We start from the raw sequence: 54,974 nt of genomic DNA on the forward strand, positions 1-54,974 counted from the left end.
CGGGGCGCTCCCCGCAGGGCGCCGAACGCAGTGCCGCCCGACGTTCCGACCCCTCGCCACGTTCGGCGCCCGAGGAGACGCCCCGGCGCGCGCCCGCCCCCGGCACGACCGGCCCCAGCACGACCGGCCCCGGCGCGCCCGGCCTCGGCGCGCCCGGCCGCCCCGACCGGACCGGCGACTACGCCACTACGCCTCCGGGGAGCGGGCGTCGTACCGGGCGAAGTTCCGCCATCGGAGCGCCAGCAGACCCAGCACCAGGACGCAGACCAGCCCGCCGCCCGTGACGGCCACGGTCGGGGAGATCAGGTCGGCGGTGGTCCCGGCGAGGAAGTCGCCGAGCCGGGGCCCGCCCGCGACGACGATGATGAAGACGCCCTGCAGGCGGCCGCGCATGTCGTCGGGGGTGGCGGCCTGGAGCATGGTGGTGCGGAACACCATCGAGGCGGTGTCCGCGTACCCGGCCAGGGCCAGGAAGAACATGCCGAGCCACAGGTTCCGGGTGATCCCGAACACCGCCACGGCCAGCCCCCAGCCGGCGACGGCGAGCAGGATCGCCAGCCCGTGCCGGCGGATACGGCCCTGCCAGCCGGAGAACAGCCCGCCGAGCAGCGCCCCGGCGGCCATGGCGGCGACCAGCAGACCGACCGTGCCGGGACCGCCGCCGTACCAGAGCCCGGCGATGGCCGGGAACAGCGCCCGGGGCTGGGCGAGCACCATGGCGGCCAGGTCGGAGAAGAAGGTCATCCGGATGTTCGGTCGGGTGCCGAGGAAGCGCAGGCCGTCGAGGACGGAGGCCCGGCCACGCGCGCCTTCGGCCCGGTCGGGCTTCATCGACGGCAGCTTCCACATCGCGTAGAGCGCGGCGGTGAAGGTGACGGCGTCGATCAGGTAGGCCGCCTCGTAGCCCGCGACGGTGACGATGAATCCGCCGAGGGCCGGGCCGACCATCGACCCGAAGGTCATGGTCACGGAGTTCAGGGCATTGGCGGCGGGCAACTGCTCGACCGGGAGCAGCCTCGGGATCATGGCGGACCGGGCCGGGCCGGTCAGGGCCCCGCAGACCGCCTGGAGTGCGACGACGGCGTACAGGAACCAGACGCGGTGGTAGTCGAGCAGCGCGGCGGCGGCGAGCACGACCGACAGCGCGGCGGCCGCCATCGAGCTGTAGAGGCCGAGCTTGCGCCGGTCCACGGTGTCGGCGATCGCTCCGCCGTAGAGGCCGAAGACGACGAGCGGAACGAGCGAGAAGAGCCCGACGAGTCCGACCGAGAAGCTGGACCGGGTGATGTCGTAGACCTGGAGCGAGATCGCGAGGGTGGTCATCGCCTGACCGACCCAGGAGATGGTTCCGCCGAACCACAGCCGCCGGTAGTCGGCGGACGCGCTGAGCGGGGTGAGGTCGGCGAATATTCGCTGCCAGAGCTGGGGTGGGGCGGTCGTCCGGGTCACAGCGGATGATAACCACCGGCCGCCCGCCGCCCGCCGGGATTTTGGGGCCCTTCACACACCGGCAACAGTCGCCACACGCGGCTCCGGCCTCCCGACCCGGGTGGCGTATTGCCGGTAACTCGCCACTATCACCGGACATTTGACTGATTCGACGTGCGCTCCTCCCCTCGTGTTCAGCTCATGATGAAAAGACTTGTATGTCCAGGGAGGCGTAGTGATCGAACCTGGCAACAGCACCACGAGCACCGGCACGACGCAGAACACGGTGCGCACCACCGTCCCCCTCACCGTCGGCGTCGAGGAGGAGTTCCTGCTCGTCGACCCCCACAGCTTCCGGGTGGTCCCCGCCGCCCCACTGGTCCTGGCGACGGCCGGCGGGCTGCCCGGCGAGCTCCACCCCGAGGGCACCCGCTACCAGGTGGAGATATCCACCCCGATAGCCCACTCGGCGGCCTCGCTGCGCGCCGAGCTCGCCACCTTGCGGCGCACCGTCGGCCGGGCCGCCCGCGCCCACGGCTGCCGACTGCTGGCCGCCCCCTCGCCGGTCGTCGCCGTGGAGGGGCCGCTGCACCTGACCGACGACGAGCCGCGCCAGCGCGAGCAGCACCGCCGCTTCGGCGCGCTCACCGACACCCTCGTCAGCTGCGGCCGCCACATCCACATCGGCACGCTCGACGTGGACACGGCGGTGGCCGTGTCCAACCGGATCAGACCCTGGCTGCCCACGCTGATCGCGCTGGCCGCCAACTCGCCGTTCTGGGGCGGCCGTGACACCGGCCATGCCAGCTGGCGGGCGATGGCCTGGTCCGGCTGGCCCTCGGCGGGCCTGCCGCCGCACTTCACGTCCACGGCGCACTTCCGACGCTCGGTGCAGACCCTGCTCGGCTCCGGGGCGGCCCTGGACACCAAGATGGTCTACTGGGACCTCCGCCCCTCCGGGCACTGGCCGACGCTCGAGATCCGGGCGCCGGACATGTCCCCGGACATCGACTCGGCGATCCTGCAGGCCGAACTGGCCCGCGCGCTGGTCTCCACGGCGCTGCGCGAGATAGCGGAGCGGCGCCCCGAACCGGCCGTACGGGACGACGTCCTGCGCCTGGCGCGCTGGCGGGCGGCCCATGACGGCCTGGAGGGCTTCGGCCTCGACCCGTACTCGGGGACGGAACTCCCGGCGGCGGACCTCGCGGAGGCCCTCCTGGACCTGGTCGCCCCGGAACTGGCCGCCGCCGGCGACCTCGACCACGCCGCCAAGACCATGGCGGGCCTCCTGCGCGACGGCTCGGGCGCCCACCGCCAGCGGGTGGCGTTCGCCCGCCGACAGGACCTGACGGACGTACTGCGCCACCTCACGGACGAGACGGAGGACTTCTAGGCCCGGTGGACCTCCAGGTAGGCAGAAGAGAAGCCGCAGGCGGGAACGGAGCGGGATCCTCGCCTGCGGCTCACCCTCGGGCGGGGGGCTCCTTCATCCACTCCGGGACGTCCACGCCGGTGAACGACCGGAACCGATCGGCCACGGCGACGGGGTCGCCGGCATGGGTGTGGCGGAGGAGGTCGACAAGCACGGCGACGGTTCCGTTGCCGTCCTCGGGCAGCCGCAGCGCGGCCGGTAGGGCATGGGCCAAGGGGGCGATCGCGTCGACGAAGCGGAGCCCGCCGATCAGCACACGTCCGTAGGCGGCCAAGGTGTCGAGGTAGCGGGGGAGGTAGGAGTCGTCGGCTTCGGCCAGCTGTTGATGGAGGCCCGCCGCCTGGGCGGCCGGAAGCTCCGCCTCGGACCAGTGCTCCATTTGCGTCAGCAGCTTCACGTGGTTGTCCAGCGCCATCGCCAGGATCGGCAGATACGTGTCCGGCTCGGCGCCGGCCGCCTCCCCGTACAGGGAGATCGCCTCCCGCGCGAACGGCACGGCCTCGTCGAGCCGTCCCTGCTCCCTCAGCCACACAGCATGATTGTTCGACGAAGTGGCCAGCTGCCGCAGGTAGAGGTCCCGGTCGACCGCGAACAACCGTCGCCACAGGACCTGCGTCTCCCCCGAGACGGTCACCGCCTCGTCCGTCCTCCCGAGCCCGGCCAGCAGCACGGCATGGTTGGCGACCGACTGGGCGAGCTGAGGCAGGAAGGCCCCCGGGTTGACCTCGGCCAGCTCCCGGTACAGGTCGATCGCCTCACGCGAGAGCGGCACGGAGTCGTCACCCCGGTCCAGTTCCCTCAAGAGCATGGCGTGGTTGTTGATCGAGGCGGCCAGGCCCGGCAGGTGGGCCGCACGGTTGCCCGTCACCAGTTCCCGGTACAGGTCGATCGATTCCTCCGAGGGGGACTCGGCTTCCTGCCTGCGTCCCAGTGCGGCCAGGACGGTCGCCCGATTGGTCAGCGTCCCCGCGAAACGGGGCAGATGGCCCTGCCGGTTGGCCTCGACCAACCGGCGCCCCAGATCGATGGCCTCCTGCGAGATCGACAATGCCTCGTCGAGTCGTCGAACCTGTCCCAGCAGCGCGCCGTGGTTCTGCAAGGAGGTGAACAGGTCCGTCGCGTGGGCCCCTCGGTCGAGCTCCGCCAGGCGGCGCCGTACGGTGAGAGCCCGTTCGGACATGCGTACGGCCTCGTTGCGCTTTCCCACCGCCGACAGCCACAGGGCGTGGTTGTCCAGGGAGTTCCCCAGACTCTCCGCATGGGCGTCCCAGTCGCCGGCGGCCAGTCCCTCGCACAGGGCCAGCACCTTCTCGGACAGCGCCACCGCTTCCCGCCGCAATCCCACTTCTGCCAGCCGGTTCACATGGTTGCTCATCGTCCTGGCCACATCGGCCGCGTAGGCTCCGGACGCCTCGTCGGAGATGTCCAGCCACAGCTGGGTCGCCAGCTGCGACATCCCCACGGCCTCGCCGCTACGCCCCGACTCGGCCAGCAGGTTCGCGTAGTTGCCCATCGATGTCGCCAGGTCCCGACGATGGACCGGCTCGCTCTCGGCGAGCTCGCGCCAGATCTCCAGCGCCTGCAGATTGGCGTCCAGCGCGTCCGCGTGCAGCCCCGAGTTGCGCAGACGGACCGACAGCGCGCCGTGGATGCGGGCACGCTGGGCCGGGGAGGTGGCATCGGCCAGGTTGTGCTCGGCGAGCTTGGCGGCCAGGGCCGCGATGCCCACGTCCAGATCGGCGTTCCGGTGCTCGGGCACGAGGGCGTCGATGCTCCTCAGCAGCTCCACGTCGATGTCCTCGAGATCGACGAGGGCGGCCAAGGCGGCACCGGTGGCCTCCAGTGCCAGCCGGGGGTGGGCGGTGAGCAGCGGAAACAGCTGCTCCTGGGCGAGGTGCGACCAGCGGCGGGCCGTTTCCACCAGGGTGGTCAGTGCGTGTGCGGTCCATACGGGCACAACGGGTTCGGGTGCCAACAGGCGCGCGGGTGCGCCGTCCGTCCAGGGGTCGGCGGGGAAGTCGTGGTCGTGGCCGGGAGTCAGCAGAGCGACGAAGTCCTCACCCAACCGGTCCGGGTACAGGGGCTGCAACTGCGGCGGCGCCGCCTGCCGATCCGGTCCGCGGGTGCCGCCGGCGGGCGGATAGCAGACCCCGTGGTCCTTGAGGAGCTGTCCGGCGGCCTCCTTGGAATCCACTTCCGCCCGGCCCACGGCGCTCTTGGCGTCGGGGTAGCCCAGGGGGCCGGTGAGCGTGGCGAGGTAGACCATCTGACCCATCGCGTCCGGGGTGGTGGCCAGGGCCTTCTCCCGGGTGGGGGCGTGCATCGCCTCCCAGTGGTCACGCTCGCGGCTCAGCAGCAGCGCCGACACCTGCTGGGGGTCCACCGGTGGATCCTTCGTGCCGCCGTGGCCCAGCACCGCGGCCATGGCGGCCATGTGCACGGTCAGCACCATCCGGTACGCCTCGTGCCCGGCCAGCGCGGCGGGCGGATCGACCCGCTTGGCGTCCGGCACCCCCATCAGATCGGCGAACCTGTCGCGCGCCGAGGTGAACAGGCTCGTACGGGTGATGGCCGGGCCGTCCTCCAACGGCTCCAGTTTCCAGCGGCTGGGCACCAGGCCCACATCGCGTCGGATCCGGCCTTCAAGGCTCTGCCACCACGTTCCCGCGGGGCGGGCCAGCAGGAGCACCCGTACCGGCGCCCCGGTGGCGGCCGCACCGGCCTGCACATCCTTCAACAGCGTCAGCAGATCCGATGTGTCCCAACGTTCGGCGTAGTCCACCGTCACCAGGATCCCCGCCGCGCCCTGCGCGACGGGGCCGGCGAAGACCTCGGGCGCGGAGCGGTCGCGCCGGTGGTGGGCGGCGAGCGCCAGCCACCCCTCCCGCTGCCACAGGCCCGCGACGTGGCCGGCCAGCCGGGTCTTGCCCTGCCCGCCCGCCGCGTGGATCAGGTGGACCCTCGTCGCGTCCGGCGTCGCCGCGTCGCGCCACGCCCGCAGGTCGCGGAGTTCGGCCTCACGCCCCGTGAACGCGATCAGTCCGTCGGCCGCGCGGAGCAGCACGCTCGGCTGCTTCCTGGCCTCCTTCACGGACGGTTCCGAGCCCTGTGTGGGCAGGACGGCGAGCCGGTACGGCTCGTCACCGCCGTACACCACCATGTCCCCGGCGGATTGGTAGATCCGGGCGAACCCGGACGCCGTCGCCTGTTGGCCCGGTCCGCGGCCCTCGGGCGGGGTGCTCACCGTTCGTGGATGTGCTGGTCGCGCCCGGCCTGGTAGACCCTCCCGCGGCCGGACGCCTCCGCCCGCTGGCTCGGTTCGGCCACCGGTGCGTCATCGCCGGACGGACGCGGCGACGGGGCCTGCCCGGCCCCGGGCCTGACGATCCCCCACGCCGCCAGGCCCAGCCCCGCGAGCGCGAGGAAGGCCCCGATGACGCTGGCCAGCTTGTCGGCCTTGTCCAGCCCGACGACCGCGAAGTGGATGCCGAGCCCGGCGGCGGACAGGACCGCTACGGCGAAGCCGACCCACATCCATGTACGGCGTGATCCATCCATGTTCGTCCCCCCACGTCCGAGATCCACCCCTACCGAAGGTATCGCCACGGGTGCCGCCACATCAGCCGTTCAGCACGATTGCCGGGCGCCCACCGGGCCGAGCGGGCCTGGGCCGCATCGCGCGGGCAGGGCAGGGCAGGACACTCGGGCAGCCATCGAATCGAGGTGACGTCGCGTGAATCGGGCGGCACGGCCGCTTCGTGCCTCTGGGCATCCCCTGAGGGGGATCTCGGCCGGAGTTGGGGCCGAACGCCCGGTGCGGCCGCGCGGCGGGCATGAAAAGACCCCAGGTCAGAACGTTTCTTCTGACCTGGGGTGCGGTGGGGCGGGTGGGACTCGAACCCACGGCCGACGGATTATGAGTCCTTTGGGGATCTTGACGGCCCTTGATCATGCGTGCCGATTCTCGACGTTTTCTCAGGTCAGACCGGCGAACCCTCATCATTGGCTACCAGTCTTTGTCGATCCGTTCCTGTCCTTGTGTCCTCACGCCGTCCTCAATGCGTCCGGCGGGACACCTCTCGGGAAGCGGTCCACTCAAAGATCCCAGGCAGTTCCGGCACGCAGAACTCGTGCGCAGCGGATTCCCCTTCCAACGCGTAGAGGCTCCACCCCCGCTTCTGGGGGTGGAGCCTCCTGGCCTGCTCGGCCTCACGTCTCCGTCAGCCTATCTCGGACGCCTCCCGCGCGACCAGACCCCTCAACTCAGCCGTCACTGGGGGCGGCGGCCGCTGTCCGGCGACGGGATTTGCGGGGCCGGGCCGGCGCCTTCTCCGATCCCCCGGCCGCCGCCTTGCGCGTCTTCGCCACGGGCAGCGCGTCAGGCTCGGCTGCGGCCTCTCCGGCTGACGGCGTCACGTCGGCGGGCTCGGCGGGCTCGGCGGGCTCGGCGTAAGGCTCTCGCACCTCCGCCTCGCCGGGCGTATCAGCATGCGGAGGCTCCTCGCCTGTTTCGCTCGGGCGGGCGCGGCTGCTCTGCACCGCGATGGAGTCGGCCAGCGCATTGTTGAAGACGTCTTCCCAGGGGCGGTGACCCACGTAGTGGGGCTTGAACTCAAAGGCGGGCAGGAGGTCGTCGGTGAGTTTCTCGAGAATGAGATCTGCCGGGTCGTCGTCGTCCTCGGTGTCGATGAGGGAGATGGCTGCGTGATAAGTCTGGCCTTCGAGAAGTCGGAGGGTGGGGGGTTCACCTTCACTGGCGGGCTTGGCGTTGCCGATGATCCACATCTGAACGATGGCGCCGCCGAATATGGGGCGGAAGCCGACGGCCCGACCATCGGGGTACTCAATGTGGGCCGCCCCGTTGGCGATGGCGGCGTTGCGAAGGGTGAAGCCAACGCCGAGGGCGTTGCCGACGGTTTCGGCGACCTGCCTTGTGGCTTCGTCGTTGATGAGCACTTCGTTCTCCAAGAGGTCGTGCGCGTGGGGCCCGCCCCGGGGGGGGGCGGGCCCCTGCGGGGTGGGGGTTAGTGCTCGGGGTGCATGTCGGCCTTCTCGCCGAACCAGAAGCCGATGTAGTCGTCGATCTTGGTGGCGAAGTGGCTGGGGGGGACGTTGCAGCCGTAGGCGGTCTCGACGGTGTCGATGGGGCCGCGGTGGGGGTGGATGAGCGTGAGGCGCATGAGGATGTCGCCGTCCCGGTTGGGCGCCAGGTGGGCCTTGACTCGGCGGATGCCGCCGTCGATCGGGGTGATGAGGATGTAGTCGCCGATGATCGCGTAGCGGTTGGCGTGGATCTGGACGGCGACGGCCTGGATGCGGTTCATGGTGTTCCCTCCCTTTCGTTAGTTCTATTCTATAGGCATTCACGGGCGGCACAAGAACGTGCCACAAGAAGTTTCAGCAGGTCAGAGCCCTACGCGGCGCCCGTCAGGATGGCATCCATCCGCCGGACGCGCGCCAGGAACGTGGCCTCCTCCACCATCCGGTCCCGACGCTCGTGCGACTCCCGCCATTCCCTCGACGCGCGGACGTACGGGTTGCCCTCCGTCAGCGTGTTGGCGCACACCACCAGAACGTGCGGCCCGAGGTCCCAGAGGATGGCGTTGACGGCGGCGCCGGCGGCCGCCACGGGGTCGATGTCGGTCATTGCCCACCCGAAGTCGTGGGGGTTCAGCCCCAGCTCGCGCATGTGCTGAGCCGCGGCGCGATACAGCCCGCCGGTGCCGGACGCGGGGTCGTCGAACTTCATCCCAGGGGTCAGCGGCTGATCGGTGATCAGCATGCGCGCCATGAGCTCGCTGAGCTCCGGTGGCGTGTGGATCTCCGCCAGGGCCTCGCGGGCACCGTGGGACCTCATGACGGTGACGACTGCGCCGAGCACGTCCGCATCGCAGCTGCCCCCGAAGTCCGGTGCGGCGCTGGTGAGGTGGAGCATCCCGTGCGTCAGGGCGGCGCGCGCCACCGCGCGGACGGCCTTCATGCGAGTGCGCTCGGGGCGCTCGTCTTCGAGCCATCGATGGAGGGGGGTGGCGCGATCGATGAGGTCTGGGCGCTGAATCCACCACCTTGCCCAGCACTCCCGGAGCGCGGCGAGGAAGTCCTCGTCGTTGAGGTCGAGCCACCAGTGGGCGGCCAGGGGGGCGTCGGGGCCACGCAGCGGCCAGAGGGCGAGGGCGGCGATGACGCCTGCCGGGATCTCGATGCGGCTGCCTCCGTGGGCCCCGTGCCAGGCGGCTTCAACGGCTTCGGCGATGTCGTGCGCAGCGCGATGGGGGTTCCGCTGGAGGGGCAGATAGCGCCGATTCGCCGGACGGGATGCGGGCGGAGCCGACCTTTGGGCCTGATGCGGGCGGCGGGCCTGGTTGCCGATGGTGACGGGGGCGGGCGGAGGGAGCAGGTCGGCGAGCGCGGGACGGAAGCTTGCCGGCGAAGTCGGGGCGGGGGTCTTGCCGGGCTGGTCTTCGCTGAACAGGTCGAGCTGGTTCATGTTGTCTCTCTCGTCAAGGTGAGCGTGGCGGGCGGCAGCCGATCCCGCCTGAGGGTCATTGGCGGTCGAGCGGGCTTCCGTGCGCGACGAACTGCTCCCACATGTGGGTCAACTCGCGAAGGGCGTCCTCCTCGGTGGGGGCGTCGATCGTGGCGACGCCGAGGCCGCCGTCTTCGATCTGGCGAAGTCGGTTGTCGCGGGCGTCATCCCCGGTCGGCGGGCGCTCGACGGTCACGGGGTGGATGGTGTTGCCGTTGGTACGAAAGATGACCCACCAGTGGGGGCGCGGAGGGTAGAGGGCTAGGACCGTGCCGAGGTGAGCGTGAGCCTCGCGTGCGAGGCGGGGTACGGGGTCAGGGCCGGCGAGCTGCAAGGCGAGATCGAGAAGTTGTGGGGCGGCGAAGTAGCGGAGCAGGTCCTGGTGCTGGTTCAGGGGGAGGTTCGCCAGGTCGTCCGGTCGGTCTCGCCAGCTGCGGTCGAGGGCTGCTTCGACGGTGCGCAGGGCGGTCTTCAGGTGCTGCTCGTTTGGCTGGTGGACGAAGAGGAGGAGCGCCATGGCGCCGAGGTGGTGGGCGTGGGTGGGGATGAGGGCGGGTTCGTGCCGCTTCACGTTGTCTCCGGGGTGGATGGGGCCGCCCAACCCGCCCTGACCGTCTATTCTATAGGCAGTCAGGGCAAGGGTGGGCGGCTTGAAGGGCGGGCGCAGGGGCCGTCAGGAGCGTTCGCGGGCTCGAATGCAGGCGTACGCGGTGACGATGAGAATGTCGATACCGATCCAGCCCAGGAGGCCGAGGGCGATCTGCTGGAGGGTCACTGACTACCTTTCGGTGGGGTCGAGCCCCGGGCGGTCGGGCGCGGCAACCCGGGGGCAGGGGGGGTTAGCTGCGGCGGCCGAGGGTGTCGCACAAGGCCTGGAAGACGGCGGCAGCCGCGCGCATCTCATCCGCGAGGTGCGGCCGGTCGGCAATGGGGATGAGGATCGCGATGAGCATGTCGATGACCTCGTCGGCGAACAGGCCCGTCCAGTCGGCCCCGAAGGCGCCGGTCGTGCGCCGGGCCGCTACGGTGAGGACCTCGTCGACGATGTCGAGGAGCCCCTCGATCTCCGGGCGGGTGAGCCGGCCGTCGACCATCAGCTTGGTCTCGATGTCGTAGAGCTCGTAGGTGCCGATCATCGTGCGCACCCCTTCCGATTGCGGAAGGGCTTCCCCCTTCCTCATGCTTCTATTCTATATGCATTCAGTGGGGTGGCAAAGATCGCCCGGCAGAAACTTCACCCCCGGGCAAAACTATTTGCCCAGGCCAGAGGCCCCGAGATCCCGGATGTGGAGGGCGAGCCGGGGTCCGAGCGTCACTTCTCCGATGCGCATGTCCGGGCCTACAAGGCGTGTGTGGTCGTCGTCCTGGATCACGCCCTGGTCCACCAGGCCATCCAGCAGCGCCTTGAAGGTCGGATACCAGTTGGCCGGGTCGCGGCGCCGACGGTCCTGCGGGTGGAACACGCCGATGACATGGACCCGGTCGAGCTTCGGCAGGCCGCGCGAGGCGAAGCGCGCGGCCTGCCGAAGGGCGCGGGTCTTCCGCGCGCGCTCATGGTGGTGCAGCCGGTCGTTGGCGTTCAGCAGGTCCAGGCCCGGCGGGAGGCGGACGAGGAATCGTCGGCCGGGCAGGCCGTCGAACCAGTCCTTCTCGGTGGCCTCCTCACTGCGCGAGTCGGCCGGGGCCTCCTCCTCGGCGGGCGCGTACCCGGTCAGCCTCTGCCTGCCTGTGCGGGTTCGTGCGGTCGCGTGCAGCGACACGGTCAGGATCCCTCGACGGCGCTTGCCGGTGCTGGCGTCGACAACGACGGCGCGGGCGTCACCTTCGGTGTAGCTGACCACGCGCAGCCGGACGTCTCCCAGATCCATCGGGTGGCAGGAGACGAAGATCCGGTCGGGCCAGATGTGGGTCATGATCAGCTCCTTGCTGCTGGAAGTGCACTGTGGGGAAGCGGGGTCCGGCCGCCCCCGCGGGGTGTCTCAGGCGGGTTCGGTGAGCGTGGCGCGTAGCGCGCCGGCGCGGACCAGTCGCAGGGCGAGGGAGCGTTCTGCGCCCTGGGGGTGAGCTGCGTACCCGGCGCAGATGGAGCCGGCGCCCGTGCCGAGGGTGTCGTGGCAGACGATGTGTCCCTCGTTCGCGATGGCGTGGGCGGTGAGTTTGGCGAGGCGGCCGGGCTCCAGGTGCATCAGGTTGCCGGGGCGGAAGATGCACGTGGGGCATCGGTCGCGGCAGATCCGTACCGTTCTGGTTTCCGGGTCGGCGACAGGGTCGACGTGTTCGGTCATCGGTTGCGGGCCTTTCGGTTGGCCGCCCCGGGGCTATCCCGGGGCGGCCGCCGTACTCGTCAGGCAGCGGTGGTAGTCGCTGCTGCGGTGTTGTCCTGGTGGGCGACGGCCTCGATGACGACGCCGGCGTATGTGCCGTAGGTGCGCCGGACGATCGCGTTGGGGTATGCGTTGGAGGGCCTGGTGTGCGAGTCGGGGTTCTCGCTGCCGATGAGGGTCGCCCACCGCTCGTAAATGCCGGTGTCGGGCCGGTCGAAGTAGAGCTGAATGCCGAGGCGGTGGGCGTCGGTGTCGTCGAAGACGGGGCCAAGGTCGATCCGCGGGGCGGGCAGATCGGGGTTGGCCTGGGCGATCAGGGCGATCGCGGCCACCGGGGCCAAGAGATCACGCATGGTGGGGTCGGTCATCGGGGCTCCAGTCAGGATGCTTCGTCGAGGACGAGGGCGAGCTGCTCATGGCGGTTGAGGTGGTCGTCGCACTTGGCGCACATGCGTTCGGCGGCACGCCGGTGGGCGCGGACGCCCTGCTTCTTGCCGCAGGACTGGCGGCTGACGGGCGACAGGAGCTCGCTGTCGTCGGCCCCGTCGACTGCGGTGAGGATCGTTCCGTCGTTCCAGATCCGGCCCCCGCACACGCCGTCGAACGCGGCCTTGGCCGGGTTGACCTGGCGGATGCAGGCGGCACGGAACGGGCAGCGGCCGCAGACGTACAAGAGCGGGTCGCAGATGTCGCGCAGGCCGCTGATGTCCGTCCAGCGGTCTGCGGCGGGCGAGAAGTCGTTGTCGCCAAAGCAGGGGGCGTGAGCAGTCACGTGCGTTTCGGTGGTCTGCCGGGGTCCGGTCACAGGACGGCCTCCAGTTGCTGGCCCAACCACCTGGCGACGTTCACTGAGACGGCGTTCCCGGCCTGCATCGTCTGCTCGGCCAAGTTGCCGTAGACGACGTACTTCTCGGGGAACCGCTGGCCGAGGAGCTGCTCGCGCGGGTTCAACATGCGGAAGTGGCAGTCCTCGACGGCAGGGGCTGTGCGTACGAGGCCAGCGGAGTCGCGGGTGGCGAGGGTGTGGATCGGTTCGGCCGCGGTCTTGACGGCGGCCTTGCGGTAGGGGATGACGAGGGTGTTCCGGGCGATGGCCGGGGCCACGCCTCCGGGCACGACGAGCCCGTGGTGATTGCCCTGGGCGGTGACGGTCGCGAGGGGATCGGTGGCCCGGGACGCCGTGGCGTTGTTGCGGTACTCGATGATGAACGGGTCCACGGTCACCAGGGCCTCACTCTCGCGGGTGAGGCGGGTGCGCAGTGGGACGTCGACAGACGCGGGCTCCGTGTTCCACGATCCGCCGGTAGGAACGAGGAGCGCGTCGCCCTGCTTGACGGTGCGGGTCGGCAGCGGCTGGCGCCCGACGGCGAACGCCCGGTCGCCTCCGTTCTTGCCGTGGACGAGGTTGATGCCGCTCGGCTCGTAGGGGAACTTGGCCAGGCCTGCACGGATGCGGGCCATGGTGGTGTCCGCCAGCGGCTTGCGGCGGTCGCCGATGCGGGTTCCGAGGTCGCCCCAGTTGATGATGTCGCTGGCCGGCCGTACGTACGGCTCGACCATGGCGTGGCCGCACGTTGTGTGGGGGCAGCAGTAGATGTAGTCCCGCCTGTACTTCCCGATGCGCTGGTTCGCGTTGTTCCACGACTGGCGGGCGTGAACCTCTTCGCCGCAGTCCATGCAGAAGGCCAGGGGGCGGGGCTCGACGTCCGGGGCGCGCATGGTCTTGAGGGTGAACACGCAGTACATGCGGTCGCGCCACTGCGGGGCGCGCAGATTCGTTTCGTCCCCCACGTGGGCGCTGGAGACCGAGACGATCTGAGCGCGGTAGCCGAGCTTGTCCATCGTGGCGATCCACTCGGGGAAGAGGATCCAATCGAGGCCGAACTCGACGACGTTCTCCACGATGACGGCCTTGAACCGCTTGGCTTCGGCAGCGCGGACGACGCACCACGCGGTGGCCCAGGTGCGCTCGAAGGCGTCCTTGGGCAGGGAGTTCCAGCCGTCGAGTCCGTCGAGCATGTCGAGCTGTTCGGATTCGCGGCGGCGGCCGCCGGCAGGGCTGATCTCGGTGCAGATGACGGAAGCCCACAGCACGTCGGCGCGGGGCAGGTACTTCATGGGGAAGCCGGTGATGTCGATGCAGGCGTGGTCGGCGTTGGGGTGGTTGGCGGCGTGGCTGTCGATGGCGAGCTGCCAGTGGTTGACGCCGAGGACGAGCTCGTGTCCGGCTTCGGTGAGGCCGGTACTGCTGCCGCCAGCGCCGCACAGGAGGTCTATGACGCGGTTCACGGTGGTGGTGCTCCAAGAGGTCTGCCGGGGCCCCGCCCCGGCTGGGTTGCCGGGGCGGGGCGGGGTGAGGCGGGTTAGAGGTCAGAGGGTGCGCAGGCCGCCTGCGGCTTGGGCGACGCGGAGGAAGGAAATCCAGCGGGCCCAGGTCTGGTCGCCGAAGGGCAGCTCGGCGCAGTCGTAGTTGGGGTGCGCCTCGTAGCGGGCCAGGGCGGCGGCGATCTCGTCCGGTGTGGTCCAGAACCCGTCGTTGAAGCGGAGCTTGTACGCGGGGATGCCTTCGGGATGTTCGTCGGTGGCTTCCCGGACGCCCTGGTAGGCGGCCACGAATGCGTCCCTGGCCTTCGTGCGCTCCTCGGTGAGGTTGGCCGTGCTGGAGAGTTCGGCGGGCTCCACGCCGTACTCCTCAAGGGTGGGCCACTGCGGGCGGTCCTTCTCGACCGTCATGCCGAAGTGGGCCATGGTGTCGATGACGCTCGCGCCCTGAAACCCGGACAAGTAGAGCGAATCGTTGGGGCCCGCCCCACGGATTGCGCGGTTCTCACCCACGATGAAGAAGTCGTAGCTCACGTGCTGTCTCCAAGAGGTCTGGGGCCCGGCCGCTCAGGCAGCGGCCGGGCTGGGGTGTCAGAGCGCGGCGGCGCGGATCAGGTCGAGGCGGTAGCGGGCCGTGCCGCTGTCGTCGCTGAGGAGTTCGCAGAGCGGAGCCCAGGTGTCGCGGTTGGCGTTGTCGAGTTCGCACGCCCAGGCGTCGAGGTGGTACTCGGCCCCAGGTTCTTCGAACTCCCGGCGGGTGCCGTCGCCGACCCAGTAGGCGCCGGTGGTCCTGACCGTCCCGTCAGCGGTGGCGTGAAGTTCAAGGCCGACGGCATCGAAGGCGGCGGGGTACTCGTGGTCGGTGAGGATGTCGCGCACGGTTGCCGCGAGCAGCAGGCACATGATGCGGGCGATGTCGTCCGCCTGAGCATCTGGGGCCTCGGCGCGATCGAGTGCCTGGGCGAGGTGACGGTCATCGGGGAGCTGGTAGCTCTCTCCGGTGTTCTGCGTCATCAGGGTCTCCAAGAGGTCTGTGGTGCCCGGCCGCCGCATTGGCGGCCGGGCGGGGGTGTTACTTGTGGGCGGCGTGCATGCGGTGCTGTCCGCCGCAGGTCATGCAGCGCGGGGCGCGGGTGCGGGCCTCGTAGCGGAACTCCTGCGCGACGAGCACGGCGAGCCCGGCGGCGATGCCGCACGCGAAGGCGAGGAGCCAGGTCACGGCTGCCTCCCGTCGCGGACGTCGCACGGTCCGAGGAGCTGCGCCATGGCGACCATCACGCCCGTGGTGTCACCGGTCTGGCGCGCGTTCTCGAGCGCGGCCTCGACCTGTTCGCGCTGCTCCGGCGTCTGGGGGTGGGCGAAGATGTGGTTGCAGGAGGGTTCGGGGCTCTGGGCCTGCGGGTCGCTCATGCCGCACGCTCCGCGTTCCAACCCGCGAGCGTGACGGCCACGGTGACGACCGCCCCGTCGTGGACCCAGACGGACAGCGGCCACTCGTTGCCGCCCTGCTGGTGAAGGGGACGCCACCCCATCAGCCGGAGCATGGCCACTTCCCGGCCGTAGCGGGCGACGGCGTCCAGGGAGCGCGGGAAGCAGTCGCAGATGTGCTCCACGGCGGAGAAGTCGCTGCGGAGGCCGGAGATGCTGACGGCCTTGACCGGGGCGAACTGGAGTCCGAGGCCACGGCGGGCGACGAACGCGGTGATCGCGTTGAACAGCGCCACGTGGTCGTTGCCGTTGGCGGCCTGCGGGCCTGCCTCGGTGGAGTCGTAGATGACTTCCCGGATCGTCGGGGTGTGATCGCTCAGGCGCTGCACGTGCCAGCCCTGCACCTGGTTCGGGTCTGTGGGCAGCGTGTCGTCCGACGTAATGAGCAGGTAGCTGTAGTCGGCCAGTTCGGCTGTGATGCCGTACATCCCGCCGCACATCTCGACGTCAGCGACGAGCGGCATGCGGCGGAGCGGGGTGATGACCGGCTCGTAGGCGTCCCACAGAGCCCGCCAGAGGGGGTCGGTGGTGTTGCCGTGTTCCGGCATCGGGGCGAGCTGGTAAGCCTCGCGGTTCATGATCTCTCCAAGAGGTCGATGATGGCCAACAGTACAGAGTTGGGATCTATCTTCGAAGGCGATTCAAGGCACCTTCACGGAACCGAACCCCTCCCCTGCTTCTTCTATTTTATATGCATCCGTGGGGGTGTCCACATTCCTGCGGGACTTTCGTCCCCCGGTCGAGCTCTTTTCCCGGGCCGCGTCCTTCCAGTTCCGGACCGCCCTTTTGGCCGCACTCTGCGCCTCCAGCACCGCCCCGGCCCCGAGGTCGGCGATACGCCGACGCTCGTCCGCGTCCCGGTGCCACTGCTCCCAGTGGTCGCCGTTGGCCTGCCGCGCGGCGTCGCGCTCCCGGGCTTGCTGTCGTTTGCTCTCCGCGCGCGGGTTGGTGCCACAAGCGCGGCAGGAGGAAGCGGGCTTGCCCGCGTGCTTGGAGCATCCCGACTCCTGTGGCGCGGCCTGCTGGTCGGTTGCTCCGGCCTCGCCGGAAGGCTCCCCTGCGGCGGCAGCCGTGGGGGTAGGGGGGAAAGGAAGAACAGAGGAAGAACCAAGGAAGGAAGGGGTTCCACCAATGGAACCGACAGGGTTCCCCGCTTGGAACTCCCCGGGTTCCACCGGTGGAACCTGACCCTTGCCCCCTCCAGGGTTCCCCTCGTGGAACCCACCCCTTGGAGGCTTCTCCTGCGGGGCCTGCGCTTTGCTTTTCACTCGGTCCTCGACGTCCCGGGCGGTCATCGCCGGCCTGGCCGGAGCTGCCCGCTCGACACCCGTCCGCGCCTTCGCGGCGTTCTTCGGTGCGGCCCGCTGCGCCTCCAGGCGCGCCTTGAGGTCGGCGGTGCTGGGGATCGGCGGGATGCCGTTCGGGAAGACCTTGTAGACCGCAGCCCGCCCCGCCTTGCCCGTCTGCACACGCTCCACGAGGCCCTTGGCGACAAGCTCGGTCACCAAGGTGATGGCCCGCTTCTCGTTGACGCCGACCCACGCGGCCAGTCGCGCCAGGCCCGGACGGGCCATCCGGGTCTCGTCATCGGCGGAGTCGGCGAGCTTCTGCAGTGCGAGCTTCTGGCTCTGGGTGATCACTTCCTTCGGCAAGTAGCTGGCAACGACCATCAGTTGGATAGACACGGGGCCCCTCGGAGGCGGTGTTTCTGGCAGGACAGGGGGCCCCGCCACCGCAGCAGTTGCGGTGGCGGGGCTGGAAGGCGGTCGGGGCCTCGGCTACCGCTGAACGGCGGTGACCCGTATGGCGCGATTCGTTTTCTTCGCGGCCGTCCGCATGGGAATCGCGACCCCGGCTTCCTTCATCACGGCCTCCATGCGCTGAAAGTCAACGCCGGACTTCTCGGGGACCGGGACGCCGAGGACGTCGAACGTGTCGATCATGGCCTCGCGGTCGACTTCCTGGACCGTGTTGCCCCCGGTCCACCTCAGCTGGTTCGGGCCGTAGATGCCCGCCGGCGAGTCGTCGAGCTTGGCACGGGCCTTCTTCTTCACCCGCTGACCCTCGGCCTCCATCTCGTGCCCGCGTACGTACTCCGTCAGCGCCGTCTCGCGGTCCGCGTCGTCGTGAACGAGAACCGTTTGCACGGCCGCTCCGGGGGTCTTGGGCTCACCCCAGCAGGGCGTCCGGAAGGGGCAGTTGTCGCAAATGGCGTCCAGCCCCGGCCCGTCGAATGACCGGGTCGACTCCTCGGGGCTCTCGTAGTCCATGACGCGCTGCACCCACCACCGTGCGCGGGTGGCTTCGGCCTTGTCGAAGGGGAACTCCTGGACGTACTCCGTTCCGTTGTCCCGGTTGACGAAGCGGAAGCGGATGCGGCCGACGTCGATCGGGCCGAGCCTGGCCAACGGCCTCTGCCCGTGGATGTCCGACCAGCCCACCGTGCGCAGGAGGTCGGCGTACAGGTAAGCCTGGCGGATCTCGGCCGCGGTGGCGCCGTAGCGGAGCACCCGGTCCCACAAGAAGGTGCTCTTCGTCTTGATGTCCTCGACGGTGACCACGTCAGCTGGCGCCGTAGGCCGCAGACGCTTGGGCAGTCGCGCGGCGGTCGCCGCGTCGAGGTGGACGGCGTCGACGTGGCCCCGGATGCTGTCGTCGGCCACCGCCGTCTCCACCAGCCAGCCGTACTCCCGCCGAGCCGATCCGAGGAGTCCCTCGTGCAGGTACGTGCCCAGGATCGCGGCTCGCTTGTCGGAGGTGTCCGTACGGTCGGCGCCCGACAGGATGTATGCGGCTCGGCGCTCGCAGACGGTGTCGGAAGCCCCAAGCTGACGCTGGAGCGACCGGGGGCGCCGCGCGTCCTGGCTGTGCGCCGCGGGCCACAGAGACGGGCTGCTCACCGGCTGAGCGGTCATCAGGCCGCCTCCCCTTCGGTCGCGCCGTCGACGCTCTTGGCGCGCTCGGCGGCTGCGCGCAGCTTTGCGGCGACGTCGTCGCCCAGCGCCTCGTCCATGTCGTCGCGGGGGTTCTCGATCTGCACGAGCCGGTCGCTGATGGCCGCCTGTACGGTCGATGCCTCCTGCCTGGTGAGGCCCGAGATGTCGGGCCGCGTCTCGCGCCACAGCTTGGCGAGGGCTTCCTTGGCTGTGGCCTCCTCGACGCGCTTGAGCCACGGCGGCAACCTGTCACCGGCGAGCACGGGCATGACGCGCGGCTGTGACTTCGCTGAGCAGCCCAGCCGGTTGAAGACCAGGTCCTCGATGGAGAAGTCAGGCAGTCGCAGCGGGCGGCGCTTCTCGACTCGGAGGCGCAGTGACCTCGCCTTGATGATGTGCGGGTCTTCGTCACGCTTCATGCGCACCCACACGGTGGAGTCGAAGCCCAAGTCCTTGTGGCCGGAGACCTTCCATTCCTTGCGGTTCGGGACGGGGTTGCCGTTGTCGTCTACGGCGGAGACTTCCTTGCCGCGAGCTAGCACGATCGCGATTCCGGGAAGGGTCTGGAGGAGGTGCATGACCCTGGACCAGCGGTCCACTGCGTCGTTCCACAGGTTCATGGGGATGTCGACGCCTGCGTCGGGGTCCGAGGCGAGCACGAGCTTGTTCTTCCGCGTCCGCCTGGCCCTTTCCTGGGTCCAGTTGGTGAGCATCCGCCATAGTGCGGATCCGGAGTCGATGACGAGGACCACGGGCGGCTCACCGGCTTCGGCAGCGCGGCATGCCTCGGCGTGGACGGCCTCCACCTGCTCCAGGATGTCGCGGTAGCTGCCGTCGTGGTCGATGACGAGGTAGTCGGCGCCGTCGATGGCGGCGTACTCGTCGGACGATCCTTCGGACAGGTCAATCCAGTAGGTCTGCCCGGTGAGTGGGGAGGCGGAGAACTGGGCGGCGGCGTAGGACTTGCCGCTCCCTTCCTCACCCTCGATAAGAACCAGCGGGTACGGGACCTGGCCGGTCGGCTTGCGGGTCTTGAGTTTGGGGGACGCCGGTCGCACCGGCACCTGCTGCTGGGACACGTCTCTCCAAGAGGTCGTGGTGGTCAGGCAGCGCGCAGCGCGCGGGTCTCGAAGAGGTCCGCCCAGTCGGGGCGGGCGCCGATGAGTTCGCGCACGTAGCGGCTGCGGAAGTCGTTGTTCAGCCGGAACTCATCGCCTCGCGTTGCTTCGCCGTAGCGGTAGCGCAGAAGTTCGAAGAGCATTCCGATGCCGATGCGCTGGAATCCCTTGCCGATCGCGTCTTGGACGAGGTTCTCCAGGTGACGCATCACCCAGGGGTTCAAGGCGTGGAAGGCCTCGAATCGCTGCTGGATGGTGAGATCGCGGACGGATTCCGGGAGGCGCACGGGCTGGATGTCGTCCAGGCCGAACAGAGTGGGCTGCTCAAGCGGCATGATCCCCCCTCGGGATACGAAACCAACGGTTCAGTGTTGGAATCTATCTTTCGATGTGGGGTCATGTCGATCACGAACAGCTCCGACAGGTGCTGGCGGGTCTCGCATGCACGCCTCCATGGCGATCGATTCGCGACTCATGATGCCGCTCGAATGCGACAACATACCGCTATTCTATAGGCAATTGGGGGTAGAAACAAGAACCGACCACCCCAAATAGTGCCTATTCGGCGCCCTTTGCAGCCCCCGGGCCACGGGGGATGATCCTCGATCCGTGGCCGTCGTACGTACCTGCCAGGAGCGCGTCACGGACGCTCTCGTTGATCGTCCACCCGCCACCGCGGGCACTCGCCTTGAGCGCCGGCGCGTCCTCAAGGAGAGGTTCAAGGAGCCAGATCGGCGAGCCCGACAGGGTGTAGTCCGCAGGCCGGAGTCGCCCCGTCTTCGCCGCGTTGCGCACGCCTGCGCTGTCCGACAGCCCGAACAGCACGGCGATCTCCGACTGTCCGACCAGCGCGGGAAGGTCTTCGACGCGAGACTCCCAGTACCCCGGCTTCTGCTCCTGCACGATCCGCTCAAGGACGGCTTCGTCCAGCTGCTTCGGCCGGGGAGTAGTCGTGCCGTACCGCTTCGCGAAGTCGAGCAGCCAGTACGGCGAACCCGAGACGATCCGCGCATACTCGTAGTCGAGCCGCTTGTCGCGGCTGATCCACTGGCTGACCTGGAGCGGGCGCACTCCGTATAGCGCCGCGAACTCCTTGACCCCCACCAGGTACGGCTTGCCGTCCGCCGATCGTCCCACCACTGCCACTCCTCACCCACGCCGACTCTGCATATAGATTGTATCCACGGCGTCGGGGGGTCCAGGCGCGGCGGTCAGCTTGGTATGGTGGTGGTTCCAAGAGGTCGAGGGCCCCCGCCGTGAGGCGGGGGCCCTCTTCCATGTCCGAAGCCGAATCAGACGGCCGGCGTCGCCTCCGGAGTGTCGCACTTCGGCGGTCGCGCGTAGCCCAGGAGCCAGCCGAACCGCGGAGAGACGTGCTCCTCGGCAAGTCGGAACAGCCCGTAGTAGGCGAAGATGACGGCGGGGGTCAGGACCCCGGTGACCGCGTCGGCGGGCAGGTCCAGGCCGACCTTCAGCGCCGTGGCGACGAGCCAGCCGACGGCCGCCGGAACGCCGGTGCGGATCAGGGATGCGTACAGGTTCAAGGCTGCTCCTCGAATTCGGGGTCGGTCAGGCGAAGAGGCGTCGCCAGGTCTCGGGGCCGGGGAAGCCGTCGGCGTCGTCGCCGCTCCACCCCTGGGCCCGCTGGAAGGCTGCGGTGTTGAGCCGGTCAGCCTCACCCCACTCGGGGCTCGGGCCCACTCGGTAGTGCGCGCCGAAGCCGCGCTTCACGAGCTGCTGGCCCAGGTGCAGGATGTGCTCGTTGGACTTCCCCGGGCCAAAGGCGTTGCGGCCAGGGAATCCCGGTGCTCCACCCCCCTGCGGGGGCTTGGCGCCGGTGGGCGGCCTGCTTCCGGAGTCGGCCAGGATCTCCGCCACCCGGGAACGGAAGTCATCCATGGAGAAGCTGGGATCGACCTTGCCGGGCTGCCATTCCTTGTGGCCGATCACAGAGGCCGCCGCCCACCCGTGCGCCCGACACAGGGCGGCAGCCCACTGTGCGGCCGCCTCGACCTGCTCCGGCGGCCACGGGTCCTCGCCGTCACCGAGATTGATGAGCTCCGCGCCGTAGAAGTATCGGTTGCCGTCCACGTCGGCCTCGTTATCGCTCGGCAGAGCCGATTCGGCCTTTACGGCGGCCAAGACATCGCTGTCGCCGCTGCCGGCGTGGTTGGTTCGGCCGTGGCCGACCAGGTGGATCACTCCCGCCTTGTCGATGACGGTGTGGCAGAGCGGTCCCGGCAACTCGTCGTACCCGTCGTAGCAGAGCTCGACGGAGTACGCGGTGCCCGTGCTGACGGTGTGGTGGATCACGACGCCATGAACGGGACCGAAGGGCCCGCGGTGGTTCCTGTTGTGGTTCCGCCAGTCGCCCACTTCCTCGACAGTGAGACCGGCGGCATTGAGCGCGGACAGAACTCGGTCCGCGGTGAGCGGTGTTGCCATCAGGCGCTTTCCCGAACTCCCCCGCGCCGGGATGGATGTTAGACGTTCAGCTTGGCCAGCAGTACAGCCACGAGGAGAGCCACTACAACGGGCGCGACGAGGGCGGAGAGGGCCAGGCGCCGGTTGGTTCGGGTGTCGGCCGCCTCACGTTCGCGCTGTTCCCGAAGCTCGTCAAGATCACCTTCGAGGGTGCCGATCCGCTGCTCGACAGCCCTCTGGTCCGCGGCGTACACGTCCTTGGTGACCATCTGCTCCAGCCGGCTGGCCAGGGCGGCGAAATCGGCGCGCAGATCGTCACGCAGCTGCTGGACCGCGCGCAGCAGCTCCCAGGGCGTGGGATCTTGGTTCGGGCCGGTCACGGTGCTCCCCAGTCAGTCGGCCCCACGCCCTTGGTCATTCTACGGCCGTCCGTGATCGGGTTGGTTATGCCAGCCCAACGCCCCAATCCGAAGTACTAGTAGTTGCCCACAACTCGGGGAGCACATAGCACTCAGGAGGGGAGCCCAGCAGCCAGCCGTACGGCGGGCCCGAAGTTCGGTATGGTGCTGCGCCAACGAAGGGCACTGGGGGCTGGGATGGGATCTAGACGACGGCTGCAGAACCAGCGTTTCGGTTGGCGTGCCGGAACACTGTTCACTGCCTTCGTTCTTTTCGTGGCCATGGAGACGGCATCAGGCCTGTTTCCTGACCTTGTGAAGGCCGTCGTAGGGGAGAAACCCCGGTGGTTGACGGCGGCGTGCGTAGGCGCCCTCATCGTTGCGGCGGTTGGCCTCTACATCCGCCACCTGCGAACGCAGCTGGAGAGTCAGGATCCGGCGGAAGTAAGCGAAGAGCGGTTGGAGCGCGAGCGAGGGGCGCTCGTGCATCGAGTGCATCACACCTGGTCTCGTGATCTTGGGCTTCGCTGGAACGACACTGCCCGCCTGGAGCTCGGCCTCGAGGACTCTCCATCAGCTGTGCATGACCCTTGGGGGGAGCGGCACCTCACAACCGAGGCAGGCATCCCACTCCCATCTGGATCCTCACTGCGGACTGCCTATGACCAGCACAATCGGCAACTACTGGTTCTCGGCGCCCCAGGGGCGGGAAAGACCGTACATATGCTGGAACTGGTGGCCTCGCTCATCGAGGACGCACAATCCGACACCGAGGCACCGGTGCCCGTTTTCCTGCTCTTGACGAACTGGCGCGGCGGATCCCTCGAGCAGTGGCTAATTACAGAACTGCAGCGCCGCTACCGCACGCCGTCAGATGTCACGCGCGCAATGCTGACAGCAGGGAAATTTTGCCTAATTCTCGACGGCCTCGACGAGGTAGACCCAAAGCAACAAGACGAATGCGTCTCTCGAATCAACGACTTCATTTCAGCAGACGGCCACTCACATTGCCCCATCGCCATTTCCTGCCGCATCAGCGACTATCAGCAGATGAAGCAGAAAATCACCGTCAACGGAGCGGTGACGGTTCAGCCTCTGCCCATCCAAGCAGTACACGCGTTTCTCAATAGTGCGGGAGCGCAGGCCCAGGGACTCCGTTCCGCAGCAGCGGCGGACCCCGACCTGGCCCGCCTGCTCACCACACCTCTCATGTTGAGCATCGCTGTTCTTGCGTACGCCGGCGCCACGGAGGAGGCGGTCCACAGTACCGGGACGATCACTGAACGGAGGGGACTCGTATTCGACGCTTTCCTGAAACGCATGATCACGAGAGACCGCACGTTGCGTGGAGATCGAGTGAATGGCCGCTTCAGCGCCGTGGAGACTGAAAGCCGCCTACACGCCATGGCCAGCCAGATGGACAGATATCAGGTCACGGTGATCTACCCGAAAGACCCACTCCGAATCATCGCCCAATCAACCATATTGGATGGATTTAACGGACATCCCGTCGATCGAGCCTTTTATAAAATTATGATCACCGTCACGCGCACTCTTACACGTCTCCCCACGTACAGACTTGCCACGCTGGTATCGAATCCCTTCAATAGGATTCTCTACCCGTATCTCCGCAGGGAATTCGTCGACTATTCCTGCGAGCGTGCTCTCTTGCAGCGTAAGGGCGATGGAGTGGCTTTTATTCACAAGACTTTCCAGGACCACCTCGCCCAGAGGGCATCTACATGAGCGAGAACCCTTAGTCTCGCCCATGCACGCCGAACAACAGACAGCTACAAATCCGGATGCTTGCTACTTCACGTAGGTGACCTTCAGCTGGGGCGGATGCGCCTCGCCCACGCCCTCGGCCCGCCCGTAGTAGTCCAGCGAACTGTTCGCGGAATCCAGTGCCACACCCCTCCAGCTCGTCGAATCAAAGATGGAGCTGATGTCGATCCACTTGCCGACGTTTTTGCCCCAGTCAATCGTCCGCGAGTCACCGTCGCAGCTGAAGGTCCCCGGCCTCGACCCGTGGCCGTGCGCCTTGATCACTGCCTTTCCGCCGGCGTTGTAGTACCAGTGTGCGTAGTACAGGTACAGCTCGACCGACTGAATCGAGGCTCCCTCCAGATCCGATGCCAAGGACGACGGGAAGCCGATCAGAGCGGCCTGCACCCCGTTGTTGCTGGAGTAGTACCCCTGAATGCACTGGGAACCGTAGTACGAGTTGTACGCGCCCCGGTTGGCGTAACTGCCCGACCATGCAGCCGTGTAGGTCCGCTCGTACTGCTGTTTGGGAGGGGTGGCCACGCCGCCACCGGTGTTGTAAACGCCCGTGTCAGGGATAGCCGGCCCTATGTCCTCCACGTACATGTGGGCTGGCTGCTCGCTCTTACCGAACAGCGTCACGGTGGTTCCGCCTGGTGCCCACTGGGCGTGGAATGTCGACAGGATCCGATGCAAACCGGGCCCGAGGCTTGCTCCGGACCTGATTAGCTCGACCCGCACCGACCGCCAGGTAAGGCCGTTGATCGAGAAGACACGATTCTGAATGACGGGACTACTGACGGTGGGAGTGGATGCACCGCCATCGCGGAGGGTTACGTGGACCTCTCCTGTCTCGGAGGACGCGGTCACGTAGCAATCCACCACGATGCGGTACATCCGGGTCACGTCTGACTGGAAGGCCAGCTCGACGAACCCCATCTCGTTGGCGCTGCCGGTGACCGCGCTGTACTGGCGGCTGATGGCGACCAGACCGCGGGGAGACTCGGCGAGGCGCGAGTCGAGCCGGATGCCCCCGACGGTGAGCCCGCCGGCGACGGAAACATCGTTGAAGCCCCCGTTACCCCTCTCGTCGATCGTCGCGACCGCCCCACCATTAGGGCCCGACAGAGTAAGGAAATTGGCCCGGCCTGTGACCAGACTGACGCGTTCGTCGCCTCCCTCGTCGAAGAGGACGAGGCCAGCCGGGGAGAGTTCGGCCCGTGTTCCGCTCGGCTGGGAGCCGATCACGATGCGGCAGGTCGAGTTGTCGAAGAGGACCGACCCAGCCTTGCCGTCGTCGGCAGCCAGCTTGATCCGCCCCAGCACGGTCTGGGCGGGAGCTGCCGTCTCCGGTGCTCCGGACATCGTCTTCCAGTTGGACCCTGCCGCGGCGCTGCCGCTGGTGATCCGGCTGTAGGCGAGGACAGCTCCAGCGGCGTCTTCCCAGCGGACGTAGACGTTCGCCCGTGTCCCCACCCAGTCGGTCGAGAGCTGGTAGTCGGCGGAGAGCCAGACGCGCTGGCCAGGCATAGCGGGGAACGTGCCGAGCGTGATGGTCTTATCGACCGGCGTTGCTGAGGTGCAGTCCACACGCAGGGCTTTGGGGCTGTCCCGGCCTGGAGCGACAACGGTCCAGTCGGTGGCGAGACGGCCTGTGGTTACGGCTCCCTCGAAGCTGGGGTCAGAGATCAGGTTGCCGTCCACACCGATGGCCAAATGGGTTGCGTTGAGGGTGCCAGCGGCGACATGCCGAGCGGCGAGAAAGTTGGTGGCCATCTCGGCTCCCGTGAGCGAGAGCGCCTTGACCTCGCGAGCAGTCAAGGTCTTGGCCGCGACCTTGGAGGCTACGACAGAACCTGCCGCGAGCTCGGGTGTGCCGATGGAGTCGGCCAGGACCATGCCGGCGCCGATGACTGTGCGGACCTCGGCGTTGTCGAAGTCTGCGGTCCCGGTGGTCGCCTCATGGTTCTTGATCCAGACGGCCGCTTTGGCCGCCCCTGCTGGGGCCTGCACCTGGCGGTTGGCCCTCGCCCACGGGGCTCCTGGTGCCGGGGTCACCGCGAGGATGCCGTAGCTCAGGGTGCCGCCTTGGGCGTCCTGCCACTCCATGAAGAGCCGGATGGAGTCACCGGTCCAGTCCGTCGACACTCGGTAGTCAACGGCGAGGAAGAAGCGGTCACCGGGAGAGACTGCGAGTTCCGTGATCCTCAGAGCCCTCCCTGTGCTGGGGGGAGGTCCCTTCGGCCCCGCCTGCAGGGCTCGTGCGGAGTTGTTGCCGGTGGCCAGGCTCCATCCGGTCTTGCCGGTGAGGTTCTGATCGGTGTACGGCCCCTCGAATCCCGGGTCGGGCAGGAGGTTGCCCGCTCCGATACCGAGCTGGGTGTGGCCCACGGCGCCCACCTGGAGGTGCATCCGACCCACGGCCTCTTCGGCCAACGCGGTTTCGGTGATGATCCCGTCGAGGACCTCTTGGGCCACCACAGCCGCGGGACCCATCGGTCCTGCCTGCGGCGACGGGTCAGAGGCTGTGCCGGATGTGGTGCGCGCCATCAGCCTGAAGTACATCGGGGTGCTTGCTGCAACGAAGAGCGTGCCACCCCGCGGGGATTCGATCGTCGCGCGGAGGGTGGTCTCGCTGATGATGAAGCCGTCCGTGGCGCCGATGTGAATCTCGACGCGGGAGAAGTCGAGGGGCGGCGCGACCTCCTCGAGGAATGTCCCGTCCCAGGTGACCGAAATGCCGCCGAGGACGGAAGCGACGTACGGGCGCGACGGCTGGGGCGGCTGCGGTCCGTTGACGGCGACGACGCCGGAGGTGCCGTCTGCCTGCTGCCCGATGACGGCGCGGAGCGAGCCGCTGTCGTCGTAGACCTCGATTGCCGCGTTTTCGATGGAGGAGTGGCCGAGGCGGCTCGACCGCTGAAGGGCGGCGATCTGTCGCTCTAGGGCGGCCAGGCGGCTGCCGATGTCGATGTTGCTCATGAGATTGCCTCCCCGTAGTGGAAGGAGTCCGCGCGGGCCAGGAGCACGGTGACGGTCTCGCCGTCGGCCCCACCGGTCCGTACGCTCCATCCGACGATCCGCATCCAGCTGGCGAAGTCGATCCAGTCGTTGCTGACCGTGGTGAACACGTCGTCTCCGACCTGGAAACTGCCGAGCGGGGCGGCGGGATGGTCGGGGCGGATGCTGATCTGCTCGACGGTGCCGCGCAGCTGTCGGCGGGTGCGTTCCGCCGTGGCGCGTCGGGCGAGGACGTCGGTTCCCTTCACGTCCGGCAGGGCGAGGACCGTCTCCATGCGCAGGCGGCCGTCGCGGACAGAGTCGACGTGCCGGCGCTTCGAGCGGCCCTCACCGGCGCCGGTCGCGATGACCGTCTGTGCGAATTCGTCGGCTGAGCGCGGGACGGCCGGGGAGTTCAGGATGTTCACTCCGCTGGTGAAGCTGATGTCCGTGCGCCGTGCGCCCAGACGCGGGTATCCGAGTCGTAGCCGCCGCCGGATGCTCCCGTCGATTCCCCACTGGGTGTCGCACGTGTAGTCCGGGGAGTCGACGGCTGCAACCAGGTCGTCCACAGCGTCGCCGAGAACGGGCTCCTCCCACCACGCTGACTTCAGCGGGTCGGTGGGCGTGCCGACTTTCGCGGTCGACACCGTGCCATCGACTACGACGCCGAGGTCCCCATCGGGGAGGGATTGCGCATACGCCCAGACGTCACGGATCACCTGGCAGGGGTCCGCGTAGACGTACGGGCCCCGTCCGTCGTACTCGCCGTGGATGTCGTGTCGCCGCTGGAGGTAGCTGGACCAGCTGGCGGCTTCGAGGGAGATGGCGCGGTCTTCCGGTGTGACCTGCCACAGGACTCCTCCCCACCGCAGGTGGCCCTCCCGCTCCACGTACAACAGCGTGTTGCCTTCGTCCAAGACGTCCGGTCGCGAACGCCCGAACCGTGGGGCGAGCGAGGCCGTGAGAGCTCCCGGCCCATTCAGTTCGGGGCCGTACTCGACATCAGTGAGCGGAAGGTCCGGATCGAGAATCTCGCCAGTGAGTGCGTGCTGCGCGATGTAGCGGTAGCCGGTGCGCGTCACAGCACCCCCTCGACGAACTCCACGTCGAAGACGCAGTTCGAGCCGCCGTTGACATCCAGGGCGAAGACGGATCCGGGCATCGGGTTGGTCTGGATGCTGAGGGTTTGGGTGGTGCCGCGAAGGGCGGGGGTGATCTGCGGGGTGTCTCCGAGCATGATGTTCTCGCGGGACCATCCGGTGACGGCGTCGTCGTCCATGGTGATCTCGGCTCCGAAGAGGGACCCGAACTTGTGCCTGAGGCGGGTGTAGGGGTTGCCGGAGAAACGCACGCCGAGCTGGGTGACGATGTTTGCCGTGACAGCCCAGGACGGCACGTCGACCTGGACGCGGGCTTCGGTGGGCCAGTCGCTCCACGTGTCCGGTGTGGCTGGCGACTGGTTGTAGGGGAAGCCTCTGATCATCTGGATGCGGCGCTCCCGGCGAGGGTTGGCGATGCGGCGCAGGTCGGTGATCATCGCCGCGGTGATGGTGCCGGTATTGGCCGGAAGGTTGATGCGGGCCAACGGGATCGCCGAGAAGCCCGGGGGCGGGGTCGTCGCCGTGGCGGAGACACCGGGGATCACTTCGAAGGCGACGATCCTGTCCTTCGCCGGGTTTCGGGTGCCCTCGTACTCCGGGTCGAGCACCCGCATCACGACCATGTCGGCGCGTGGGGTGCCTCCGGTGGGGGCGACCGGAACGGATTCCGTGCCGATGTTGTAGGCGGTGTAGTGGCCTTGCCAGGGCACCGCCCGGCCACGGATGACGCCTGAGCCATCGCCGACGAGGACTCCGCCGGCCGGAACGGTCAACGGCATGACCTTCAGGTCACTGCCCTCTGTGACGCCCTCGGCGCCCCGGGCGAGGTCGCGGATCATCATGCGGAAGCTCTGGGCACTGTGGGTGCCGCCGTTGGTAAGAAGGGGGACGGGGGTGAGGGTCACGGAAACTCCCGATCAGAGCGTGGGCCACGCCGGCCGCCAGGTGACGGTCAGCTGAGCGCGGTTCGTGGGGTCGACGGCCTGCCAGCGCAGCTCGCTACGACCGGGCAGGAGGTTGAAGGTGTCGATGCGTGATCGTGGGGCGAGGTTCACGCTGCCGCCGTTGCGGCGCAGGACGGACCGCCAGGTGGGGCGGGTGTCGATCTCGATCCAGTCGCCGGCGTCGATCGTGGTGTTCAGCTGAAGGACGCGCCCGGTCTGGACATGCGTGATGGACGGGTTGGCACAGGGGCCGGTGATCCGGAGTACGGGCCAGGCCGGAGCTTTCCCCTCGACGTTGATCCACCCAGGTCGGCGGTTCGCGTCTGGGCCAGGGTTGACGACGACGGGCGGCACCAAGGGGGCGGTGAACCCGCCGTCGGCGATCATGCCGAGCGGCAAGGTGACCTGCTGGACGGTGTCGCTGTAGAACTGGGGGTCGGCAGCGAAGAACTCCAGATCCAGGGGCACCCAGCCGTACGTCAAGGACGTCAGGTCGGCGTCAAGCCGACGTAGGCGCCCCCGGACAATGCGTACGTCCCTGCCAGGGAACTTGAGCCGCAGGTCGGTGGTCGCCCCTCCGGTCAGGCGCAGGCTGGGTTCGTCGTGGACGTGCTGAAGTTCAGCGAGCATGTCGAGGGCTGCCACCTGGTCGCCTGGAGTCCTGATCGCTGCGTCGATGCGGATCGTACGGCCGGCGTAGTAGTCGGCGCCGAGCCAGACGCCGTCGGCGTGCGGTGGGTCCACGTCCCCGGTCCGGACTTCGGGTCGCCCCAGGCCTTCGATCGTGGCGATCACGACCGGGGTTCCGGAGCCGATGGCGACGCCGCCCAGCTCGTGCCGGTGATCCCTGAGGTCGCTGTTCATCGGACGCCACCTCGCTTGGCGCGGCGCAGCTGGTATCCGACCGCGGCGGAGATTTGCTGTTCAGTGGCGCCCGGACGGTCGATGCGGATGTTCTGAGTTCCGATCAGCGGGGTTGAGCGTTCGTCACGCAGGATGACGACAGTTCGGCCTTCGGGTCGGGCTTCGACCACGCGCGGTGAGTTCGCTCCGGCCGCCCCCAGCTGGTATCCGAACCGGCCAGCCACATCGGCCAACACCCGTTGAGCCGGTCCCCGCTTGGAGGCCCCGAGCGGGATGAACGCTTCTCCTTCTGTCGCGGGCTCGGCAAAGCGGACGATGCCGTTGCTCGTGGCGTAGACCCCGGGCGTGAGGATGCCGCCGTCCGCGTATGACAGTCCGCGTTTCGCCCGCGCGAGGTCCTCCAGGAACTTCGCCGCAGTACCGCCCAGGACCTGCTGAATACGTGCCTGGCCAAGGAGAGCGACCTCGATGATGCGGTCCTCGTCCAGCTTCGTTGCGTCGGCGACTTCGTGAATGCCTGTCCCGTTGGAGCGAATCGCGCCGATGATCTGGATGAGGTCGGTGAGGGCTTCACCGGATACGACTTCCTTGGCGCGTTTGCTCACGTCGTTGGCATCCCGCGACGCACCCTGAGAGCGCGCGGCCTCGGCGGCCACCGTCTCGGCGGTTTTGTCTCCCTGCTCGGCCAGGAGGGACGCCAGATCCGTGTAGCCCCAGGCAGCGATCTTGGCCAGGTTCGCCTCGAAGGCTTCCTGGTTCTCGATGGCCGCCTTCAGCTGAGTCGTGAAGTCGCCAAGGGATGCCCGGGCGACCTTGCCCAGCGCCTGGAGGTTGTCGGTCATGTCCTGGATGTACTTCGAGCTGCCGTTGGCCATCCGCTTGGTCAGCTCGACCCCGTCTTCGCCCATGCCCTGAAGGGCGTCGGCAACGTCCTGGCCGGCGCGTCGAGCCACGGTGGCCAGGTCGCGCCGCCAGGCGGCCGCCTTGCTCGCAGCCTTGTCCAAGTTCCTCTCGAAGAGGTCGAGGTCGAAGATCTCTGACTCCTTGCCGCCCTTCGTCACCTTGCGCATGGAGTCGGTACGGATCGAGGACAGGGAGGACAGCTCGGCCGCTGCCGGCCTGTAAGACCATCCGGACAGCCCGCCGTCGGCGTACCAGGCGACTTCCCCACCGAAGCGGTGTACGACTTCCTCGACGATCGCCTTGGAGCGCGGCCGCTTCGACCCCGCTAGGGGTACGTATGCCTCGCCCTGAGTCTCTGGTTCCGCCCACACCCGCCACGCTCCGGCAGGCGCGATCTGTGCGACGTGCTGCTCCCGTACGCCGCCGTTCGCGTAGAAGGAGAGCAGGCTGCCGTTTGCCTGCGGGGCCTGGATGTAGTCGCTGATCCCGTTGCCGTCGTGGTCGTTCGGCATGGGGGTACGGCGGTAGAGGATCGAGATGACGACGGGGGGCGGCGGGGGCGCGGAGACGTTGACGGAGATGCTCTTCGAGCCGGGGATGTTCTGGACGGATACACCGATGGCATCGAGGTTGGCTTTGACCGCAGCCATGTCGCCGGACAGCAGCGCGGAGGTCAGTGCCTGGGCTGCGGCGGTGCCCTTCGTCGCTGCCGTCATCTGGATCAAGGTCAGGGCGCCGCTCCACTCCGTGTTGGCCTGGCCGCCAGCGAGCTGGAAGGCGGCGACAACACGGGAGAGGTCGGGCGGGCTGATGGGCATGTCGGCACCGAAGATGGCCTGTAGTTGGGTACGGACGCCTTCGAGGTCGCCGCCGAGCAGGGCGGTCTTCATGGCCTCGGCTGCGTCCTTCCCCCCACGGGCAGCTGTCTCGGCCAGGACCTTCATGCCCTGCTGCATGGTCGCTCGGGCGTCCTGTGGCAGCTTCGACGCGGCGCGCCCCATGTCCGCAAGCGCCATGCTCTGCATGACGCTGGCCAGCTTCCCGGGATTGTTGGTAGCTGAGGCATCTGCCCACGCTTGGGCGATCTCCTTGCCGTACTTCTCGGCGATGTGCGGGAGCTGCTCAAGGCCGGCGCGGAAGGCGGGCGTGGAACGGGCCGCCCCCTCCTGGATGATCGCCTCCAGCTCGTCGGCAACCTTGCTTCCGCCCTTGCCGAGCTGCCGCACGAGCTCGTCGAGCATCGGGGCGGCATCGACACCCAACTTGGCGAAGTGGTCTACCAGTTCGAGTCGGCCGCTGGCCGCGAGGGCGCCGAGGTTCTTCTGCCAATCCCGCTGAGCAGACAGCTGCTTCCGTAGCTGCTCCATGTAGTCAGCCAGGCTCGCCTTCGCGGAGTCTGCCGACCGGCCGGCCTTTCTGTTGGCCTCGGCCACCTCGTCCTGGGCCGCCTTCCACGCCTTTGCCGGATCGACGATGTCGGCCAGGGCCTTGCCCATGGCCTGCATCTCCTCGGTGAACTTCGGTGCACCGTTCTTGTCGACGGGGAGCATCGCCGTCAGGTCCCACGCACCGGCGAGTTCGATCCTGCTGTTCTTGATCTTCGCGTTGACGATGTCCATGTTGGCGGCGAGCGCGGCTTCCTTCTTCACCGCGTCACCCCACATCTGGTGCTGCCGTTCGAGTACGCCTCGGGCACGGTCGAAGGACTCGTCGAAGGTGACTGACTTGCCGACCTCCTTCACCGTGGCCTTCCTCGCGTCGTCGAGCTGGAGGAGGACGTCCTTGTACCGCTGGCCGCCGTTGATGATCGCGTCGATAGCCTGTTCAGCGGTGACACCGGCCTCGCGCAGCTTCTCGAGGTCGCCGCTGCTCGTGAGCTGTTCGGTCAGCTTCCGCAGCCCGGCTCCCTGCTCGCCTTCGGTGCGCTCGGCGCGCATCGCCTCCACGAGCTCCTGTGTCGCCGCCTTCGCCTGCTGCTTCGACGCGGAGTACGCGGCATAGGCGGCGACGCCGAGGGTCACCAGCGCGGCCAGGCCGGTGACAGCAAGGCCCGCCCCGGAAAGGACGGCGGGAAGGGCGGATCCTCCGGCCTGCGCGGCGGCCAGGTTGGTTCGGAAGGCGGCCAGCTGCACGCTCGTCTTCTCCACGGCCGCGCGCAGCAGGAGGCCCGCCGCGGCCAGAGCGAGGAACCCACCAATGAGTGACTTCACGGGACCCGGAAGGTCGTTGATCGCCCCGGCCAGGATCTTGAAGTATTCGCCGATGGTCTGGAGGGCGGGCAGGAGCGCACGCCCGAGGTCGATCCCCAGGGCTGCGGCCTGGTTCCGGAAGAGAGCCCACTGACCTGCGGTGGTATCCAGCTGGATGGCGTACGCCTTCTGGGCGGCACCGGCTCGCGCCACCTCGATGGCGATGCCCTTGTAGGTGTCGGCGTAGTTCTTGCCGTCCGCCGCGGACAAGGCGAGCATGGCGCGGGTCGCTCTGATGTCCTTGAACATGTTGGCGATGGCATCGGCCGAGCCGCCGGTGACTTCGCGCAGCTTGTTGACGACGACGTACAGCCCGTCCTGGGCGATGGCGGAGGCCACGGACTCGTAGCCGAGGTCCTTGATGGCGTCGCGCATCTCGCGGGTGGGCTTGACCATCCGCGTCATCATCATGTTGAGCGCGGTTGCGGCTTCGGCGGCAGGGATGCCCGCGAGGGTGATCGCGGCCAGGGCGGAGCTGAGGTCGTCGAACTCGACGCCAGCGGCCGCGGCCATCGGTACGACGTCGCCGAGCTGCTGAGCGAGTTCCTCGAAGCTGATGACGCCCAGGTTGACGGTCTGGAACATCGTGTCCATCACGTCGGTCGCTGCCGACGCCGGAAGGCCGTACGCCTTCAGCACGCCGAGCAGCGCCCGTGCCGAGGTCTCTGTCGTGGTCAGGCCAGCGGAGGCACCCTGGGCGGCGACGTTCAGGATGGACATCGCCTCCGAGCCATCGAAGCCCGTGGAGACGATCTGGTAGAGGCCTTCGGCGAGCTGCTCCGCCGTTTGGGGAAGCTCGGTCGACAGACGGACGATCTCGTCGGTGAAGGCGGCGACGTTCTGCGAGGTGATCTGCTGGGAGATCGTCATGACGTTCGCCATGGCCTTCTCCAGCTGGATGGCGTTGGCCACGCCCACGCCGAGGGCCGCCCCGATGACCAGGCCGCCTTGCGCGAACGCCGATGCCCGAGCGGCCGAGGCCGCGGCCACACGGCTCTCCGCCGCCGCGATCTGCTGTGCCGATGCCTGCGCCGTGCGGGCGGCGGCGCGCTGCGCCTGGTCCCGTGCCGTGACCGCGGTGAGGGCACGGTTCTCCGCTTCGGCCAGGCCCGTAGTAGCCCGTTGGGCGAGTCCACTGGCCCGGGTCGCGGCGAGCTGCGCGGTGGCGGCACGCGTTTGCGCAGCCGTGTGGGCCTGGGCTGCGCGGTCTGCGGCTACCTGAGCGGCGGCCGCGGTGCGGGCGGCAGCAGCAGCCCCCGCGCCGCCGGTGACCTGTGCCCGCGACGCCATGGTCTGCGCAAGGGCCTGCGCCCGCGCCGCCCGCTCGCCGGCGAGGGTGGCGGCTGTGTGCGCTTCCTGCGCTCTGGTCGCCAGGGACACGGCGAGGGCCTGGGCGCGGTGGGCGCGGGTGACGACCTGCTGCGCGGCGGCCGCACGCTCCGCAGCCTGGGTTACGCGCGCCTGGGACCGGATCGACTCAGCGGACGCAGCTGCTAGCGCGCGGGTAAGAGCCTCAGTAGCCGACCGCACCGACCCCAGGCGCGTGCCCACCCCGGCCAGGCCACTGTCGAAGCTGCGCAGCTGGCCAGCGGCGCCCCGAAGGCCAGTGGTGAGACCGCCCGTGTTGGCCATGAGGTTGACGTAGAGGGTGTAGGCGCCGCTCACGGCGTCACGTCCTTCCGGGGCCGTAGCCCGATCTTCATCCCCCGGCCCTCGGCCCCATCGGGGACCTGCTCGCGCTCCATCTCGATCAGCTCGCAGCCGAGGCAGCGGTACGGCTCGGGCACGTAGGCGAACCGGTCACCGCCCATGCCCTCGTCCCACTCGGCAGGGCGGGTGCCACACCCGTCGCAGTTCGCTTGCGTGTAGGCCAAGTACGCGACCGCCTTCGCCCGGTCGAGCGCCGACCACCGTCCGTCCCCGGCACCCGAGAAGTGGCTGTGCGGGATGCCGTACGAGGCGCACAGCTGCATCTCGGCCCGGAACGCGGGGTCTTCGATCAGCCTTTTCCCAGGTCAGCACGGATGGTCTGGTTGACGACCAGCGCCGTGGTGAACAACGCTTTGGCGTCGCTGTCGCCCCACGCGTCGAGGAGGTCCTGGGCATCGGCGTCCGTCATGCTCGGCACCTCGGCGCCGGCCTCGTCGCGTTCGATGTGGCATGCGGCGATCAGGGCCGCAGGGAACGTCTCGACGTTGTACTCCATGCCCGCGTCGGCCTGGGCCTCAGTCGGGGGGTGCTCGCGAAGCAGCTGCTCCCATGCCGGGCGCGGCAGAGCCCGGAAGGTCAGCCGCTCCGTGGCCCGGTCGAGTTCCTGCTGGGCGTCGGCGAGCTCGCCCTCGGCAGCGAGGACTTCAGGCCGCTGGGCTACCCACTCGGACCGGGCTGATTCAGCGACGCCCTGCTCGATCGACGCGGCCTGCGCTTCGGTGCGCGCCCGCGCGACGCGGAGGGCGGATTCGGTGACGGCAGTCTTCCGGATCGGGTCGTCGCAGATGGACAGGGTCCGCTCGGCTAGGCGCCGGGCGCGGAGCCTCTTCATCTTGGCGGCCCAGTGGGGGTCGCGGGCCACAGCCGACGGGGGCGGAGTGTTCTGCGTGGACATGCGGCTTCCCCTTACGCCTTCGCCGGAATGACGGCGTCGAGGGTCGGCTTTGCGGTGATGCCGAAGCTGACCTTGTACTTGGCGGGTTCGGCGCCGGCCGTGTAGGTCGCGGACCGGCTGCCCACGCGGACGGGGAAAACGTCCATGGACTTGGACTGGGGGATGTCGCCCTTGCGGAGGATCACGACGTAGCCCTCGCTGCCCTTGGACAGCAGTGTCTCCAGGGTTCCGTCGACCTTGTCCTCGTACAGGGTGAAGCTGCTGTTGTCGGCCTTGTCTTCACCCGGGATGGAGGTCGTGAACTCGCTCGCCATGTCCGGCGTTTCGATGGGCACGTTCTCAAGGGCCCAGCCCTCGATGTCCGAGATGGCCTCGGCCAGATCGGTCGCGTTGGCGCCGGTCAGCTCCGCCCGCGTCGGAATGTTGGAAGGGGCGGCGATGGCCTTCAGGAAGAAGAACGCGGTCGTTCCACGCCGCATGAACCGCTGCTGGGTGGTACCCACTGATTCTCGCTCTCCGGGGACACCCCTGGAGCGGCACGCACCGGAGGCCCGTCCCCACGACGCCGCGCGCAGCGCGACAGGGGAATCAGCCCGTACCGGAATCGGCCGGACGTCCGCGAGGGGGCCTCCGCGGTGAGGGCGGTGCTGGTCAGGAGAGCGATGTCACCTCGACCACGTACCGCTGCACGTAACTGTATATGCCGCCTGCGACGGCCACGCCCTCCTCCTTGTCCAGTCCACGGCGGAGCACAGCGCAGCCCGGGATGGTGATGTCGGTGGTGTAGGAGCCGCTGCCGCTGCTCCTTCGCCCGAGCATGGCGGTCCGGACGCGGTCGGCCATCCATTCGGCTTGCTCAGCTGTGGTGGCCACGCTCGTGACTTGCAGCAGGGCGCGGGCGTCGCCGTCGGCTTGGCCGTACGGCGGCCCGTCGGTTGTCAGACCGAGGGGGTAGAGAACTGCGTACGGGACTTGGGCACCGGTGGGCGTGCTGGACGCCGTTGGCGCGGTGCCGTACCCGCAGCTCCTGGTCGTGGCGGTCGCCAGCATCTTCTGTACGGCGAGGGAGACCTCGCGGCCGGAGACGGGCACTGCTCCTCCTATCTGGCTGCGGAACCTGGCCGCAGGCGTAGTCCGTTAGGTGACTGCACGTCTGGCCGGTCAGTCACTGATTGAGTCGCCGAGGGCCGCGAGAAAGAGGGGCCGTATCTCTTCGATCGCGGGCCCGACGTGTGGCAGCGGAGCCTGGTTGTAGATCCGGCCGAGGCTGTCCGCGCCAACGAAGCCGTACTCCAAGCGGCGCGCTTGGGGCTTGTTCGTGCCGACGGTGGCGGTCACCGTGACGCCGTCTGTCGAGACCTCGTGGGTCCAGCTCCGCCGGTAGTCGCCGGTGGGCGCGTTGGGCCCCGGCCGTCCGGAGGCGCGAGCCTTGATGCGGGTCTCGAGGAGCATCGCGTGGTGTTGGACAACCGAGAGTGTTTCCGGCAGAGTCCGGACCGCCCTGGCGTCCAGGAGCGCCGCGATCTGAGCGGCGTTCGTGTAGACGCCTGCGGCGCCGTGGGCGTTCGGGTGGGGGTTAGACGCGGAGGGCATCGAGCTCCCCCTCCTCCTCGCCTCGGGCCCACTGCCGTAGCTGTTCGACGATGGCTGCTGTGAACCCATGCCGCCCGCCGGCCAAGTCCAATCGGTGCATGGCGGCCTGTTCCAGGAGCGGGATGTCGATCGCCGCGAGGAAGCGTTCGGCTGCCTCGCCAGGTTCGTGGGGGATGCCGACTGCGACCTGGGCGAGACCGTCGTACTCCGTGACAGGGCGCCCGGGCGAGAACTGGAGTACCAGTTGGGCTGGTTGCCCGGCTACGTGGTGCAGGCTGTAGCTGTGGACGAGGCTGGAAATGTCCACGCCGTCGAGGGCGACTGCCCCGCCGCCGGCGTGGGACCTGATTCGGACGTGGTGAGGATCTGTGAGCGGACTGTTCGCGATCTCCATAATTCGAGCGTATGCACGATCTCGGACGGCCCGGATTCGCTCTAGGGCGGGGTGACCTCGTCAAGGCGAGTCACTCGGACCAGCTCAACGGTCGATGCCTCTGACGGGTCAAGGACCTGCCAGACCCGGCCGAGCGTCGCGGGGCTTCCGGATCTGGCGGCGATGACCTGTACCCGGTCGTACCGGCCTGGGAGCGGAGCTCCCAGTGGTGTGAGCAGTCGGTACCAGGACACCGTGTCGTCCAGCCACTGCCGTCCGACGATTCCCTCTGCCGTCACCTGCCCATGCCCCGACAGGACGGCACCGGGACCCTCATAGACGTGCTCTACGGGCACCTCGCCCACGAGGCCGGTGTCCGGGTCTAGCGGAGCGGTTCCCGTTGGCCGGGTGATGCGGACCGTGTCGACGAGAAGGACGGCTTCAAGGTGGCGGCGCACCTCTTCCGGGTCTATGCCTGTCGTCACGGCGTTCCACCTGCTCGCTGCGTGTCCTGGTCGACCCATGTCGTGCGGACCACGCTGAGGGTGGCGGTCTCACCTATGTCCAGCACGCGCCAGGTGCGGCCGATCGCTGACGGGTCGGCCGCCTGCATGACGCGGACGATGTCTTCTCTGGAGGCGACCGGGGCATGGAGGGGCGTCAGGAGCCTGTACCGGGAGCGTGTGTCGTCCACGTACGCCTGCCCTGCCAGGTGGAGAACCACGGAAGGCCCGTCAGCAGGAAAGAGTGCACCGGGCCCTTCATAGACCACGACCGGGGGCCCTGGTTCGTATTGACCGGTGTCCGGGTTGAACACCGGCTCACCCTTGCGCTCGATCCTGACCCGGCTGGTGAGGATCTTCTTCTCGACGATCGCGCTGACGCCCCCCAGAGTCAGCCCCTCAGTGGGAGTGCTCATGATCTGAGCGTATGCCGATCCACTGACACCGTCGGCCACGCCCGTACCTGCTGGTCTGGATGAATGGGGGCAGGGGTTAGGAGGTAACGCGCAGCGTCAGTTCGCGAAGCCGGCGGCCCGTGGTGGTGATGTCGTATCGGCGCGCGTTGTTGAGAGCCGCCTCGGTGAGGGCCTTGCGGTGGTGGTGGTCCCGGCTCATCTCGTCCAGGGCGTCGGCCAGCGAGCGCGGATCGCCGGGGGTATAGGGAACGCCGGTGCTGCCGAGGATTTCCCTCACACCGGGAAGGTCGGAGTAGGCCACGGGAAGGCCGTGCGCTTGGGCCTCGATCACGACGAGTCCAAAGGCTTCCATGCCTCCGGTCGTGAAGACGAAGGCGTCGAAGTTCGGAAGGCGGCGCCACAGTTCGGCGCGGGGAAGGAACGGGTCGAAATGGACCCGTTCCTGTAGCCCGAGTTCGTTGGCCCGCTGTTCAAGGTGTTCTCGTCGAATTCCGTGGCCGATGACGGTCAGGTGGTGCGGCTGATGGGTCAGGGCGAGGGCTTCAACGGCCGTGATCGTGGATTTGTTGTCGTCCAGGCGGCCCGCGTGCACCAGGGAGAGAGGGCCGCTGCCGGTTGGCGGACGGTCGCGTACCCGGGCGTGCCTCAGATGGATCCCCCACGGGATGACGGTGAGACGGTCGGTAAATCGGTGTCCGGTAAGACGGTCGATGCGGTCCGCGAAGGCGAAGGTCGGGGCCACGATCGCGGCGCTCGCCGCAGCGACTTCGTTCAGGCCTTCGCGCTCCCGGGCGCTGTGCTCGGCCGCCATGATGTCGGGGCCGTGGGCGATGGCGATGATCGGGATGTTGCCGGCGGTTCGGGCGAAGGCCTGGCTGAGAGCGAATCCGAGGTACTGGGCGTGGATGGCGTGCGGCCGGATGGTCTCGATGAGCGCACCGACCTCACGCGTCAGTTCGTCGAGGTAGGGGTCGAAGTCCGGGCCGTGTGGGCGCTTCGTCGTGGCGAGGGTGATCAGCTGGCCGAACGCGGCCTGCCAGGTCTGATCGACCGGTTCCCTGCCGAGGAAGGTCGTGTGGGTCTCGGGCATCGCCCCGTAGAGATCGTTGACGAGAATCATGCTGCCGGACGACGGCGCCGAGGCGCGATTGATGCCGGTCAGGATGTTCAGGAACTTGGAGGCCATGCGGGACCCCGATCATCGAAAGAACCGGTGGACTGGAACTGGAGATCGCGCCCCGACCCGGCGCGTGCAGCATGGGGTGCGTTCTGCGTCTCGCGCCGGCGGGGAGGCGCCCACCACGACGCCAAGTGCGGCGTGACAACGGCCACGACCTCCTCGACCGGATGCAAGAAACCCTTACCGTCCTGTTCTGCCGTCCACATCCTGACTGACGCTCGGGGATAGGCGGGGCTTATTCCGATCTCGCCCTTGGGGAGGATTCCGTTGAAGGGTGCAGCGATTCCCTGACTGTTCCAGTAGTCCCACGCCTCCAGAGCTTTGGATTTCTCGAAGCAGTGGTACAGCTCCCGATAGCGGCCCATGTACCGGATCTCGCGGAAGACCATCTGGCCGAGCAGTCCCGGGGCGGTCTCCTGGATCATGCTGAGGTCAGCGCCCTGGAAGGTGACCGATGTCGCGTCCTGGGACGGGTGCAGCGCAGTCCGGGCGAGCAGGTGGGACAGCCGCCGACGGACGTAGTCGGCGACCCCCAGGCCGAGAGCAGGTTCGATGCCCTCGATGAGCTGGACAAGCCGGTGATGGCGCGGCTTGAAACGGGCCAGGTCGAACAGCTGGTCCATGCCGTCCACGGCGGCGAAGGCGAGCCGCTTGTAGAGCCAGTTGTTCAGCTCGCCCGCCTGGGCGTAGTTCTTGGTCTCCGGGGTGGTGGAGTGGAGCATCAGGTATTCGGACAGCACCTCGAAGTACAGGTAGCCGAGGAACGGCACGGCACGTACGGCGTCGGCCAGCCGGTCGATGAAGTCGGGTGCTGGCGTGGCGTGGCCGGTGGCGTTGCGCAGGGCGAGGTCGAGGAACGCAGCCGCGGCGCGCAGGCCGGCCAGGACGGCGCGGTCGAGCTGGTCGGTCTCGGCCGGGGTGAGGAAATTCCGGTAGCGCAGGTAGGTGCGCAGGTGGATGGCGCCGAGATGCAGGTAGTCCACGCCCTTGGGCGGGATCGGCGCATCCGGGGTGACTTCGAGGATCATGGGCGCGGTGTCAGGCTTCGTCGCCAGCAGGTAGGCGCCGAGGTTGTGCGGGCGCAGACCCTCACGCTGGCCGGCGAGCGGCGAGCAGTACAGGGCGCCGACCAGGCATCCGCTGGAGACGTGCACCTGCCCGCTGGTGCGGATGGCGTCGATGCCCCGGGTGGTGTGCAGCAGGTACAGCGGCCGACCGCTGACGAGCGCCTCGGTCATGGCGTTGTTCCGGATCAGCCAGCCGTTGGGGGTCGAATGTTCCAGGTGGTCGCGCCAGTCACCCTCACTGTCGGCCAGCGAGGCGGGGCTGCGACGCTGCGCGGGCACGGTGTAGTCCGTGTGCGCGTGCTCCCATTCGTCGCGCAAGAGAACTCCTGGGGATGGGGGTCGGGGCCGGGCAGGGGGAGATCAGAGGACTTCGACGTTCGCTCCGGACATGCGGTTTCGGCAGTCGAGAACCCAGGCTGCGTGCTGCTGGATCATCGGGAGGTCGAAGAGTGCGTGGTCCATGAGGAGCACCACGGCGTCGGCGGCCGCGACCTCCTCCGGCGTCGCGTCCACCCGGCGAACGGTCAGCTCGGCGCCGTCCGGGATGTTGGGTTCGGCGCCGCGGACGTCGGCGCCGAGGCCGGTCAGGAGCTCGGCGACCCGTGCCGACGGTGAGTTGCGCAGGTCGGTAGCGTTGATCTTGTAGGTCAGGCCGAGCAGCAGAATCCGGGCCGTACCGACGGGGATGCCGCGCCTGTCGAGGGCGTCCACGACGCGCTGGACGACGTAGTCGGGCATGTGCCGGTTCACGTCGTCGGCGAGTTCCACGAACCGGAAGGGGACGCCGAGGTCTTCCCGAATCTTCCAGGAGAGGAACAACGGGTCAACGGGCAGGCAGTGGCCGCCGACTCCCGGCCCCGGGGTGAACCCGGTGAACCCGAAGGGCTTGGTGCCGGCGGCCTCGATCGCCTCCCAGACGTTCACGCCGAGGCGGTCGGTCAGCGTCGCCAGCTCGTTGATCATGGAGATGTTGATGAGCCGGAACGTGTTCTCGATCAGCTTGGCCAGCTCGGCGACCCTGGGACCGGACACCGGCACCGTGGTGTGAAAGATGCCGTCGTAGAACTCCTTGATCACTTCGAGTGACGTGGCGTCGATTCCGGACACCAGTTTCGGCGTTCCCTCGAACGACCACCGCTTGTTGCCCGGGGCGATGCGTTCGGGACTGAATCCGACGTGGAAGTCCACCCCGCCCTTGAGGCCCGAGGTCTCCTCCAGGATCGGCAGCAGCACATCCTCGGTGGTACCGGGGTAGGTCGTGGACTCCAGGACAACGGCCGCGCCGGGGCGCAGGTGCTCGCCCAGGGTCCGGGCGCAGGCCTCGATGTAGGTCAGGTCAGGTACGCCGTCCCTCAGCGGGGTCGGCACCGTGATCACCGCGAGGTCGTAGCCGGCCAGCGCGCCAGCGTCGGCGGTCGCGGAGTAGGCCCTGCTGCCCAGGACCGTACGCAGCCGGTACGAGGCCACGTCCTCCACGTACGAATCGCCAGCGGCGAGCTGCTGGACGCGGTGCGGATCCACGTCGTAGCCGACGACCCGGTGACCTACTTCGGCGGCACGCACGGCCAGGGGAAGCCCTACGTAGCCCTGACCAGCGACAACTATCTGCATGGCAGCTCCTACTCGATTGCGGTGCTTGAATGGACCGTCGTTCCTGGTCTGGCAAGGAGATCGCTGTGCCCTTGGTGTCTGTCGTGATGCCCGTCTACAACTCGGCAGCCACTCTCGGCGCAGCGGTTCGATCGGTGCTCACGCAGACCCACAGCGACCTGGAGCTGCTGATCACCGACGATCAGTCCTCCGATGACTCCATGGACCTGCTCCGCGAGTTCGCCAAGGAGGACGAGCGCGTCCTGCCGGAGTCGGCCCCCGAACAGGGCGGCGCGGGCCGGGCACGCAACCTCGCGATGCAGCGGGCCCGCGGGGACTACATCGCCTTCCTCGACAGCGACGACATGTGGCTCCCGGAGAAGACCGAAAAGCAGCTCGCCTTCGCCGCAGAGGGCGCCGCGCCCCTGACGTTCACCTCGTACTTCAAGATGGCCGCCGACTACGACGGCGAGAGCACCGACTGGGTCCCGAACGGCCGAGTGATCCGCGCGCGAAAGCACGTGGACTACCGCGCGATGCTGTTCCAGGACCACATCGGAGCCCTCACCGCCATGTACGACCGCAACGCCCTGGGCACGAGGCTGATGCCGGAAATGCGCAAGAGGCAGGATTACGCCCTCTGGCTGTCGATCATGCGGGACGGCTTCGACGCCCGGGGCCTGGCCGAGCCGCTCGCGGTCTACAGAGCCGCCCAGGCGGGATCGCTGTCCTCCAACAAGCTCTCGCTCGTGCAGTACAACTGGGCCCTCTACCGCCGGCACGAGCATCTGTCCGTCCCGCGGGCGACGCAGGCACTGGTCGGCGCCGCCTGGCAGTCGCTGCGCAACTCGCGTATCTAGATCCGACGGAGGCCCGTGGAGCCCGGCGCCCGACGATTCCCCGGCTGGAGCCCGGCCGGTCCCCGCCCCGGGGCCCTGCCGCAGGCTCGACGGCTGGCCTCGGGGCGAAGATCGGAAGCTCGCAGCCCCGTCGGCCGATTACTCGGCCGGGCCAGCGCCGACGGGCGCGCGCAGGAACAGCTGGAGCAGCAGCCGCCTGTCCGTGGCCGCGATCTTCTCCTGGCCGTCCTGAAGCGCCTCGCGGCCGTGCAGGAAGCGGCGCTGGTCCACGATGAGGTAGTCGCCGGATTCGAGCATGAAGGAGACCTGCCCTCGGACGAGCTCCTCGGCGAGCTGCCTGGCGGCGTCGGCGTGCGCCTGACCGAGCTGCGACCGCTCCAGCATCTTGGCGGTGAACCGGACGAATCCGTTGGGGCCGTCCAGGACGGGGAACTGCGCGTACTCCTCGCCGACGCCGTGCAGGTCGAAGAAGGTCCCGTAGTGGTAGGCCGCCTCGGCCAGGAGCGCGCGGCAGTCCTCCGACAGCCGCGACACGGCCGCGTGGCCGTCGGAGAGGATGCTGGGGCCGCCGCCGAGCGGGTCGCGGCGGACGCACAGGAGCGTGGTGTAGTCCGGGGGCAGGGTCCCGTTTACCAGGTCCATGTGGAACGCGTTGTATCCGATGCCGCTCGACTTCCCGGGGTCCTTGTCGATCTTGACCCCGATGTCCTTCCACAGAGGCCAGCGCGGGAAGGGCGAGAAGGGGACGGCCACCTCGACCGCGAAGGCTGTCGCCAGCCGCAGGAACCGTTCGTCGTCGGCCCCGCCCAGGGCCTTGGCGAGGCTCCCCAGGCGCAGCACGGCAAATCCGCCGCCCTCCCCGGTCAGCGCGCGGCGCAGCACCGTGGCGGTCTCCTCGAACTGTGGGACGGCCGTCAGCTCGGCCCGGTATCGCACCCGCGTGGACTTCGCCAGGAACGGGACGTCCAGCTCCCAGGCCGGGAGAGGAAGGTCGATCAGGGCGGCTTCGAGTTCGCAGGGAAGGTCGATGATCACGGGGCGCTTCCTAATCTCTTGGGGTTTCGGAGTGTCGTTCGGGTGTTGCTGCCCGGACGGGCATGTCCTTCCTCAGCGGGCCAGGACTTGCACGGGCTCGCCCTGCTGGGCGCGCTGGGCTGCCTCCAGCCAGGCGCCACGCTTGTCGTCGAGAAGCCTCATGGCCTCGGCCGCGCGAACCCAGCGGGCTTCGGATAGCTCGCTCTCCTGGAGGAGGACCGAGGTGTCGGCCGGGACTCGGCCTCCGTCGAAGAGGAACTGCACGACCGACCTGGGACCGGTCGACTCCTTCGGGATGTGCCACATCACCGCGAGCAGGCCGGCCGCCTGGCAGTTCAGGCCTGTTTCCTCCGCGAGCTCGCGCTCGGCACACACCGTCGGGTACTCCCCGGGGTTGAGCATGCCTCCGGGGAACTGCCAGGCGCGGGCACCGTAGTTCGCCTTGACGAGGAGAACCAGGCCGTCCTCATCGGTGACGAGCATCGAGCCGACAGCTACCACCTGGGGCAGGCTGGCCAGCCACTCGGCCTTCGGAAGCAGGATGGTCATTGGTCCTCCTCCTTCTGCGCGCTGGCGGTCGTGGTCTCGGGTTCTTGCAGGAGTCGCAGCGCCCATGCGCGGCTGACCATCTGGGGAAGGTTCTTCGCGCCCAAGCGGTCGCCGAGCTTGCGGAGGTCGGCGACCACGTTCTGGCGACTGGTGAGCAGCTCCATGGCGATCTGCGTATTGCTGCGCCCTTGAGCTGCGAGCCTGAGCGCAGCCAGCTCGGCCGGCGAGGTCTTGAAACCCTGCTGTTCCGGCTCAGGGAGGGGCAGGACTCCCTTGCGGTAGGCGTAGTCCAGCAGGCACGCGACGGTGGGAGCCCCGATCTTGTGCCGGGCTCGCTCCGTGCGAGATCGGATGGTCTCCGCGGATCTGCCCACGGCCGCCGCGATCTCCTTCGCCGACCTGCCTTCGGCTAGGAGGGCCATGGCCTCGATCTCACGAGGCGTGAAGTCAACGGTCTGCCGCTTCATCCCAAGCCGCCCTGTTCTGCCGACGTGGGTGCGATCTGCCCTTCACTGCGAATCAGGGATCCCAGTCCGTCTTCGGTCTTGGGGGTCTGCTGGAGCAGGTGCATCGTCCGCTTCCCCGGCAGTGCCACCTCGCGGACGCTCTGCCACCCGCAGGTGCGCTGGAAGTAGTCCGCCAGGCGCGGTACGCGGACCGTGCATCGGACCCATGCCGGCGGGTTGGGCTGACGGGCTGCGTAGTCGCGGACCCACGGTGTCAGCAGTCGCCCGACCCTCCTGTGGCTCGGGTGGGCGTGGGCGAGTGCAACCAGCAGGGTCGGCTCCTGGCGCTCCTCGATCGTCCATCCGTCCTCGGGCGCGGCCCACTGGAGTGCGATGGCGCCGACAAGGACCTCGCCGTCCCACAGGCCGACGGCCGTCTTGCCGCTGAGGGAGTCCGCGCGCTGGACGAGGTCGACGAGCCTGGCCGCTTCTCCGTCGAACACGTGCTGCCGCTCGATCTGCCGCTCCATGCGACTGTCGAGCAGCTCGTCGAGGGCGCCGGAGTGCTCGCTGGTGAGAGGCGTCATCACGTACATGGGGTGGCTGCCTTCGGGTGAGGTCGGTTCGTGGCCTGCGCGGTCCAGTCCTCGTCGAGATCGACAACTGTCATGTCCGACAGCTCGACTCGGATCTCGCTCGCCAGGACCCACGGCAACAAGGGGTCGTCGAAGTAGGCCGCGTAGTCGCGCTCGACTACGCGGATCTCGTTCGGATTCAAGGGGTTGGGGTTGGGTGCGCAGAGCGTGCCGACGACTCCGATGGGGCGGACCGCCCTGGCCCGTAGGGCCACGTGACCGGCGCGGAGGCGGGGGCACAGCTCGACCGCGATCCGGGCGCAGGGAAGACACACCGGCGCCTGGGCGAACCCGATCTCAAGCGCCTTCTCGTACGCGTCCACCGTGAGAACCCACAGGGTGCCCGCTTCGGTGCGGCCGGCGGGCTTGGCGCAGACCTGGCACAGCAGCAGCCGTAGTGCTCGGCGCTCCTTGGCGTGGTTGATGTCGGCGAACAGCGGCCTTCCGCGCTGGTCGTCCTGCACGGGCCGGACGCCGCGGTGGAGCAGTTCACCGTGCCTGCCCCGATCGGCGGGAAGCTCGTCGACGTACGCGATGCCGTTGGGGCGGGCGATGATCTCCCCTGGGATGGCGGGCTCACCCGTCCACACGACGATCCAGGGGACCAGGTCAAGGAGTTTCGTCCGCTTTGCCGAATCGGGTGACTCGGCATCGGTTCGTCTGGCCACTGTGCCTTTCCTCAATTCCGATGTCCGGTGGATGGCCGGCCGCCCCCGTTCGCTGGGGGCGGCCGGGGCGCTCCCGCTCGCCGCTGGGAGGCGGAGCAGCATCAGCGAGGCGCCGCGCCCCGCTCGCCCAGCTGCCCGGTCATCACGCGGAGGGTGCGTGGTACGGGGAGCGAGCAGGGCCCGATGGAGCCGTCTCCCCGGAGCGGCAGGACACAACTCCAGGGAAACGGCGGTCAGGAGAAGTGCGAGACGTACTGCCAGGTCAGCCAAGCCAGCACCCCAGCGGTGAATATCAGAGGTCCCCCGGCCGTCCAGAGCCCGAAGCCGCTGCGCTCCATCGCGCCACGAGGATGCCGTGCCGCCCAGCGCAGGCGAGGGAAGTAACGACGACGGTGCGCAGCTACCGGCTGTGCCGAGAGCCGACGGTGACCAGCACCCCCATGCACGCGATCAGCACCCAGCCGAGCCACGTCACACGCCCTCGTCGGAGCGGGCCGCTCCGCGGCCACGCCGACGCAGGCCGGACAGCCTCGTGCTCTTCTCGGCCCGGTCGGGACGCACGTACTCCAGGTCTCGCGGCAACGCCTTGGGCAGGGGCAGGTGCGCTTCGGCCTGCTGCCAAGCGGAGCCCGGCTCGCGCGGCGGCAGCGGGCTGGGCTCGGGCTGAACGAGTTGCGGTAAGCCGCCTTGGCTGACCTCGTACACGAATCCTCCAGGAACCTGATGGTTTGGGATGTGCGCCGGCGCAGCGCCGGCCGGGCCTACCGCGCTACCGGGCCGACCGGGATCACGCAGTAGACGGTCCTGCTGTCTGAGGTGAAGCCCCATCGCCCGCCCATCTCGGCGGTGATCTTGTCCACGATCGCCAGTCCTCTGCCGGACTCCGCATCCGCGCTGGCAGCGCGCACCTGGGGCTGCCCACCGCCCGCGTCCTGCACGAGGATGTGCAACTGTCCCCTCGCGTAGAGCTGCGTCACCGTCACTGAAGCGCCCTCCCCGCTACCGCGGGTGGAGTGCTGGATGGCGTTCGACACGAACTCGCTGACAATCGTCAACGCCGAGTCCAGCAGGCTCGACAGCCCGAGGTAGCGGAGCCTGGCAGCCACGATGCGGCGGATGTGACCGACCCGCCTGGCGTCAATGGCGGACACGACGCCGACCTCCTGGCCCTCGATGGCGAAGGATGTTGCCATGAGGTCCACGGCCGGCCGGCGGCTCACATCCGTCTTCTCCGCCACCGGACGCGGCCGGGCGATTGTCTGCGTCATGACCTGACACCTGTCCGATCGGTAGAGAACTTGTGTGAGGAAGGAGAACGCGGTGCTCGGCAGCCACGTCTTTCGACATGCACGGGCTGACCGAGCCACACGAAGAGGAAACGCCCAACCGGCGCGCAGAGAAAGGCAATTTGCGTCGCTCTCGGCTTGCGCAGAACCGGTAATTTTTACCTTGCGACCGTCACGCAACGATGTGACGCCGTTACGGTGGGCCCATGACGGAGAACGTGCTCCTCGCGTCGCACATGGAAGCCGCTGCGCTCAAACAGGCAGAACTGGCACAGCGGTTGAACAAGCACATCGAGCGCCTCACCGGCAGGCCCGGGACGCTGCAAGACCGGCACATCCGGAACTGGCTGACCGGAAAAACTTCATGGCCCCAGACGCGACAGCGCCTGGCCTTAGAAGCAGAATTCGGTGTTCCTGCCGATGCACTCGGCTTCCGGCGGCCCGTGCGGCACGGCAGCGGCGAGCACCCGGCTCCATCAAACGCAACATCGGAGGATCCAGTGAAGCGACGTCGCTTCACCTCGGCAGCTGTCGGTTTCACAGTCTCCGCGCTCCTGCCGGTGCCGGCGGCGACGTCGCGACTCCGCATCGGCATGGCAGACCTCGACGAGCTGGAGACCGCGTTCGATCAGCTCATCGCATCGGACAACCTGGCCGGGGGCACGGTCAAGCTGGAGACTCGTGCCCTGGCGTTCGCCCACCACGCCCAGGAACGGCTGGCCGTCGGAACCATGAGCGAGCGGGTGAAGGACCGGCTCTATCTCCTGGCGGCAGCGTTCACCGGGACGGCCTTGTGGGCAGCGGTGGACGATCACGCGCCTGACCGGGCACGAGGCCACCTCGAGCGGGCCCTGCACATGGCGCGGTTGTCCAAGAACCCGGAGATCGAGCTTCGGCTATGGGGGCACGCCGCTCTGCTCGCGTCCCAGCGCCCGGGTGGCCTCCGAGAGGCGTTGGACGCTGCCCAGATCGCGCGCCGCTCCGCAGCCTGTCGCCGCGATCCCCTCTTCAGCTCGTTCGCCTCGGCCCGTCTTGCGGGAGTGCAGGCCCAAGCTCGTGATCACAACGGCTCCCTTCGCTCGATGGAAATCGCTCGCAAGGCTTTCCAAAAGGCCGACCCCGGAGCGCAGCGGCCGGCCTGGATCGGGTTCTACGACGCTGCGGAACTGGACGGGCTCTCCGCTGTGGTCATGTCGCGCATTGGACGCCACGCCGAGGCTGAGGCACACCTGCACCGCACCCTCGGTGGACTGCGCCCCGGGTACGTACGCAACCGCAGGTACTACACGGCCAGTCTCGCGCTGGCCCAGCTGCACCAAAGAGAACCCGAGCAAGCATGCGCAACGGCTCTCAGTGCTCTCCCTGACCAGGCCAGTGATTCACTGACCGGACGCACGGGGCTACTGCTGAACCGGTTCGACAAGGGCCTCACCAGCATGGCCCCAGGCGCCCAATGCACATCCGAATGGACAGCTCGATACGTGACGAACAAGGGACAGCAGTCGTGACCGTCGTGTTCAGCCAGGCCACCGCCGAGCAACTGCCCGCCATCCGCGAAGAGATCCTTCGCATCCACCAGGAAGTACGACACCGCGACTTCCAGATCCTGACCGAGTTCCAGTCAGTGGAGCGATTCGACGAGCGCCTCAGCAACTACGCGTCCCGCCCCGGCTGGACCGCCGTGATCGGTCACGAGGACGGTGAAGCTGTCGGCTTCGCCTTCGGCGTTCCCCTGAGGCCCGATACGCAATGGTGGTCCACCATGACGGAACCGCTTCCCGACGAGTTCATAAAAGAGGACGGCACGCGAACCGTCGCGCTCAACGAGATCGTCGTCCGCCGGCCGTGGCGCGGAAGTGGCGTTGCCTGGCAACTTCATGAGACCTGGCTCGCTCCCCGAACTGAGGAGCGCGTGACGCTGTTGGTCAATCCGGCCAATGGCAATGGCGCGGTTCAGGCCGTGTACGAGGCGTGGGGCTACCGTGTCGTCGGTCATCAGCAGCCGTTCCCCGATTCCCCGAAGTACGCCGCCATGGTCAGGCCCGTCGCCCGCCCATAGCCTCGCGGCGAGTCCGCCGCCGGGTTGAGCCCCCTGGCTGTGACTCAACCCGGTCACGGCGCCCGCCTGCTTCGACCGTGCGTGCTTCCACCGCGCTCCTTCGACCACATGGCGTGTCCCCTTCCTGCTGGATCATCGGCCAGCGGCGCGGGCCTTGAACGACCCCCGCTGGCTCCATCACGAAACCACGCCGACGTGCCCACATGACCGCCATGCCCCCATGCAGCAAGCCGCTTGCAGATTCTGCACACGCTGGGTGCACATCCAGTCACAGACCCTAAGGTGGGGGCGGCAGACCTCTGGGCCGATCCGTCGGAGGGCTTCGTGGGCGTGGACCCGCTCTGGAGTACCCGCAAGGTTCGTGCACTGGTCGACGACCAGCAAGCAGGGAGCCTCGTGCGGGTTGGCCGAGAGGCTCTGGGCTGGCGACAGACGGATCTCGGCGTGCGCCTACGCTGCTCCGCCTCCACCATCTCCCGCATCGAGCACGGGCAGCTCGCGGACCTGACACTGTTACGACGCGCGGCCCGAGAAGTCGGCGTACCCGTCGATCTGCTGGCCGCTTCCCTAGGCTTAAAGGCGCAGCGCAGCCCTAGAGTTGCTGAAGAGTCGTCGCCGCCTGCCTTGGAGGATCCGTTGCTACGCCGCACCGCCATCGCAGTCGGCCTCACAGCACCGCTCGGCCTCCTCTCAGGGCTGGAGAAGGCTCTGGCTGCGACACCTGACCCCACCGGGTCCCGCCTCCCCCTGGACTCCCGGCTGGCCACGGCCCGCGCCCTCTTCGACGCGGGCCACTACGACCAGCTCCTCCAAGACCTTCCAGGACTGCTCGGCGACGCCCACCACGCGACGGCAAGCCGTACGGACCTCGACTACGCGCGCCTCTCGTCCGCGTACACCCTCGCCGCGACGGTCCTGAACAAGAGGGGCGACTACACACTGTCTCGCCTCACTGCCGACCGCGCTCAGGTGTACGCGGACGTCTCCGGCTCGCCCCTCGCCTCTGCCGCAGCAGCCCGCGAACTGGCTGCCGTGCTACGCCACCAGGGGCAGGAAGCCGCTGCGCAGCGACTCATTCAGGGAGCCGTTGCCCGTGTCGAGGCGACAGGGCTGACGACGGATGCCCAGGCAGCCGCCTTCGCCCAGATGCTCGCTAGCACCGCTTACACGGCGGCCGTCGCTGGTGATCGCGACCAGGCGCACACCATGATTCGGGAAGCTGGCAGGGCAGCCCGGGATCTCCCCCTCCGAGCCCCTGCTGGCCGCCTGTTCCCGATCACCCCTGCCGCCGTCGACCTCTACACCGTCGGCGTGCACTGGGCGCTCGGCGACGCCGGCGCGGCCCTGGAGGCGGGCCGGAACCTCCATGCTTCGCAGTTCCCCACCAGGGAGCGGAAGGGGCGGATGCACACCGACCTCGGCCGTGCCTGGTGGCAGTGGGGCAAGCCGGAGCAGGCAGCTGCCTCCCTACTTGCTGCGGTCCGCGTGTCGCCCGGTGAAGTCCGCGACCGTCCCCCCATCCGGGCGATCGTCACCGAGCTGCAGACGCGTCACCCTCGTGTAACGGGAGTCGCGGAGCTCGTCGCAGCGACGAAGACCAAGGCTTAGTGCGGTTGCAGGATTAGGCTGACCGGATGACAGCTGATCGCACAGCAGCCAAGTACCGCCGCATCCTCGCCCTGGCCGGCGCGGCCGGGATCGCCCTTGCCGGGAGCGCCTGTTCCTCGTCCGGGAGTTCCGGCGGGGCCGCCTCGGGCGGTGAGAGGCTGTCCTACGACCGGGTCGCCTCGACGGCGAAGCAGCTGACGAGTACGTCGGCCTGCCCGTTCGGCCTAGACCCGGCGGCGGCGCTGAAAGCGGCCGGTGCCGAACGGACCGTCACCCCGGCGGCGTCCGGCGGCCACCCCGCGGTTCAGGGGACCGTCGACCCGGGCCGGCCGGCCGAGCCCTTGCCCAGCGGGCAGCCCAGGCCGTCCGGGTTCTCCTCCTTTCCCGCCGTCCCGCCGAACGCGTCCGTCGTCTGCAACTTCACGGCTTCGGAAGCCCCGATGGAGATCGACCTCGTGGCCCTGTCCGAGGGCGAGGGGGCGGTGAACCTGGCGCTGCCGCGGATCGCCACCCTCGGCAACCTCGGCGCCGACGAGGTGATGGCGTTCTCCAAGGACAAGCCCGGGATCGGCCAGACCAGGGTCACCCCGGGCCGAGGCACGGCCGCCGTCGCACGGGTGGCGGTGGCGGGCAAGGGCGACTTGGCGCTCGTGGTCTCCCAGGGATGGCCCGTCACCAAGGCGGACCCGGCCCTGGCCGGCGAGTCGCTCAGGAAGGTCGCCGAGGCACTCGCGGCCCAGCTGCGGCCGTAGGCGGCGCCGGCAGGCGACCCGTCGCGCACTGCTCGCCGCCCGACCGGAGCGAGCCGGTGCGGTGCCCGAGAGGGCCGAACCGGAGGTCCCCAGGGCCCGCGGCCGGGGCCGCCTCGGAGCCCCGGGTGGCTCCGAACGAGTACCACGACTCGACCTGCTCAACCGTCAGCTCATCGGCACACAGATACACCAACGAGCCCCACACCACATCCGTCACGCAGATGCAGTTGCAGTATCTAGTCGGCGAACGTGACCGCTCCGCTTTCGATGTCCGGACGAGGGCCGAAAGATCGGCGGCAGCGCGGGTGCGCGATGGGAAACTCTGCGGCCTCCTCGACGCTTCGGATGGTCCGGGCCGCCTTGTCGGGGTCCTGGTGGCTGACCCATCCGCAGTCCATGCCGTCGAAGACCTCCACGTATACGACGCCGGCCTCACGGGAGCGGTTGAGGGTGCCCGCGTTGTAGGCCACCGCGCTCTTCGCCAGGGTCGCCGCCTCCGCCCAGGCTCGGACCGGAACGCGGGCTCCATTGCGGTAGACGACGTGAGCCAGCTGGTGATCGTCACGGAGCCGCGCTGCAAGGTTCGCGGCCGCCTGCTTGGCGGTGACGTTTCCTGCGGCCAGGAGCGGGACTTCGCGTCGCGCTGCTGCCCGCGCGGCGCGGTAGAACGCCGTGGCCATCCGCTCGGCCTCTTCGGACCGGCGGAGGAAGTCCGCGTACGAATCGCTGGCCAGACTGAGGAGCGCCTCTCGGTGGATCATCGTCCATGTGAACCGTGCTCCGAGCCGTGCGGCAGCATGCTCGGCACCTTGCTGGTAGAGGTGCGGGAGCTGCCTGCGGATGAATGCGAGGGCCTCGGTGTCGACCTCGCGGCGGAACGCCTGGATGGCGCGCTTGAACTCCTCCAGTATGAGCAGCACCAGGCGGCCGCGGGGCTGCTGTTCGAAGGTCTTGAGTACGCGTTGCTGCTGCGCGGCGAGTCGGTTCCAGGCTTCGTCGAGTACGGCCGCGACGCGCCGAGCGACTTCGTCCGGGTCGCCGGGCACCAGCGGCGGCCAGTCGTACGCCATGGCGGCTACCGAGTCCGGTGGGCCGGTACGAGCGGCGCGGTGACCAGCTCGATGCCTGGCTCGCCGATGACCGGATCGTCAGGGGCCGAGGTGTCGGTGAGCGCAGCAAGCTGGCGTTCGAGGCCCTGGAGGTTGTTGCTCTGGTCGATGGTGACGACGCCGTCGACCGTCATCCTCAATGGTTCGGCCAGCAGGTTGGCGCGGCGTTCGGAGAGGACCTCGCGCGCGACTTCCCGGGCGCTGGCAAGTCGTGCGTAGCGGGCGGTGAGGTCGGTCTGGTCGGTGGTGGGCCCGAGCTGGGCGAGGAGCCAAGCGAGGACGGCAGGGTTCACGGGCTCTCCTTGCGAAGCAGGGGGACCGCCGCTCGTGGCGAGTCGGCGGTCCCGGTCGGGTAGGGCTACGTGGTGGCGGTCTTGCGGCGGCGCTGCGGAGTCGGCGCTGATTCCGGATCGGGGTCCGGCTCCGGCTCCGGCTCCGGCTGGGGCGATTCGTCCGGGGCGAAGCCGAAGGGGGGCGGTCCCTCGTCCTCCGCCTGGTCCTCGGGCTCGGGCAGCACGCCGCTCTCCCAGGCGCCGGGGTTGGTGATCTCGGCAGCGAGTTCGGGTGCCGGTTCCTCACCGGGCTCCAGGACCACCCACTCCCGGGTCGTCGGATGCTGGACGTGGACAGCGGCAGAGAGGCGGGCCATCAGATCACCTTCGCAACGATGTGAGCGTCCGGGGTGTGCAGGACCGGCATGCCCACGGCAGCGCCCTTGGTCCAAATCTGAACCGGGTCGTCCTGCGCGCCGCGGGTGATGACGATGCCCGGCCGGTCCTCCTTCGTGATCTCCGGGTTCGTGCCCCGCGAAAGGGCGAGGGCCTCGGCCGTCACGCCGAAGATGCTCTGGCCCCACTTGGAACGGTCCGGGGGCAGCAGGATCCACCGGTCCTCGGGGATGACCTTGGTCTGCACGCCGTCAACCCGGACCTGGCCCTTGTAGAAGGTGACCGGCGGCAGGCCGTAGTTGTCGCGCACCACGTTGATCTGCTGTGGGGTGAGCGTCGCCGTCGGGGTGTTCGACGGGTTGACGCTGCCGTAGTACGCCGCGCGGTAGGCGTTGTTGGCCGCGAGGAAGGAGAACGCCTTGCGGCTGGTCAGCACCAACTCCGGCGCCGGGGCACCTCGGTCATCCAGGTACTGGATCCAGGCGAGTTCGTCCTTGATCGGGTCGGACGTCGGGTCGCTCCACAGCTTGGGGACGACGGGCATGTTGCCAGCCGGGACGCCCCAGTCCACCTCGATCGTCAGGCCGTTCTCGGCGGCCAGCGTGAACTTGCCGTCGGTCAGCACGTCGCCCCAGGCGAGTTCGATGCGGGAGCGGATGGCCTCGACGTGCCGCTCCGTGTCGTCATACAGCAACTCGATCAGCCGGTCCTCGTCGGCGCCTCGTGACGCCTCCAGGAGGATCTGCTCC

At 68.6% G+C, this 54,974-nt stretch carries 60 protein-coding genes (1 of these 60 running past the window's edge); 7 read left to right on the forward strand and 53 right to left on the reverse strand.

What is annotated here, in order from left to right:
• Positions 1 to 186 precede the first annotated feature (186 nt).
• The gene (locus tag AB8A24_RS18100; protein WP_369476589.1) at positions 187 to 1,449 is read right to left on the reverse strand and encodes an MFS transporter; all 1,263 of its coding nucleotides are present in this window, start codon (positions 1,447 to 1,449) and stop codon (positions 187 to 189) included.
• Positions 1,450 to 1,663: 214 nt separating this feature from the next.
• Between AB8A24_RS18100 and AB8A24_RS18105 the strand changes: the two genes are divergently transcribed.
• Positions 1,664 to 2,821, forward strand: a complete 1,158-nt coding sequence (locus AB8A24_RS18105) for a glutamate--cysteine ligase (protein ID WP_328963451.1) — start codon at positions 1,664 to 1,666, stop codon at positions 2,819 to 2,821.
• A 70-nt stretch (positions 2,822 to 2,891) separates the two neighbouring features.
• Here the strand turns inward: AB8A24_RS18105 and AB8A24_RS18110 are convergent, their stop codons facing one another.
• The 25 genes from AB8A24_RS18110 to AB8A24_RS18230 form a co-directional block, all read right to left on the reverse strand.
• A complete protein-coding gene (locus tag AB8A24_RS18110; RefSeq protein WP_369476592.1) occupies positions 2,892 to 6,104 on the reverse strand; it encodes a tetratricopeptide repeat protein in 3,213 nt (1,070 codons plus the stop codon).
• Positions 6,101 to 6,418, reverse strand: a complete 318-nt coding sequence (locus tag AB8A24_RS18115) for a hypothetical protein (protein WP_328963449.1) — start codon at positions 6,416 to 6,418, stop codon at positions 6,101 to 6,103. Before AB8A24_RS18115 ends, AB8A24_RS18110 begins: the two co-directional genes overlap by 4 nt.
• Positions 6,419 to 7,123: 705 nt before the next feature.
• Entirely contained in the window at positions 7,124 to 7,816 is a 693-nt protein-coding gene (locus AB8A24_RS18120) for a hypothetical protein (RefSeq protein WP_369476594.1), read from the reverse strand.
• A gap of 68 nt (positions 7,817 to 7,884) precedes the next feature.
• Entirely contained in the window at positions 7,885 to 8,184 is a 300-nt protein-coding gene (locus AB8A24_RS18125) for a hypothetical protein (RefSeq protein ID WP_327385583.1), read from the reverse strand.
• A gap of 89 nt (positions 8,185 to 8,273) precedes the next feature.
• Positions 8,274 to 9,347 carry an N-6 DNA methylase gene (locus tag AB8A24_RS18130; protein ID WP_369476596.1) on the reverse strand — a complete coding sequence of 358 codons (1,074 nt, stop codon included), beginning with the start codon at positions 9,345 to 9,347 and terminating at the stop codon, positions 8,274 to 8,276.
• 55 nt (positions 9,348 to 9,402) lie between these two features.
• Entirely contained in the window at positions 9,403 to 9,957 is a 555-nt protein-coding gene (locus AB8A24_RS18135; RefSeq protein WP_369476598.1) for a hypothetical protein, read from the reverse strand.
• Between the two features lie 268 nt (positions 9,958 to 10,225).
• Complete coding sequence (locus tag AB8A24_RS18140) at positions 10,226 to 10,567, reverse strand: hypothetical protein (protein WP_369476600.1); 342 nt, start codon at positions 10,565 to 10,567, stop codon at positions 10,226 to 10,228.
• A 69-nt stretch (positions 10,568 to 10,636) separates the two neighbouring features.
• The gene (locus AB8A24_RS18145) at positions 10,637 to 11,299 is read right to left on the reverse strand and encodes a hypothetical protein (protein ID WP_327385579.1); all 663 of its coding nucleotides are present in this window, start codon (positions 11,297 to 11,299) and stop codon (positions 10,637 to 10,639) included.
• A 66-nt stretch (positions 11,300 to 11,365) separates the two neighbouring features.
• Positions 11,366 to 11,671, reverse strand: a complete 306-nt coding sequence (locus AB8A24_RS18150) for a hypothetical protein (RefSeq protein ID WP_327385578.1) — start codon at positions 11,669 to 11,671, stop codon at positions 11,366 to 11,368.
• 59 nt (positions 11,672 to 11,730) lie between these two features.
• Entirely contained in the window at positions 11,731 to 12,078 is a 348-nt protein-coding gene (locus tag AB8A24_RS18155) for a hypothetical protein (protein WP_369476602.1), read from the reverse strand.
• A gap of 11 nt (positions 12,079 to 12,089) precedes the next feature.
• Positions 12,090 to 12,482, reverse strand: coding sequence for a hypothetical protein (locus AB8A24_RS18160; protein WP_327385576.1), 393 nt, complete (start codon positions 12,480 to 12,482; stop codon positions 12,090 to 12,092).
• Positions 12,483 to 12,511: 29 nt separating this feature from the next.
• Entirely contained in the window at positions 12,512 to 13,999 is a 1,488-nt protein-coding gene (locus AB8A24_RS18165; protein WP_369476604.1) for a DNA cytosine methyltransferase, read from the reverse strand.
• A gap of 81 nt (positions 14,000 to 14,080) precedes the next feature.
• On the reverse strand, positions 14,081 to 14,566 hold the full coding sequence (locus AB8A24_RS18170) for a hypothetical protein (RefSeq protein WP_369476606.1): 486 nt from the start codon (positions 14,564 to 14,566) through the stop codon (positions 14,081 to 14,083).
• A gap of 57 nt (positions 14,567 to 14,623) precedes the next feature.
• Positions 14,624 to 15,046: a hypothetical protein gene (locus AB8A24_RS18175; RefSeq protein WP_369476608.1), complete on the reverse strand. Its 423-nt coding sequence runs from the start codon at positions 15,044 to 15,046 to the stop codon at positions 14,624 to 14,626.
• Positions 15,047 to 15,104: 58 nt separating this feature from the next.
• Entirely contained in the window at positions 15,105 to 15,251 is a 147-nt protein-coding gene (locus tag AB8A24_RS18180; RefSeq protein ID WP_327385572.1) for a hypothetical protein, read from the reverse strand.
• Complete coding sequence (locus tag AB8A24_RS18185) at positions 15,248 to 15,442, reverse strand: hypothetical protein (RefSeq protein ID WP_327385571.1); 195 nt, start codon at positions 15,440 to 15,442, stop codon at positions 15,248 to 15,250. Before AB8A24_RS18185 ends, AB8A24_RS18180 begins: the two co-directional genes overlap by 4 nt.
• Positions 15,439 to 16,098, reverse strand: coding sequence for a hypothetical protein (locus AB8A24_RS18190; RefSeq protein WP_327385570.1), 660 nt, complete (start codon positions 16,096 to 16,098; stop codon positions 15,439 to 15,441). The genes AB8A24_RS18185 and AB8A24_RS18190 overlap by 4 nt, the downstream gene beginning before the upstream one ends.
• 63 nt (positions 16,099 to 16,161) lie before the next feature.
• Positions 16,162 to 17,205, reverse strand: coding sequence for a helix-turn-helix domain-containing protein (locus AB8A24_RS18195; RefSeq protein ID WP_369476611.1), 1,044 nt, complete (start codon positions 17,203 to 17,205; stop codon positions 16,162 to 16,164).
• 93 nt (positions 17,206 to 17,298) lie between these two features.
• Positions 17,299 to 18,435: a hypothetical protein gene (locus AB8A24_RS18200; protein WP_327385568.1), complete on the reverse strand. Its 1,137-nt coding sequence runs from the start codon at positions 18,433 to 18,435 to the stop codon at positions 17,299 to 17,301.
• A complete protein-coding gene (locus tag AB8A24_RS18205; RefSeq protein ID WP_327385567.1) occupies positions 18,435 to 19,535 on the reverse strand; it encodes an AAA family ATPase in 1,101 nt (366 codons plus the stop codon). The genes AB8A24_RS18200 and AB8A24_RS18205 overlap by 1 nt, the downstream gene beginning before the upstream one ends.
• A 23-nt stretch (positions 19,536 to 19,558) precedes the next feature.
• Positions 19,559 to 19,909 (reverse strand): hypothetical protein, encoded by a 351-nt coding sequence (locus AB8A24_RS18210; RefSeq protein ID WP_369476613.1) that lies wholly within the window; start codon positions 19,907 to 19,909, stop codon positions 19,559 to 19,561.
• A gap of 223 nt (positions 19,910 to 20,132) precedes the next feature.
• Positions 20,133 to 20,711, reverse strand: coding sequence for a hypothetical protein (locus tag AB8A24_RS18215; RefSeq protein WP_327385565.1), 579 nt, complete (start codon positions 20,709 to 20,711; stop codon positions 20,133 to 20,135).
• A 155-nt stretch (positions 20,712 to 20,866) separates the two neighbouring features.
• A complete protein-coding gene (locus AB8A24_RS18220; RefSeq protein ID WP_369476615.1) occupies positions 20,867 to 21,118 on the reverse strand; it encodes a hypothetical protein in 252 nt (83 codons plus the stop codon).
• A gap of 25 nt (positions 21,119 to 21,143) precedes the next feature.
• Complete coding sequence (locus AB8A24_RS18225; protein ID WP_327385563.1) at positions 21,144 to 22,019, reverse strand: peptidoglycan-binding protein; 876 nt, start codon at positions 22,017 to 22,019, stop codon at positions 21,144 to 21,146.
• Positions 22,020 to 22,057: 38 nt separating this feature from the next.
• On the reverse strand, positions 22,058 to 22,378 hold the full coding sequence (locus AB8A24_RS18230) for a hypothetical protein (protein WP_369476617.1): 321 nt from the start codon (positions 22,376 to 22,378) through the stop codon (positions 22,058 to 22,060).
• 300 nt (positions 22,379 to 22,678) lie between these two features.
• On the opposite strand from AB8A24_RS18230, the gene AB8A24_RS18235 reads away from it, so the two are divergent.
• Complete coding sequence (locus tag AB8A24_RS18235) at positions 22,679 to 24,142, forward strand: NACHT domain-containing NTPase (RefSeq protein WP_369476708.1); 1,464 nt, start codon at positions 22,679 to 22,681, stop codon at positions 24,140 to 24,142.
• Between the two features lie 63 nt (positions 24,143 to 24,205).
• Here the strand turns inward: AB8A24_RS18235 and AB8A24_RS18240 are convergent, their stop codons facing one another.
• From AB8A24_RS18240 to AB8A24_RS18315, 16 genes are all read right to left on the reverse strand, one after another.
• Positions 24,206 to 27,142 carry a hypothetical protein gene (locus AB8A24_RS18240; RefSeq protein WP_369476618.1) on the reverse strand — a complete coding sequence of 979 codons (2,937 nt, stop codon included), beginning with the start codon at positions 27,140 to 27,142 and terminating at the stop codon, positions 24,206 to 24,208.
• Positions 27,139 to 28,245 carry a hypothetical protein gene (locus AB8A24_RS18245; RefSeq protein WP_369476619.1) on the reverse strand — a complete coding sequence of 369 codons (1,107 nt, stop codon included), beginning with the start codon at positions 28,243 to 28,245 and terminating at the stop codon, positions 27,139 to 27,141. The genes AB8A24_RS18240 and AB8A24_RS18245 overlap by 4 nt, the downstream gene beginning before the upstream one ends.
• Positions 28,242 to 29,168 carry a hypothetical protein gene (locus tag AB8A24_RS18250; protein WP_327385559.1) on the reverse strand — a complete coding sequence of 309 codons (927 nt, stop codon included), beginning with the start codon at positions 29,166 to 29,168 and terminating at the stop codon, positions 28,242 to 28,244. Before AB8A24_RS18250 ends, AB8A24_RS18245 begins: the two co-directional genes overlap by 4 nt.
• A 12-nt stretch (positions 29,169 to 29,180) precedes the next feature.
• Entirely contained in the window at positions 29,181 to 30,071 is an 891-nt protein-coding gene (locus tag AB8A24_RS18255; RefSeq protein ID WP_369476621.1) for a hypothetical protein, read from the reverse strand.
• Entirely contained in the window at positions 30,068 to 34,888 is a 4,821-nt protein-coding gene (locus tag AB8A24_RS18260) for a phage tail tape measure protein (protein WP_369476623.1), read from the reverse strand. Before AB8A24_RS18260 ends, AB8A24_RS18255 begins: the two co-directional genes overlap by 4 nt.
• Complete coding sequence (locus tag AB8A24_RS18265) at positions 34,885 to 35,196, reverse strand: hypothetical protein (protein WP_327385556.1); 312 nt, start codon at positions 35,194 to 35,196, stop codon at positions 34,885 to 34,887. Before AB8A24_RS18265 ends, AB8A24_RS18260 begins: the two co-directional genes overlap by 4 nt.
• A 26-nt stretch (positions 35,197 to 35,222) precedes the next feature.
• The gene (locus AB8A24_RS18270; protein ID WP_327385555.1) at positions 35,223 to 35,828 is read right to left on the reverse strand and encodes a hypothetical protein; all 606 of its coding nucleotides are present in this window, start codon (positions 35,826 to 35,828) and stop codon (positions 35,223 to 35,225) included.
• An 11-nt stretch (positions 35,829 to 35,839) separates the two neighbouring features.
• Positions 35,840 to 36,307 (reverse strand): hypothetical protein, encoded by a 468-nt coding sequence (locus AB8A24_RS18275; protein ID WP_327385554.1) that lies wholly within the window; start codon positions 36,305 to 36,307, stop codon positions 35,840 to 35,842.
• A 172-nt stretch (positions 36,308 to 36,479) separates the two neighbouring features.
• The gene (locus AB8A24_RS18280) at positions 36,480 to 36,920 is read right to left on the reverse strand and encodes a hypothetical protein (protein ID WP_327385553.1); all 441 of its coding nucleotides are present in this window, start codon (positions 36,918 to 36,920) and stop codon (positions 36,480 to 36,482) included.
• Between the two features lie 69 nt (positions 36,921 to 36,989).
• On the reverse strand, positions 36,990 to 37,421 hold the full coding sequence (locus AB8A24_RS18285; protein WP_327385552.1) for an HK97 gp10 family phage protein: 432 nt from the start codon (positions 37,419 to 37,421) through the stop codon (positions 36,990 to 36,992).
• On the reverse strand, positions 37,405 to 37,815 hold the full coding sequence (locus AB8A24_RS18290) for a hypothetical protein (RefSeq protein ID WP_327385551.1): 411 nt from the start codon (positions 37,813 to 37,815) through the stop codon (positions 37,405 to 37,407). Before AB8A24_RS18290 ends, AB8A24_RS18285 begins: the two co-directional genes overlap by 17 nt.
• A gap of 41 nt (positions 37,816 to 37,856) precedes the next feature.
• The gene (locus tag AB8A24_RS18295) at positions 37,857 to 38,279 is read right to left on the reverse strand and encodes a DUF6093 family protein (protein ID WP_369476626.1); all 423 of its coding nucleotides are present in this window, start codon (positions 38,277 to 38,279) and stop codon (positions 37,857 to 37,859) included.
• Complete coding sequence (locus tag AB8A24_RS18300) at positions 38,276 to 38,752, reverse strand: DUF6093 family protein (RefSeq protein WP_369476628.1); 477 nt, start codon at positions 38,750 to 38,752, stop codon at positions 38,276 to 38,278. Before AB8A24_RS18300 ends, AB8A24_RS18295 begins: the two co-directional genes overlap by 4 nt.
• Positions 38,753 to 38,789: 37 nt before the next feature.
• On the reverse strand, positions 38,790 to 39,899 hold the full coding sequence (locus tag AB8A24_RS18305) for a glycosyltransferase family 4 protein (RefSeq protein ID WP_369476630.1): 1,110 nt from the start codon (positions 39,897 to 39,899) through the stop codon (positions 38,790 to 38,792).
• Positions 39,881 to 41,278: a hypothetical protein gene (locus tag AB8A24_RS18310; RefSeq protein ID WP_369476632.1), complete on the reverse strand. Its 1,398-nt coding sequence runs from the start codon at positions 41,276 to 41,278 to the stop codon at positions 39,881 to 39,883. The genes AB8A24_RS18305 and AB8A24_RS18310 overlap by 19 nt, the downstream gene beginning before the upstream one ends.
• Before the next feature lie 42 nt (positions 41,279 to 41,320).
• Positions 41,321 to 42,571: a nucleotide sugar dehydrogenase gene (locus tag AB8A24_RS18315; protein WP_369476634.1), complete on the reverse strand. Its 1,251-nt coding sequence runs from the start codon at positions 42,569 to 42,571 to the stop codon at positions 41,321 to 41,323.
• A 65-nt stretch (positions 42,572 to 42,636) separates the two neighbouring features.
• On the opposite strand from AB8A24_RS18315, the gene AB8A24_RS18320 reads away from it, so the two are divergent.
• On the forward strand, positions 42,637 to 43,410 hold the full coding sequence (locus tag AB8A24_RS18320; protein ID WP_369476636.1) for a glycosyltransferase family 2 protein: 774 nt from the start codon (positions 42,637 to 42,639) through the stop codon (positions 43,408 to 43,410).
• 138 nt (positions 43,411 to 43,548) lie between these two features.
• Here the strand turns inward: AB8A24_RS18320 and AB8A24_RS18325 are convergent, their stop codons facing one another.
• The 7 genes from AB8A24_RS18325 to AB8A24_RS18355 form a co-directional block, all read right to left on the reverse strand.
• A complete protein-coding gene (locus AB8A24_RS18325) occupies positions 43,549 to 44,445 on the reverse strand; it encodes a TauD/TfdA family dioxygenase (protein ID WP_369476638.1) in 897 nt (298 codons plus the stop codon).
• Between the two features lie 72 nt (positions 44,446 to 44,517).
• Positions 44,518 to 44,994 carry an NUDIX domain-containing protein gene (locus AB8A24_RS18330; protein ID WP_369476639.1) on the reverse strand — a complete coding sequence of 159 codons (477 nt, stop codon included), beginning with the start codon at positions 44,992 to 44,994 and terminating at the stop codon, positions 44,518 to 44,520.
• Complete coding sequence (locus AB8A24_RS18335; RefSeq protein ID WP_369476641.1) at positions 44,991 to 45,461, reverse strand: LuxR C-terminal-related transcriptional regulator; 471 nt, start codon at positions 45,459 to 45,461, stop codon at positions 44,991 to 44,993. The genes AB8A24_RS18330 and AB8A24_RS18335 overlap by 4 nt, the downstream gene beginning before the upstream one ends.
• Positions 45,458 to 46,027 carry a hypothetical protein gene (locus AB8A24_RS18340; RefSeq protein ID WP_369476643.1) on the reverse strand — a complete coding sequence of 190 codons (570 nt, stop codon included), beginning with the start codon at positions 46,025 to 46,027 and terminating at the stop codon, positions 45,458 to 45,460. The genes AB8A24_RS18335 and AB8A24_RS18340 overlap by 4 nt, the downstream gene beginning before the upstream one ends.
• Positions 46,027 to 46,743, reverse strand: a complete 717-nt coding sequence (locus AB8A24_RS18345) for a hypothetical protein (RefSeq protein ID WP_369476645.1) — start codon at positions 46,741 to 46,743, stop codon at positions 46,027 to 46,029. Before AB8A24_RS18345 ends, AB8A24_RS18340 begins: the two co-directional genes overlap by 1 nt.
• 471 nt (positions 46,744 to 47,214) lie before the next feature.
• On the reverse strand, positions 47,215 to 47,448 hold the full coding sequence (locus AB8A24_RS18350) for a hypothetical protein (RefSeq protein WP_369476647.1): 234 nt from the start codon (positions 47,446 to 47,448) through the stop codon (positions 47,215 to 47,217).
• Positions 47,449 to 47,504: 56 nt separating this feature from the next.
• On the reverse strand, positions 47,505 to 48,011 hold the full coding sequence (locus AB8A24_RS18355) for an ATP-binding protein (protein WP_327385537.1): 507 nt from the start codon (positions 48,009 to 48,011) through the stop codon (positions 47,505 to 47,507).
• 224 nt (positions 48,012 to 48,235) lie between these two features.
• Between AB8A24_RS18355 and AB8A24_RS18360 the strand changes: the two genes are divergently transcribed.
• The 4 genes from AB8A24_RS18360 (at position 48,236) to AB8A24_RS18375 (ending at position 52,448) form a co-directional block, all read left to right on the forward strand.
• Positions 48,236 to 49,537, forward strand: a complete 1,302-nt coding sequence (locus AB8A24_RS18360) for an XRE family transcriptional regulator (RefSeq protein ID WP_369476649.1) — start codon at positions 48,236 to 48,238, stop codon at positions 49,535 to 49,537.
• The gene (locus AB8A24_RS18365) at positions 49,534 to 50,088 is read left to right on the forward strand and encodes an N-acetyltransferase family protein (protein ID WP_369476651.1); all 555 of its coding nucleotides are present in this window, start codon (positions 49,534 to 49,536) and stop codon (positions 50,086 to 50,088) included. The genes AB8A24_RS18360 and AB8A24_RS18365 overlap by 4 nt, the downstream gene beginning before the upstream one ends.
• A gap of 324 nt (positions 50,089 to 50,412) precedes the next feature.
• A complete protein-coding gene (locus AB8A24_RS18370) occupies positions 50,413 to 51,696 on the forward strand; it encodes a multiprotein-bridging factor 1 family protein (RefSeq protein ID WP_369476710.1) in 1,284 nt (427 codons plus the stop codon).
• A 26-nt stretch (positions 51,697 to 51,722) separates the two neighbouring features.
• Positions 51,723 to 52,448, forward strand: coding sequence for a hypothetical protein (locus AB8A24_RS18375; protein WP_369476653.1), 726 nt, complete (start codon positions 51,723 to 51,725; stop codon positions 52,446 to 52,448).
• A 236-nt stretch (positions 52,449 to 52,684) separates the two neighbouring features.
• Here the strand turns inward: AB8A24_RS18375 and AB8A24_RS18380 are convergent, their stop codons facing one another.
• The 4 genes from AB8A24_RS18380 to AB8A24_RS18395 all read right to left on the reverse strand — a co-directional run.
• On the reverse strand, positions 52,685 to 53,518 hold the full coding sequence (locus tag AB8A24_RS18380; protein WP_369476654.1) for a hypothetical protein: 834 nt from the start codon (positions 53,516 to 53,518) through the stop codon (positions 52,685 to 52,687).
• Between the two features lie 5 nt (positions 53,519 to 53,523).
• The gene (locus AB8A24_RS18385) at positions 53,524 to 53,850 is read right to left on the reverse strand and encodes a hypothetical protein (protein ID WP_369476656.1); all 327 of its coding nucleotides are present in this window, start codon (positions 53,848 to 53,850) and stop codon (positions 53,524 to 53,526) included.
• 65 nt (positions 53,851 to 53,915) lie between these two features.
• Positions 53,916 to 54,206: a hypothetical protein gene (locus AB8A24_RS18390; RefSeq protein ID WP_369476658.1), complete on the reverse strand. Its 291-nt coding sequence runs from the start codon at positions 54,204 to 54,206 to the stop codon at positions 53,916 to 53,918.
• Positions 54,206 to 54,974, reverse strand: the 3' portion of a protein-coding gene (locus AB8A24_RS18395; RefSeq protein WP_369476660.1) for a major capsid protein. It continues 287 nt past the right edge of the window; only the last 769 of its 1,056 coding nucleotides appear in the window; its start codon lies off the right edge, out of view; its stop codon occupies positions 54,206 to 54,208. Before AB8A24_RS18395 ends, AB8A24_RS18390 begins: the two co-directional genes overlap by 1 nt.

It is taken from the genome of Streptomyces sp. BF23-19 (assembly GCF_041106355.1).
GTDB lineage: Bacteria > Actinomycetota > Actinomycetes > Streptomycetales > Streptomycetaceae > Streptomyces > Streptomyces virginiae_A.

What these genes read in the sequence shown, in the direction of transcription:
- AB8A24_RS18115 (WP_328963449.1), bottom strand. Translation starts at nt 6,418, where the DNA reads ATGGATGGATCACGCCGTACATGGATGTGGGTCGGCTTCGCCGTAGCG.
- AB8A24_RS18125 (WP_327385583.1), bottom strand. Translation starts at nt 8,184, where the DNA reads ATGAACCGCATCCAGGCCGTCGCCGTCCAGATCCACGCCAACCGCTAC.
- AB8A24_RS18130 (WP_369476596.1), bottom strand. Translation starts at nt 9,347, where the DNA reads ATGAACCAGCTCGACCTGTTCAGCGAAGACCAGCCCGGCAAGACCCCC.
- AB8A24_RS18140 (WP_369476600.1), bottom strand. Translation starts at nt 10,567, where the DNA reads ATGAGGAAGGGGGAAGCCCTTCCGCAATCGGAAGGGGTGCGCACGATG.
- AB8A24_RS18145 (WP_327385579.1), bottom strand. Translation starts at nt 11,299, where the DNA reads ATGACCCACATCTGGCCCGACCGGATCTTCGTCTCCTGCCACCCGATG.
- AB8A24_RS18150 (WP_327385578.1), bottom strand. Translation starts at nt 11,671, where the DNA reads ATGACCGAACACGTCGACCCTGTCGCCGACCCGGAAACCAGAACGGTA.
- AB8A24_RS18155 (WP_369476602.1), bottom strand. Translation starts at nt 12,078, where the DNA reads ATGACCGACCCCACCATGCGTGATCTCTTGGCCCCGGTGGCCGCGATC.
- AB8A24_RS18175 (WP_369476608.1), bottom strand. Translation starts at nt 15,046, where the DNA reads ATGACGCAGAACACCGGAGAGAGCTACCAGCTCCCCGATGACCGTCAC.
- AB8A24_RS18185 (WP_327385571.1), bottom strand. Translation starts at nt 15,442, where the DNA reads ATGAGCGACCCGCAGGCCCAGAGCCCCGAACCCTCCTGCAACCACATC.
- AB8A24_RS18190 (WP_327385570.1), bottom strand. Translation starts at nt 16,098, where the DNA reads ATGAACCGCGAGGCTTACCAGCTCGCCCCGATGCCGGAACACGGCAAC.
- AB8A24_RS18200 (WP_327385568.1), bottom strand. Translation starts at nt 18,435, where the DNA reads ATGACCGCTCAGCCGGTGAGCAGCCCGTCTCTGTGGCCCGCGGCGCAC.
- AB8A24_RS18210 (WP_369476613.1), bottom strand. Translation starts at nt 19,909, where the DNA reads ATGCCGCTTGAGCAGCCCACTCTGTTCGGCCTGGACGACATCCAGCCC.
- AB8A24_RS18225 (WP_327385563.1), bottom strand. Translation starts at nt 22,019, where the DNA reads ATGGCAACACCGCTCACCGCGGACCGAGTTCTGTCCGCGCTCAATGCC.
- AB8A24_RS18235 (WP_369476708.1), top strand. Translation starts at nt 22,679, where the DNA reads ATGGAGACGGCATCAGGCCTGTTTCCTGACCTTGTGAAGGCCGTCGTA.
- AB8A24_RS18240 (WP_369476618.1), bottom strand. Translation starts at nt 27,142, where the DNA reads ATGAGCAACATCGACATCGGCAGCCGCCTGGCCGCCCTAGAGCGACAG.
- AB8A24_RS18255 (WP_369476621.1), bottom strand. Translation starts at nt 30,071, where the DNA reads ATGAACAGCGACCTCAGGGATCACCGGCACGAGCTGGGCGGCGTCGCC.
- AB8A24_RS18265 (WP_327385556.1), bottom strand. Translation starts at nt 35,196, where the DNA reads ATGCAGCTGTGCGCCTCGTACGGCATCCCGCACAGCCACTTCTCGGGT.
- AB8A24_RS18270 (WP_327385555.1), bottom strand. Translation starts at nt 35,828, where the DNA reads ATGTCCACGCAGAACACTCCGCCCCCGTCGGCTGTGGCCCGCGACCCC.
- AB8A24_RS18275 (WP_327385554.1), bottom strand. Translation starts at nt 36,307, where the DNA reads ATGCGGCGTGGAACGACCGCGTTCTTCTTCCTGAAGGCCATCGCCGCC.
- AB8A24_RS18285 (WP_327385552.1), bottom strand. Translation starts at nt 37,421, where the DNA reads ATGCCCTCCGCGTCTAACCCCCACCCGAACGCCCACGGCGCCGCAGGC.
- AB8A24_RS18290 (WP_327385551.1), bottom strand. Translation starts at nt 37,815, where the DNA reads ATGGAGATCGCGAACAGTCCGCTCACAGATCCTCACCACGTCCGAATC.
- AB8A24_RS18305 (WP_369476630.1), bottom strand. Translation starts at nt 39,899, where the DNA reads ATGGCCTCCAAGTTCCTGAACATCCTGACCGGCATCAATCGCGCCTCG.
- AB8A24_RS18315 (WP_369476634.1), bottom strand. Translation starts at nt 42,571, where the DNA reads ATGCAGATAGTTGTCGCTGGTCAGGGCTACGTAGGGCTTCCCCTGGCC.
- AB8A24_RS18330 (WP_369476639.1), bottom strand. Translation starts at nt 44,994, where the DNA reads ATGACCATCCTGCTTCCGAAGGCCGAGTGGCTGGCCAGCCTGCCCCAG.
- AB8A24_RS18335 (WP_369476641.1), bottom strand. Translation starts at nt 45,461, where the DNA reads ATGAAGCGGCAGACCGTTGACTTCACGCCTCGTGAGATCGAGGCCATG.
- AB8A24_RS18340 (WP_369476643.1), bottom strand. Translation starts at nt 46,027, where the DNA reads ATGACGCCTCTCACCAGCGAGCACTCCGGCGCCCTCGACGAGCTGCTC.
- AB8A24_RS18355 (WP_327385537.1), bottom strand. Translation starts at nt 48,011, where the DNA reads ATGACGCAGACAATCGCCCGGCCGCGTCCGGTGGCGGAGAAGACGGAT.
- AB8A24_RS18360 (WP_369476649.1), top strand. Translation starts at nt 48,236, where the DNA reads ATGACGGAGAACGTGCTCCTCGCGTCGCACATGGAAGCCGCTGCGCTC.
- AB8A24_RS18375 (WP_369476653.1), top strand. Translation starts at nt 51,723, where the DNA reads ATGACAGCTGATCGCACAGCAGCCAAGTACCGCCGCATCCTCGCCCTG.
- AB8A24_RS18380 (WP_369476654.1), bottom strand. Translation starts at nt 53,518, where the DNA reads ATGGCGTACGACTGGCCGCCGCTGGTGCCCGGCGACCCGGACGAAGTC.
- AB8A24_RS18390 (WP_369476658.1), bottom strand. Translation starts at nt 54,206, where the DNA reads ATGGCCCGCCTCTCTGCCGCTGTCCACGTCCAGCATCCGACGACCCGG.